Annotated in this window: 52 protein-coding genes (2 of these 52 cut by a window edge); 20 read left to right on the forward strand and 32 right to left on the reverse strand. The window is 44.3% G+C overall.

All coding sequences use genetic code 11. The annotated features are described in order from the left end of the window. Positions 1–150: the 3' portion of a PA4642 family protein gene (locus FTV12_RS04505; protein ID WP_004783267.1), read on the forward strand. Its footprint begins 138 nt before the window's first position; 150 of the gene's 288 nt are visible here — the last part of the coding sequence; its start codon lies beyond the left edge, outside the window; its stop codon occupies positions 148–150. 61 nt (positions 151–211) lie between these two features. Here the strand turns inward: FTV12_RS04505 and FTV12_RS04510 are convergent, their stop codons facing one another. After that, a complete protein-coding gene (locus FTV12_RS04510) occupies positions 212–3,262 on the reverse strand; it encodes a DNA translocase FtsK (protein ID WP_180031893.1) in 3,051 nt (1,016 codons plus the stop codon). Between the two features lie 238 nt (positions 3,263–3,500). Between FTV12_RS04510 and trxB the strand changes: the two genes are divergently transcribed. From trxB to FTV12_RS04525, 3 genes are all read left to right on the forward strand, one after another. Further along, positions 3,501–4,460, forward strand: coding sequence for a thioredoxin-disulfide reductase (gene trxB, locus FTV12_RS04515; protein WP_034704432.1), 960 nt, complete (start codon positions 3,501–3,503; stop codon positions 4,458–4,460). Positions 4,461–4,543: 83 nt separating this feature from the next. After that, positions 4,544–5,275: a leucyl/phenylalanyl-tRNA--protein transferase gene (gene aat / locus FTV12_RS04520; RefSeq protein WP_180031891.1), complete on the forward strand. Its 732-nt coding sequence runs from the start codon at positions 4,544–4,546 to the stop codon at positions 5,273–5,275. 21 nt (positions 5,276–5,296) lie between these two features. After that, on the forward strand, positions 5,297–6,112 hold the full coding sequence (locus FTV12_RS04525; protein WP_005234302.1) for an arginyltransferase: 816 nt from the start codon (positions 5,297–5,299) through the stop codon (positions 6,110–6,112). Positions 6,113–6,139: 27 nt separating this feature from the next. Here FTV12_RS04525 and rimI read toward each other — a convergent pair whose 3' ends face one another. The 7 genes from rimI to FTV12_RS04560 all read right to left on the reverse strand — a co-directional run bounded on the left by rimI (position 6,140) and on the right by FTV12_RS04560 (position 14,064). Beyond that, positions 6,140–6,598 (reverse strand): ribosomal protein S18-alanine N-acetyltransferase, encoded by a 459-nt coding sequence (rimI, locus tag FTV12_RS04530; RefSeq protein WP_180031889.1) that lies wholly within the window; start codon positions 6,596–6,598, stop codon positions 6,140–6,142. A gap of 114 nt (positions 6,599–6,712) precedes the next feature. After that, entirely contained in the window at positions 6,713–7,594 is an 882-nt protein-coding gene (locus tag FTV12_RS04535) for a metal-dependent hydrolase (RefSeq protein WP_180031887.1), read from the reverse strand. Positions 7,595–7,828: 234 nt separating this feature from the next. Then, complete coding sequence (gene tuf / locus FTV12_RS04540) at positions 7,829–9,019, reverse strand: elongation factor Tu (protein ID WP_004781663.1); 1,191 nt, start codon at positions 9,017–9,019, stop codon at positions 7,829–7,831. Positions 9,020–9,113: 94 nt separating this feature from the next. Next, positions 9,114–11,249, reverse strand: coding sequence for an elongation factor G (gene fusA, locus FTV12_RS04545; RefSeq protein ID WP_159123545.1), 2,136 nt, complete (start codon positions 11,247–11,249; stop codon positions 9,114–9,116). Between the two features lie 131 nt (positions 11,250–11,380). Next, a complete protein-coding gene (rpsG, locus tag FTV12_RS04550) occupies positions 11,381–11,851 on the reverse strand; it encodes a 30S ribosomal protein S7 (RefSeq protein WP_004783282.1) in 471 nt (156 codons plus the stop codon). Between the two features lie 180 nt (positions 11,852–12,031). Continuing rightward, positions 12,032–12,406: a 30S ribosomal protein S12 gene (rpsL, locus tag FTV12_RS04555; protein ID WP_004783283.1), complete on the reverse strand. Its 375-nt coding sequence runs from the start codon at positions 12,404–12,406 to the stop codon at positions 12,032–12,034. Between the two features lie 155 nt (positions 12,407–12,561). Beyond that, positions 12,562–14,064 (reverse strand): EcsC family protein, encoded by a 1,503-nt coding sequence (locus FTV12_RS04560; RefSeq protein WP_125278763.1) that lies wholly within the window; start codon positions 14,062–14,064, stop codon positions 12,562–12,564. A gap of 275 nt (positions 14,065–14,339) precedes the next feature. Between FTV12_RS04560 and FTV12_RS04565 the strand changes: the two genes are divergently transcribed. Next, positions 14,340–15,569, forward strand: coding sequence for a beta-ketoacyl synthase N-terminal-like domain-containing protein (locus FTV12_RS04565; RefSeq protein ID WP_005234293.1), 1,230 nt, complete (start codon positions 14,340–14,342; stop codon positions 15,567–15,569). Positions 15,570–15,592: 23 nt separating this feature from the next. Beyond that, entirely contained in the window at positions 15,593–16,045 is a 453-nt protein-coding gene (locus FTV12_RS04570; protein WP_179992879.1) for a CopD family protein, read from the forward strand. A gap of 54 nt (positions 16,046–16,099) precedes the next feature. Here the strand turns inward: FTV12_RS04570 and FTV12_RS04575 are convergent, their stop codons facing one another. The 4 genes from FTV12_RS04575 to FTV12_RS04590 form a co-directional block, all read right to left on the reverse strand. Next, entirely contained in the window at positions 16,100–17,539 is a 1,440-nt protein-coding gene (locus FTV12_RS04575) for an amino acid permease (protein WP_180017043.1), read from the reverse strand. Positions 17,540–17,691: 152 nt separating this feature from the next. Beyond that, a complete protein-coding gene (locus FTV12_RS04580) occupies positions 17,692–18,054 on the reverse strand; it encodes a RidA family protein (RefSeq protein ID WP_034701622.1) in 363 nt (120 codons plus the stop codon). A gap of 38 nt (positions 18,055–18,092) precedes the next feature. Beyond that, on the reverse strand, positions 18,093–19,205 hold the full coding sequence (gene alr, locus FTV12_RS04585; RefSeq protein ID WP_180002410.1) for an alanine racemase: 1,113 nt from the start codon (positions 19,203–19,205) through the stop codon (positions 18,093–18,095). Between the two features lie 35 nt (positions 19,206–19,240). Next, positions 19,241–20,500: a D-amino acid dehydrogenase gene (locus tag FTV12_RS04590; RefSeq protein WP_034701616.1), complete on the reverse strand. Its 1,260-nt coding sequence runs from the start codon at positions 20,498–20,500 to the stop codon at positions 19,241–19,243. Between the two features lie 140 nt (positions 20,501–20,640). On the opposite strand from FTV12_RS04590, the gene FTV12_RS04595 reads away from it, so the two are divergent. Then, on the forward strand, positions 20,641–21,108 hold the full coding sequence (locus FTV12_RS04595) for an Lrp/AsnC ligand binding domain-containing protein (protein WP_004783295.1): 468 nt from the start codon (positions 20,641–20,643) through the stop codon (positions 21,106–21,108). A 126-nt stretch (positions 21,109–21,234) separates the two neighbouring features. On the opposite strand, the gene lysM is transcribed toward FTV12_RS04595, so the two are convergent. The 6 genes from lysM to FTV12_RS04625 all read right to left on the reverse strand — a co-directional run bounded on the left by lysM (position 21,235) and on the right by FTV12_RS04625 (position 25,030). Beyond that, positions 21,235–21,744: a peptidoglycan-binding protein LysM gene (lysM, locus tag FTV12_RS04600; protein ID WP_180017045.1), complete on the reverse strand. Its 510-nt coding sequence runs from the start codon at positions 21,742–21,744 to the stop codon at positions 21,235–21,237. Between the two features lie 182 nt (positions 21,745–21,926). After that, entirely contained in the window at positions 21,927–22,163 is a 237-nt protein-coding gene (acpP, locus tag FTV12_RS04605; RefSeq protein ID WP_004783299.1) for an acyl carrier protein, read from the reverse strand. An 86-nt stretch (positions 22,164–22,249) separates the two neighbouring features. Beyond that, entirely contained in the window at positions 22,250–22,984 is a 735-nt protein-coding gene (fabG, locus tag FTV12_RS04610) for a 3-oxoacyl-ACP reductase FabG (RefSeq protein ID WP_159123542.1), read from the reverse strand. After that, the gene (fabD, locus tag FTV12_RS04615) at positions 22,981–23,967 is read right to left on the reverse strand and encodes an ACP S-malonyltransferase (RefSeq protein WP_180017047.1); all 987 of its coding nucleotides are present in this window, start codon (positions 23,965–23,967) and stop codon (positions 22,981–22,983) included. The genes fabG and fabD overlap by 4 nt, the downstream gene beginning before the upstream one ends. A 245-nt stretch (positions 23,968–24,212) precedes the next feature. Next, positions 24,213–24,395 (reverse strand): 50S ribosomal protein L32, encoded by a 183-nt coding sequence (rpmF, locus tag FTV12_RS04620; protein ID WP_004783304.1) that lies wholly within the window; start codon positions 24,393–24,395, stop codon positions 24,213–24,215. Positions 24,396–24,472: 77 nt separating this feature from the next. Further along, positions 24,473–25,030: a DUF177 domain-containing protein gene (locus FTV12_RS04625; RefSeq protein WP_004783305.1), complete on the reverse strand. Its 558-nt coding sequence runs from the start codon at positions 25,028–25,030 to the stop codon at positions 24,473–24,475. 99 nt (positions 25,031–25,129) lie between these two features. Here FTV12_RS04625 and FTV12_RS04630 point away from each other — a divergent pair, with 99 nt between their 5' ends. From FTV12_RS04630 to FTV12_RS04640, 3 genes are all read left to right on the forward strand, one after another. Further along, the gene (locus tag FTV12_RS04630) at positions 25,130–25,792 is read left to right on the forward strand and encodes an elongation factor P hydroxylase (RefSeq protein WP_159123541.1); all 663 of its coding nucleotides are present in this window, start codon (positions 25,130–25,132) and stop codon (positions 25,790–25,792) included. An 84-nt stretch (positions 25,793–25,876) separates the two neighbouring features. Beyond that, on the forward strand, positions 25,877–26,494 hold the full coding sequence (locus FTV12_RS04635) for an L-threonylcarbamoyladenylate synthase (protein ID WP_004783309.1): 618 nt from the start codon (positions 25,877–25,879) through the stop codon (positions 26,492–26,494). Between the two features lie 38 nt (positions 26,495–26,532). Then, entirely contained in the window at positions 26,533–26,805 is a 273-nt protein-coding gene (locus FTV12_RS04640) for a hypothetical protein (protein WP_125278773.1), read from the forward strand. Between the two features lie 26 nt (positions 26,806–26,831). On the opposite strand, the gene FTV12_RS04645 is transcribed toward FTV12_RS04640, so the two are convergent. Further along, on the reverse strand, positions 26,832–27,395 hold the full coding sequence (locus FTV12_RS04645; protein WP_179992874.1) for a hypothetical protein: 564 nt from the start codon (positions 27,393–27,395) through the stop codon (positions 26,832–26,834). A 449-nt stretch (positions 27,396–27,844) separates the two neighbouring features. Here FTV12_RS04645 and FTV12_RS04650 point away from each other — a divergent pair, with 449 nt between their 5' ends. From FTV12_RS04650 to rluB, 3 genes are read left to right on the forward strand one after another with little or no spacing between them, the layout of a single operon-like run. Beyond that, on the forward strand, positions 27,845–28,639 hold the full coding sequence (locus FTV12_RS04650; RefSeq protein ID WP_180017049.1) for a ScpA family protein: 795 nt from the start codon (positions 27,845–27,847) through the stop codon (positions 28,637–28,639). Beyond that, the gene (gene scpB / locus FTV12_RS04655; protein ID WP_004783317.1) at positions 28,636–29,226 is read left to right on the forward strand and encodes an SMC-Scp complex subunit ScpB; all 591 of its coding nucleotides are present in this window, start codon (positions 28,636–28,638) and stop codon (positions 29,224–29,226) included. The genes FTV12_RS04650 and scpB overlap by 4 nt, the downstream gene beginning before the upstream one ends. A 42-nt stretch (positions 29,227–29,268) precedes the next feature. Beyond that, positions 29,269–30,312 carry a 23S rRNA pseudouridine(2605) synthase RluB gene (gene rluB / locus FTV12_RS04660; protein WP_004783318.1) on the forward strand — a complete coding sequence of 348 codons (1,044 nt, stop codon included), beginning with the start codon at positions 29,269–29,271 and terminating at the stop codon, positions 30,310–30,312. A gap of 200 nt (positions 30,313–30,512) precedes the next feature. Here rluB and FTV12_RS04665 read toward each other — a convergent pair whose 3' ends face one another. Genes FTV12_RS04665 through FTV12_RS04690 form a run of 6 tightly spaced genes read right to left on the reverse strand, consistent with a single transcriptional unit; the run spans position 30,513 to position 39,968 of the window. After that, positions 30,513–32,240 (reverse strand): ABC transporter ATP-binding protein, encoded by a 1,728-nt coding sequence (locus FTV12_RS04665; protein ID WP_034701592.1) that lies wholly within the window; start codon positions 32,238–32,240, stop codon positions 30,513–30,515. Positions 32,241–32,250: 10 nt separating this feature from the next. After that, on the reverse strand, positions 32,251–33,399 hold the full coding sequence (locus tag FTV12_RS04670) for an ABC transporter permease (protein WP_180017052.1): 1,149 nt from the start codon (positions 33,397–33,399) through the stop codon (positions 32,251–32,253). A gap of 7 nt (positions 33,400–33,406) precedes the next feature. After that, positions 33,407–34,345, reverse strand: a complete 939-nt coding sequence (locus tag FTV12_RS04675) for an ABC transporter permease (protein WP_004783323.1) — start codon at positions 34,343–34,345, stop codon at positions 33,407–33,409. 17 nt (positions 34,346–34,362) lie between these two features. Beyond that, positions 34,363–36,366 (reverse strand): M3 family metallopeptidase, encoded by a 2,004-nt coding sequence (locus tag FTV12_RS04680; RefSeq protein ID WP_180025450.1) that lies wholly within the window; start codon positions 36,364–36,366, stop codon positions 34,363–34,365. A 19-nt stretch (positions 36,367–36,385) separates the two neighbouring features. Continuing rightward, positions 36,386–38,188 (reverse strand): ABC transporter substrate-binding protein, encoded by a 1,803-nt coding sequence (locus tag FTV12_RS04685; RefSeq protein WP_180033581.1) that lies wholly within the window; start codon positions 38,186–38,188, stop codon positions 36,386–36,388. Between the two features lie 22 nt (positions 38,189–38,210). Beyond that, complete coding sequence (locus FTV12_RS04690; protein WP_180017055.1) at positions 38,211–39,968, reverse strand: ABC transporter substrate-binding protein; 1,758 nt, start codon at positions 39,966–39,968, stop codon at positions 38,211–38,213. Positions 39,969–40,709: 741 nt separating this feature from the next. Between FTV12_RS04690 and FTV12_RS04695 the strand changes: the two genes are divergently transcribed. The 5 genes from FTV12_RS04695 to FTV12_RS04715 all read left to right on the forward strand — a co-directional run bounded on the left by FTV12_RS04695 (position 40,710) and on the right by FTV12_RS04715 (position 46,034). After that, entirely contained in the window at positions 40,710–43,376 is a 2,667-nt protein-coding gene (locus FTV12_RS04695; RefSeq protein WP_180031806.1) for a TonB-dependent receptor, read from the forward strand. Positions 43,377–43,524: 148 nt separating this feature from the next. Next, positions 43,525–44,229, forward strand: a complete 705-nt coding sequence (locus tag FTV12_RS04700; protein WP_180033582.1) for an energy transducer TonB — start codon at positions 43,525–43,527, stop codon at positions 44,227–44,229. Between the two features lie 39 nt (positions 44,230–44,268). Next, positions 44,269–45,153, forward strand: a complete 885-nt coding sequence (locus FTV12_RS04705) for a MotA/TolQ/ExbB proton channel family protein (protein WP_180033583.1) — start codon at positions 44,269–44,271, stop codon at positions 45,151–45,153. A gap of 15 nt (positions 45,154–45,168) precedes the next feature. Next, positions 45,169–45,594 carry a biopolymer transporter ExbD gene (locus FTV12_RS04710; protein WP_005234255.1) on the forward strand — a complete coding sequence of 142 codons (426 nt, stop codon included), beginning with the start codon at positions 45,169–45,171 and terminating at the stop codon, positions 45,592–45,594. 20 nt (positions 45,595–45,614) lie between these two features. After that, complete coding sequence (locus FTV12_RS04715; RefSeq protein WP_180033584.1) at positions 45,615–46,034, forward strand: biopolymer transporter ExbD; 420 nt, start codon at positions 45,615–45,617, stop codon at positions 46,032–46,034. A 53-nt stretch (positions 46,035–46,087) separates the two neighbouring features. Here FTV12_RS04715 and bfr read toward each other — a convergent pair whose 3' ends face one another. Beyond that, on the reverse strand, positions 46,088–46,552 hold the full coding sequence (bfr, locus tag FTV12_RS04720; protein ID WP_004783337.1) for a bacterioferritin: 465 nt from the start codon (positions 46,550–46,552) through the stop codon (positions 46,088–46,090). A gap of 338 nt (positions 46,553–46,890) precedes the next feature. On the opposite strand from bfr, the gene FTV12_RS04725 reads away from it, so the two are divergent. After that, positions 46,891–47,958 carry an aldehyde reductase gene (locus FTV12_RS04725; protein WP_034170652.1) on the forward strand — a complete coding sequence of 356 codons (1,068 nt, stop codon included), beginning with the start codon at positions 46,891–46,893 and terminating at the stop codon, positions 47,956–47,958. Positions 47,959–48,078: 120 nt separating this feature from the next. Here FTV12_RS04725 and rlmF read toward each other — a convergent pair whose 3' ends face one another. From rlmF to FTV12_RS04755, 6 genes are all read right to left on the reverse strand, one after another. Next, a complete protein-coding gene (gene rlmF / locus FTV12_RS04730) occupies positions 48,079–49,053 on the reverse strand; it encodes a 23S rRNA (adenine(1618)-N(6))-methyltransferase RlmF (protein WP_180033585.1) in 975 nt (324 codons plus the stop codon). 224 nt (positions 49,054–49,277) lie between these two features. Next, positions 49,278–51,317 (reverse strand): NAD-dependent DNA ligase LigA, encoded by a 2,040-nt coding sequence (ligA, locus tag FTV12_RS04735; protein WP_180033586.1) that lies wholly within the window; start codon positions 51,315–51,317, stop codon positions 49,278–49,280. Between the two features lie 96 nt (positions 51,318–51,413). After that, a complete protein-coding gene (locus tag FTV12_RS04740; RefSeq protein ID WP_180033587.1) occupies positions 51,414–52,364 on the reverse strand; it encodes a cell division protein ZipA C-terminal FtsZ-binding domain-containing protein in 951 nt (316 codons plus the stop codon). Position 52,365: 1 nt separating this feature from the next. Then, on the reverse strand, positions 52,366–55,818 hold the full coding sequence (gene smc / locus FTV12_RS04745) for a chromosome segregation protein SMC (RefSeq protein WP_180033588.1): 3,453 nt from the start codon (positions 55,816–55,818) through the stop codon (positions 52,366–52,368). Between the two features lie 11 nt (positions 55,819–55,829). Next, a complete protein-coding gene (locus tag FTV12_RS04750) occupies positions 55,830–56,525 on the reverse strand; it encodes a GntR family transcriptional regulator (RefSeq protein ID WP_004783346.1) in 696 nt (231 codons plus the stop codon). Between the two features lie 194 nt (positions 56,526–56,719). Continuing rightward, on the reverse strand, positions 56,720–57,523 hold the full coding sequence (locus FTV12_RS04755; RefSeq protein WP_004783347.1) for a sulfite exporter TauE/SafE family protein: 804 nt from the start codon (positions 57,521–57,523) through the stop codon (positions 56,720–56,722). Between the two features lie 27 nt (positions 57,524–57,550). Between FTV12_RS04755 and FTV12_RS04760 the strand changes: the two genes are divergently transcribed. Then, positions 57,551–57,671 carry the beginning of a biotin--[acetyl-CoA-carboxylase] ligase gene (locus FTV12_RS04760; protein ID WP_004783349.1) on the forward strand. Its footprint extends 635 nt past the window's final position, so 121 of the gene's 756 nt are visible here — the first part of the coding sequence; its start codon is at positions 57,551–57,553; its stop codon lies off the right edge, out of view.

Genomic DNA, 57,671 nt, shown 5'->3' on the forward strand with positions numbered 1-57,671 from the left:
TTTGATTATGAACGCCTACTAACCAAATTTGTCGCAGATGGCCGCGATCTTAACGCCACCAATCCGGAAGGACAGCGCATTCATGACGTGATTGCCACTTATCCGCGTCAAAGTGCCGAGTTCCTCGCAGTATTAGAAAAATTTGCATAAGTTGTAATGCATAAAAAAGCCTGCTTAAAGCAGGCTTTTTTAATCGCTAGAGATTCTGGATTTAAACCAAGATCTCACGCTTCCCATTGGCACCCATTGAGCTGACAATGCCATTTTCTTCCATCTGGTCAATGATCCGTGCAGCACGGTTATAACCCAGACTGAACTTACGCTGCAAAGATGAAGTTGATGCTTTGCGGGTTTCCAAAACAAAAGCCACACACTGATCATACAGCGCATCTCGATCCGATCCACCATCTCCACCATCCTCAAAGCCGCGACTAGACGGTTCTTCATCAAATGGAGTCAGGATCTCATCCACATAGTTAGGCGCCCCACGTTCACGCCATGCATCACAGATCCGGTTCACTTCATCATCGGCAATAAAAGCCCCGTGTACACGCTCCGGCTCAATTTTACCCGGGCCAAGGAACAGCATATCACCATGACCGAGCAGATCTTCTGCACCACCTGCATCGAGAATGGTACGTGAGTCGATTTTCGAGTTCACACGAAGTGCGACACGTGTCGGAATATTCGCCTTGATCAGACCAGTGATCACATCTACTGAGGGACGCTGAGTTGCCAGTAACAGGTGAATACCGGCAGCACGGGATTTTTGTGCCAGACGGGTAATCATCTCTTCAGCTTTCTTACCGACCTGCATGATCATATCCGCGAACTCATCGGCAACAATCACAATCGATGGCAATGGCGTTAAGCGCGGTGCACGTTCCCCTGCGACTGATTCACTCGCTTTCCAGGTTGGATCAAATAGCTCTTCACCATTGGCAAGCGCCTCTTCTACCTTACGGTTATAGTCGCTGAGCTTACGAATTTTCAGGAAAGACATCAGTTTGTAACGACGTTCCATTTCATTCACACACCAGTTCAAGGCACTGACTGCATCTTTCATATCGGTCACAACTGGGGTTAACAGGTGTGGAATATCGTTATAGTTGGCCAATTCAAGCTGTTTCGGATCGATCAGGATCAGGCGTAACTGGTCTGGTGTGTACTTCAATAGCATCGATAGAATCATCGAGTTAACCGCCACCGACTTACCAGAACCCGTAGTCCCTGCTACCAGCATATGCGGTGCTTTACCCAGTTCAGTAATCACCGGATTGCCCGAAATATCCTTACCCATGGCCATCGACAAAATGCCATCTGGATCATTGAATTTTGGAATCTGTACCAGTTCAATCAAACGCACCATTTCACGGCTACTGTTCGGAACTTCAATGCCGATATAAGGCTTACCTGGAATAACTTCGACTACACGTACTGAAGCCATTGACATCGAACGAGCCAAGTCACGTGAAATATTAGTGACTTTGGAAGCTTTCACACCAGGCGCAAGGTCCAGTTCAAAACGGGTCACGACTGGGCCTGGCTGAGCCTCGACCACTTTGGCTTTAACGTTAAATTCCTGAAGCTTGATTTCCAGAAGTTCTGATAAACGGGATAATTGCTCTTCAGTGAAATTCACTTTTTTGTTCGGATCGACTTTATCCAGCAATTCCAGACCCGGCAATGGTGACAGGTCTTTACGGCGCTCAGCGACCTGCATGGCACGTGACATTGGACGACCAGCGGCATCGGTCAGTGGCGCATCGAAGTCAAACTCGTCTTCATCCTGAGGCTTACCGGCAGTTTCATGCCAGGCTTCAATAAATTCTTCTTTGGACAATGCTTCCCGAACTGCTGCATTGGTCGCTGCAGTTTGAGCTGCTGTCTCTACACGCTGAATCGGTGCCTGAACAAAAGCAGAAGATTGGGCATAACTTGATGCACGTACAGGTGCAGGTTTTGGTTCATCAGCTTCAACCAGTAAATCGTCCAGATCCTCAAAGTCCGCTTCCAGGCTGGTATTTTTAATCGCATGTGCAGCCATAAGTGGAGCAGCCGCAGTTGAGCTGATTGTTCCAGCATCTTCTACAATTCTGAGGGATTTTTCAGCTGCTGCTGAATTGAACGGGCTATGCACATCCGTTGCGGTTTTACCTTGCGGGACTGCGGCCAATAACTCATCAAAAATTTCATCATCATCCCAGTCCAGATTATTCTTGGCGGTAGATGATGATGTCACTTCATGAGCATTGTGATTCGTTGACGCAGCTGCAAATGCATCAGGAGAAAAATCAGCTTGCTCTTCTTCTGCAGCTTTAAGCAAAGCATCGATATCCTGCTTGTGACGCTGGTCTTCATTGGAATGTAACGCACGCCACACCTCCCCTGTTGCCACCACACGATCCGGCTCTGCTGTTCGCGGTGCTTGTTCCTGAACAGGTTCTGAAGCTGATGTCTGTACAGGTTCAGAAATATCTTCTTCATAGTGGTGAGGCTGGTGCGATTCTTTATCTGCAAAATCCTCAAACAGGCGTTCAGCGACATGATCGCGAACTACAGGGTCGACTTCTACCAGATCATGCTCAGGTGCGGCAGTGACTGGTACTGTCACTTTTTTGGCAGCTGCTTTTACCGCTTCTTTTTTAATTACAGGTGCGGTACGGTCAAAATCAGACATACCTTCTGGCACATTACGGTAGAACAGGTCTTGCAGATAAGCAGGTGTTGCCTTGAGACTGCTCCAGGTCTTGTTCCATTTCACACCAAATGCCAAGGTAAACAGAACCACCCAAAGCACCAGCAAGAAAAAAGCTGCGCCATAGACAGTTAGTAATTGTTCAAGACTTTGGCCCAGTTCATAGCCAATGATCCCGCCTGAAGAATTATCCAGCGTATCGGCTGGAACTTGCCAGAACAGGAACAGCAACGCCGATGTAGTCAATAACAGGAAGAATTGGGCAGCATAACGGAATGGACGGTTCAGGAAGCTGCGCGGCCACCAGACCTGGATTGCTTCCATAAACAGATACACAGGGATCAGCAGGCTTGCCCAACCGAGAAAACCAAATAACAGGTCTGAAATCCAGGCCCCTGCAACCCCACTGGCATTTGAAACTGTCTGCGTATCACTAGAGATATGCATCCACCCCGGATCAAATGGTGTATAGGTCACTGTTGCAAGAAACAGATAAATCCCAAATGAGACTAAAAATAATGTCATTACTAAGCGCTGTGCATAGGCACTCGACACCGCTGTCATATACTGTCCTGTAACCAATTCTTCATGAATATTCTTTTGCTGGTATGCTTCAAAAAAAGCGTCGCAATAAAATGCATATTATGCACCTGTTGCATCAAAAAAGATGCATTATTGTGTACTTCTTCTATATAGCCCAAATCGATTTCGATGATCAATAATATCGACTTTAATCTCACACCACTGTTATACAGTTTCACGTATAATTCAATAAATTTCTAAATAAAAAAGGATACAGCGAATGAGCGCACGTCACTCACGACTGATTATTTTAGGTTCTGGCCCTGCTGGCTATAGCGCAGCAGTCTATGCAGCGCGTGCAAACTTAAAACCGACCCTGATTGCAGGTCTGCAACTGGGTGGTCAATTAACCACAACGACTGAAGTAGATAACTGGCCTGGCGATCCTGAAGGTCTGACTGGTCCAGCTTTAATGGAACGTATGCAGGCTCATGCAGAACGTTTCGGTACCGAAATTGTCTATGATCATATCAATGAAGTTAATCTTAACGTTCGTCCATTCGTCCTGAAAGGCGATATGGAAGAGTTTACTTGTGATGCCCTGATCATTTGTACTGGTGCAACTGCGCAATACCTGGGTCTGGAATCAGAAGCTGCATTTATGGGTCAAGGCGTGAGCGCGTGTGCAACCTGTGACGGTTTCTTCTATAAAGAGCAAAAAGTGATGGTTGTAGGCGGTGGTAATACCGCTGTTGAAGAAGCATTATATCTTTCTAACATCGCTTCTCACGTGACTCTAGTTCACCGTCGTGATACGTTACGTTCTGAAAAAATCCTGCAAGACCATCTTTTTGAAAAAGAAAAAGAAGGAAAAATCAGCATTATCTGGAATCATCAAGTAGAAGAAGTGTTGGGTGATACCACTGGCGTCACTGCGGTACGTTTAAAATCAACTCAAGATGATTCAACTCAGGACGTTGAAGTATCAGGTCTATTTGTTGCTATTGGTCATAAACCAAATAGCACCATGTTCGAAGGCCAGCTAGAACTGCGTGATGGTTATATTCAGGTTCAAAGTGGTACCGCAGGGAATGCCACCCAAACCTCTATCCCGGGTGTATTCGCTGCAGGCGATATCGCAGACAGTATCTACCGTCAGGCGATTACTTCTGCAGGTTCAGGCTGTATGGCGGCACTGGATGCAGAAAAATATCTCGATGCAATGGGTAAATTAGACTAAGCAGCGAAAATAAAAAGACCGTCCATCATGGGCGGTTTTTTTATGTATGATAAAAACAGTCTATTTCAAGATCAGGGTTCTGCATGCATCTTCTTCCTCCTTCACAGTACATTTTCCCCAATCCTGAAGAAGCAGATCTTGAGGGTGAAGGCCTGATTTGTATCGGTGCAGACCTCTCCCCTTCTACTTTATATGAGGCCTATACCCATGGCCTGTTTCCCTGGTTTTCTGAAGGTGATCCGATCTGCTGGTGGAGTCCGGAACCACGCTGCATTATTCGGCCAGAGGATTATCATCCAAGTAAATCGCTACTTCGCAGTATGAAAAAGCAGGATTATAAAATTACAGTAAATCATGCTTTTGAGAGAGTCATCCGTTCCTGCTCATTGCCTCGTGCTTATGCAGATGAGACCTGGATTAGTGAAGAGATCATTCAAGGTTATTGCGACATGTTTGATGCAGGTTATGGTTATAGTATTGAGGTTTGGGATGAAGATCGCGTAGTAGGTGGACTCTATGGGGTGACTATCGGCAAGGGCTGCTTTGGTGAATCCATGTTTAGTACCCAAACCGATGTTTCTAAAATGGCTTTCTATACCTTGATGCTGATTGGTCGAGAAAATCAGTTGCCCTGGATAGACTGCCAATTAGTGAATGATCACTTGATGAGTCTAGGTGCCTGTACAATTTCTCGCCACACATACCTTAAATCGTTACAAGATGTGATAAAACAGCCTGCGATCAATTGGAAAAAGTATCAAGACGGTGTATTTTCAAGTAAAACAATAGCGCAGTCTGCGCGATTAAGTGAATGAAAATAACAGAGGGCACTTGTTATGAACTCTTATCAACCACAGTCCCTACTGAACGATTTACAGTATTATATTACGCCGCCGCATGACTGTAGCTATCTGCCCAACAAGTCCGCGCGCATGGTTTTTCTTGATCCAGCGCACCGTATTGATGTAGTGACGCTGTCCGAGCTTTCTCGTACCGGTTTCCGTCGTAGTGGTGATTTTGTCTATCGGCCTGAATGCCACCTGTGCCGTCAATGTTTATCTTCACGTATTCCTGTTCATGAATTCCAAATGAACAGCTCGCAAAAAAAAGCCTGGAAACGTAATCAGGATTTGACGGTTAAAATTACCCATCCTGAACAGGCCACAGATATACATTACGCCCTCTATGAACGTTATATTAATGAACGTCATGCAGATGGTGATATGTATCCACCTAGCCGTGACCAGTTCGAAAAGTTTTTACTGCAAAGCTGTACCGATAGTTTCTTTCTGGAATTATGGAAAGATGACCGTCTCATCAGTGTATCGACTTGTGACCTGCTCGATGATGGCGTTTCAGCGGTGTATACTTTCTTTGATCCTGATGAGAACCGCCGTTCCCTTGGTGCCTTTGCGATTCTGAAACAGATTGAGCACACTCAAAAACTTGGCTTACAGTTTGTTTATCTGGGCTACTGGGTGCCACATTCAGCCAAAATGAACTACAAGTCTCAATACCTGCCACTTGAATTATTGATTGACGGGCAATGGCGCCGATTAAACCGCACCCTTACCCCTGTGGAGATTGAACATCTGGGAAACTCCTTGATGACGACCTTGCCTAGCGGATGGAATAATCCCATCATCAAGTAATTTAGTCGTCAAATAAGAGCTGGAATATTATTTAAACAGGCTGGCAAAATCATCAGTACAGGACTTCACCATAATAATGGCATGTTCCCGAGTGCCATTCGAATTCGGATAATAGTTCTTGCGCAGGTCAATCTGATGAAAACCGGTTTTTTCATACAGTTTAATCGCAGCAGCATTGCTTTCCCGTACTTCCAGAAAGATCTGTACCGGACTATTTTTCAATAATGCAATTGAGGCATCTAGCAACTGATAACCTAAACCTTTGCCCTGTTGCGCAGGATCAATTGCCATCAGTAATAAATTGGCTTCATCCAGCACCGGCTGTAAAATGCAGAACCCTACGACTTGCCCTGCTTGTTCAATCACAGTACTTTGATAGGCAGTAACAGCATCTTCAAATTGTTTAAAGGTCCAGGGATGGGATTGTACTTTGGTTTCAATCTTGGCAACGGCTGGTACATCCGCAGCTTGCATCAAACGAATCATCTTCGTTCATCTTATCTAGAATTAACCTCCGCATTATAGAAACTTTATTTAAAAAATCGAGCAAAAAAAAAGAGCAACTTAGGTTGCTCTTCAGTCTTTTAATCTAGTTTTAAATTAAAGGCCCAGTTTTTGTTTCCAGCTTTGTAATAAGCTATGGGTGTCATGATCATTTGGATGAAAACCAGGTTTAAAGTACATCAGCATTTCTTTACCCATACCGGTAATAATTCCTTTAGATGGGCTATAACCATAAGTATAGATTTCTTTTAAAGCTCCAAGACTTAACTGACGGTCTTCTTTCAATAAACGCAATACGAAGTAGCTTTGTACAAAGAATAGCGTGACCATCGCTGCAACCAGTGAAGTGGTACGCAGTAGATAAGATTTTAAGCCTTTACCGAAAACACCTTCGAATACATCATAGGCCACGGCCTTATGTTCATTCTCTTCAATTGCATGCCAGAGCCACATAGTTTTCATGGTGTCATCTTTCATCAATTCCTGAATATGATGATTGGTTAGTAACTGAGATGCAATGGTCGCAGTAAAATGTTCTAGAGCAGTCGTCGCAGTGAGGTCGACCATTTCCTGGGTAATACCAACTGGCTTACCGACTGCCGCAAAGATTTTGCGTGCAGTTTGAATGACTCGGTCAGTATAATGATCTAGCGTATCAACGTCATGGCCATGGCGTTGCGCTGAGGCATTAAAGCCAACATGTTCCTGGGTATGCATGGCTTCCTGACCAATAAAGGCAGAAATTTCTTTTTGCAATGCTTCATTGTCTTTAATTGCTGGGTGCTGACGTACAGCGCGAACAGAATCAATAAAGAATTTTTCGCCTGCCGGGAATAATGCAGAGAGTGCAGTCATAAAGTGAGTCAGTCCTGCTGAACCATTCATCCAGTATTCTGGCACTTGATCAAAATCAAAACTCATACGACGTACCGGAAAACTTGCGCCTGCACGATTGGTAATTTTCACTTGAACATTCATACACTTACTCCCATCAGTTCTATATAGAGCTGAAATCTAATTATTAAAATTCTTATAGTTATATTACTGCGTTGAATTTTTCACATAAGGGTAGATAAGGTCAGTGAAATATCACTTAAGGACAGCTTGTAAATATATTGTTAGACAATTTAAATATGCTTGAAAATGAGTAGGTTGAATTTACAGATATAAAAAAAGCGTCCCAAAGGGACGCTTTTTTCACACAATCAGCGATTATGCAGTTACTTTAGCAACTACACCAGCACCAACTGTACGACCACCCTCACGGATCGCAAAACGTAGACCTGGGTCCATTGCGATTGGGTGAATTAGTTCTACTGACATTTCTACGTTGTCACCAGGCATAACCATTTCAACGCCTTCTTTCAAAGAAATCGCGCCAGTTACGTCAGTTGTACGGAAGTAGAACTGTGGACGGTAACCGTTAAGGAATGGAGTGTGACGACCACCTTCGTCTTTAGAAAGTACGTATACTTCTGCATCGAATTTAGTGTGCGGTTTGATAGAACCTGGTTTAGCAAGTACTTGACCACGTTGTACGTCTTCACGTTTAGTACCACGAAGCAAGATACCACAGTTCTCACCAGCACGGCCTTCGTCAAGAAGTTTACGGAACATTTCAACGCCAGTTACAGTAGTCTTAACTGTGTCTTTGATACCCACGATTTCAACTTCTTCACCAACTTTGATGATACCAGTTTCAACACGGCCAGTTACAACTGTACCACGGCCAGAAATTGAGAATACATCTTCGATTGGCATCAAGAATGCTTGGTCGATTGCACGTTCTGGTTCTGGGATGTAAGAGTCAAGCGCTTCAACAAGAGCTACAACTGCGTCTTCACCGTATTGACCAGCTTCACCGTTAAGTGCAGCAAGTGCTGAACCACGGATTACAGGAGTGTCATCACCTGGGAAGTCGTAAGTAGAAAGAAGTTCACGAACTTCCATTTCTACTAATTCAAGAAGTTCTTCGTCGTCTACAAGGTCACATTTGTTCAAGAATACAACGATGTAAGGTACACCTACCTGACGAGAAAGCAAGATGTGTTCACGAGTTTGTGGCATTGGACCGTCAGTCGCAGCACATACAAGGATTGCGCCGTCCATCTGAGCAGCACCAGTAATCATGTTTTTAACATAATCGGCGTGGCCCGGGCAGTCTACGTGAGCATAGTGACGAGTTGGAGAATCGTATTCTACGTGTGAAGTATTAATTGTAATACCACGTGCTTTTTCTTCTGGTGCAGAGTCGATTGCAGCGTAGTCTTTCGCTTCACCACCGAATTTTTTAGCACATACAGTTGCAATCGCAGCTGTTAAAGTTGTTTTACCATGGTCAACGTGACCGATTGTGCCCACGTTAACGTGTGGCTTATTACGTTCAAACTTAGCCTTAGCCATGTTCATCTTCCTTTGTAGATTACTCATGCAGTAAACCTGCATGAGTATTAGATTTTAACTATAAATTTAGTTAGGCAATATAGTAATCGAAAGATTACTCGTCGTCACCTTTTTTGCCGCCAGCTTGGAACTTAGCAATGATGCCTTCAGCCACGTTACGTGGAGTTTCAGCATATTTAGCAAATTCCATAGAGTAAGTCGCACGACCTTGAGACATAGAACGCATGTGAGTTGCGTAACCAAACATCTCAGAAAGTGGAACTTCAGCACGGATTGCTTTAGTACCGCCAGGAAGATCGTCCATACCTTGAACCATACCACGACGACGGTTTAAGTCACCCATGATATCGCCCATGTAGTCTTCTGGAGTTTCTACTTCAACTTTCATGATTGGTTCAAGAAGAACAGGATCTGCTTTCATGAAACCGTCACGGAAGGCATAAGAACCCGCCATTTTGAACGATAATTCGTCAGAGTCGACATCATGGTAAGAACCGTCGAACAATGTCGCTTTGATGCCAACTACTGGGTAACCAGCAAGGACACCATTCTTCATACGTTCTTGGATACCTTTGTCAACCGCACCGAAGAATTCTTTCGGTACTACACCGCCGACAACTTCTTCAGCGAACTCGTAGTCTTTACCAGATTCAGGGTCCATTGGCTCAAGACGTACGTATACGTGACCAAATTTACCTTTACCACCTGTTTGACGAACGAATTTACCTTCTTGTTCAACAGATTTTTTGATCGTTTCACGGTAAGCAACCATTGGTTTACCAATGTTTGCTTCAACGTTGAACTCACGTTTCATACGGTCAACGATGATGTCAAGGTGAAGCTCACCCATACCAGCAATGATGGTTTGACCAGATTCTTCGTCAGTACGTACGCGGAACGATGGATCTTCTTTCGCCAAACGACCTAAAGCAACTGACATTTTTTCTTGGTCAGCTTTAGTTTTAGGCTCAACTGCAAGTGCAATTACTGGCTCTGGGAATTCCATACGCTCTAGTGTAATTACGTGGTTTTCATCACATAATGTATCACCAGTCGTTGTATCTTTAAGACCTACACATGCCGCGATGTCGCCCGCACGAATTTCTTCGATGTCGTGACGGTCATTTGCGTGCATCTGTACGATACGGCCGATACGCTCACGTTTCATTTTCACTGGGTTATAAACCGGGCTACCCGCTTTAAGAACACCAGAGTAAACACGTACGAACGTTAAGTTACCAACGAATTTGTCGTTCATGATTTTGAACGCTAACGCAGCAAACGGTGCATCATCAGACGCTTCACGAGAACCTTCAGTTTCGTCTTTGTCGTCTAAGATACCTTTGATTGCTTCAACGTCAGTCGGCGCTGGAAGGAATTCAATTACTGCGTCCAACATACGTTGAACACCTTTGTTTTTGAACGCCGAACCACACATCATCGGTTGAATTTCGTTTGCAAGCGTACGCGTACGTAAACCAGCTACGATTTCTTCTTTCGTCAAATCACCTTCTTCAAGGTATTTGTCCATAAGCTCTTCAGATGCTTCCGCAGCTGCTTCAACCATGTTTGTACGCCATTCATTAGCAGTATCAACTAGGTCAGCTGGGATGTCGCCATATTCGAACTTCATACCTTGAGATGCTTCATCCCAGATAATCGCTTTCATTTCGATAAGGTCAACAACACCTTGGAAGTTTTCTTCAGCACCGATTGGAACAACGATTGGCACTGGGTTAGCACCCAAGCGAGTTTTCATTTGTTCAACCGCACGGAAGAAGTTCGCACCAGTACGGTCCATTTTGTTAACGAACGCAATACGTGGAACTTTATATTTGTTCGCTTGACGCCATACAGTTTCAGACTGAGGTTGTACACCACCTACAGCACAGTAAACCATACACGCACCGTCAAGAACACGCATAGAACGCTCAACTTCGATTGTGAAGTCAACGTGTCCTGGGGTGTCAATAACGTTAATACGGTGTTGTTCGAACTGGTTGCCCATACCTTTCCAGAAGCATGTTACAGCTGCTGAAGTAATGGTAATACCACGTTCTTGCTCTTGTTCCATCCAGTCCGTAGTTGCCGAACCTTCGTGAGTTTCACCTAGTTTGTGGCTCTCACCTGTGTAGAACAAAATACGTTCAGAAGTCGTTGTTTTACCAGCGTCAATGTGCGCTGAGATACCAATGTTACGGTAACGAGAAATTGGGGTTTGACGAGCCATGATTTCTTGCATTCCTAAATTTTGTTGTTTAAAACAGGACGCTTTAAGCTGCTGGGCAACTTAAAGCGATTCGATGACAAAACAGCGAAAACTGGCTCATCATCCTCCTGAATAGGGGCTGTTTTAACCGCTTAGAAGCGATAGTGAGAGAAGGCTTTGTTGGCTTCAGCCATACGGTGCACATCTTCACGTTTTTTAACCGCTGCGCCTTTACCTTCAGCTGCATCAAGCAACTCACCAGCAAGACGTAAAGCCATAGTTTTTTCAGAACGCTTAGCAGCAGCATCTACTAACCAACGCATAGCCAAGGCAGTACGACGGGATGGGCGCACTTCCATAGGTACCTGGTATGTAGCACCACCAACACGGCGTGCTTTTACTTCGACCATAGGACGAACTTTTTCAAGAGTAGTCTCGAAAAATTCAACTGGATCTACTTTAGATTTTTCTTGAACGCGGTCTAAAGCACCGTAAACGATACTTTCAGCAATAGATTTTTTACCATCTTGCATTACGTGGTTCATGAATTTAGCGATTGTTTGGCTGCTGAACTTAGGATCCGGAAGGATTTCACGAGCAGCGACTACGCGACGTCTTGGCATTTTAAAACTACCTATAAATATGACACTTCAGGTTAATCCAGCAGTAGCACAAAGTGTCGTGTGCATTCGCTGGCCTTACTACACGTCGCTTGAATTTTCACAAAATTAAATGCAGAAATCAGACAAGCGAGACGATAAAGGATTGCAGTTCTAGCGAACTAAGAGCTTAATCTCGAAAGATTATTTCTTAGGACGTTTAGTACCGTATTTAGAGCGAGCTTGGTTACGATCTTTAACACCAGCACAGTCTAAAGAACCACGAACGGTATGGTAACGTACACCTGGTAAGTCTTTAACACGACCACCACGGATAAGAACAACACTGTGCTCTTGCAGGTTATGGCCTTCACCACCGATGTAGCTAGAAACTTCGAAACCTGAAGTTAAGCGAACACGGCAAACTTTACGCATTGCTGAGTTAGGTTTTTTAGGTGTAGTTGTGTAAACACGTGTACAAACACCACGGCGCTGTGGACAAGCCTTCAACGCAGGAACTTTAGATTTTTCAACTAAAGTCGTACGACCCTTACGGATCAACTGATTTGTTGTTGCCATGTGGCAATTCTCCCGTTAATAAAAAGCCCCAAAAAAATACTACTTTTTGAGGGCATGCAATTGTATGTCAAGATGCAAAATCGGTCAATATGCCGAAGTCAGGCAAAACACGATCGCATCTCGACTTTAAGCGTTTATTTTATGGCGAAAATCACTTATTTTTTCGATTTCGTGGCAGCATTTTTTGTAACATCTTCCGTAGTTTCCTCAGCTTGCGTTTGTTTGTCTGCAGTCTCGGAGTTTTCTGGATTATTTGTATCCGTCTCTTCTTCAGCGGCTGCCTGTAACATTTCTGTGTCATTTTCCTGCAAGCCGAGCTCTTCTTCTAGGGCTGCATCTGCATCAAAAGAATCTTTTGGAATAGCCGGTTTTTGTTCCTGTCTAGCGTCGGCATGTTCAACCAGTTTATCGGTCAATTCATCCAGACCTTCACTGACCTTTTCATCTTTTTTCACTTCAGCTTCTTCCGGGCTCAAGCTTTCCTGCTCTTTCTTAACCAGTTTGACTTGCTTGATGGTCTGATTACCTTCAATTGGGATTTCTTTATCCAGAATTGGCTTATCTTTATCAGCGGCTGAATGATCAAGATTTTCCATCAGCTTCGGGGTCGCCTGCTGGAGCAGGTCAACGGCTTTTTCATAGGCAGCATATGGCGACAAACCTAGATCCTGATGCTGCTGCAAATACTGACGAGCATGCGAGAATACTTCTTGAGCTTTCTGGTTCACATCATTCACAAAGCGATGGCTATAGACTGCACCAATCCCTGCACTTGCCAATGGAGTCAGTTTGGTTAGCTGCTCTAATAAAGACAGTTTCGGAAAATGGTTCATCCATTCCCACTTCATGCTGCCATCCTGATTACTGAGCCATTTTTTCAGTGTTTCTATATCATTGCTTGACCCGAGCATGGTCTGTAGCTGGGACAGGTCATGTGTCTTTAAGGTACTGCTCAGCGCTTTAAGCCCCATTAAGAGTGCTTGTTTTTCTGCAATCAGACTGAGATCAATTTGTCTAAAGATATGCTGTACGATTTCCTGATCATCTTCCTTGCTCAGATCAAAACCATAAGAACGTCCTACTTGATAGATGGTACGCAGTGCCATCAATAAAGAAGCCGGAATATCAATCGCAGTTCCCAATACCCCAGTGACGCCACTTACAGCACCTTGTACTGTCGCCATCCATTTATTTTGTTCGGCAAACGCCTGAGAAATGCGTTGTGAACGCGTAGTATCCTGAGTCAGTTCTTCCAGATCCTTCGCCCCTGCTTCATTCAGAATGGCATCAACCGAACTCATCTGGTTACTGAATTGATTCAGGTGATTATAAAAGTAGTCAGATACTTTGTCGGCCAGCTGGGGAGAAACAAAATGCGCGACATTATTCACAGTATTAAAACGACGGCCCAGCAGCTGACGGGAAACATTTGGAAGATGTTCGCGTAGCATGTCTTTAGGATTTTCATATTTTTTTGAAGCAAAAGGGCTTTTGACTTTTGCCGAGCCATCAACAGCATGATCGGTATTGAAGGTTTTAGTCACAGAATCTGGTGCAACATGATTTAACAGTTCCAAACCTGTTGAACTGAACTTTTTCGCCACTCCAAAGGCATTCGAAATCAGACCATTAGATTGTTTATTATTAGCATTTACCATTTTTTACCTCAGCATGCACGTGCTTGTATTTGGTATAAATACTAGGTGTAGTCAGCATTTATCTCAACCTTATTCTGTTTCATTTAGTAAAAGCTCTACACAGTACTTTATAAACTCAACCTACTGTCACACGGCATAACATTTGCCATAAGATTTCAAAAATCTTTCTGCTATGATGTTCTGCATTGTGAAATAGGGGTCAGCGCTATATTTTGCAGTCTTATCAACGCCAAATATCTCCCGCTGCCCCAGAGATAAACTATAAGGATCTGTAGATGAAACGTGTTGTCATCACTGGTATGGGTATTAACTCGTGCATTGGTAATACATTAGAGGATGTGAATCACTCTTTACAAAACGGGATTTCAGGAACACGTTTTAATCCGACTTATGCTGAACTGAATTTCAAAAGCCATGTGAGCGCTGCTGCTGAACAGGATTTTGATGGTATTGACCGTAAGCTGAAACGCTTTATGGGCGTGTGCGCGATGTATGCCTATAATGCTGCTGTGGCTGCTGTTGAGCATGCGGGTTTAAAGCAGGAAGATCTGGCGAATAATCCACGTTATGGTATTGCGGGTGGTTCAGGTGGCAACTCGACAGCTTCTGTAGTAGAAATGACAAAATTGCTGGAAGAAAAAGGCGCACGCAAAGTTGGTCCATTCTTCGTACCACGTAACATGTCGAATACCATTACAGCAAACGTCGGTGTGGCATTCAAATTACAAGGGATTGCGCACTCGATTACCAGCGCCTGCGCAACTTCTGCCGATGCCATTGGTTATGCTTATAACCTGATTCAATTAGGCAAACAGGATCTAATGCTTGCCGGTGGTGGCGAAGAAGATCACTGGTCTCAAAGCCTGCTGTTTGATGCGATGGGTGCACTGTGCTCTAAATACAACGACACACCTGAAACAGCTTCTCGTCCATATTCAGCAGACCGTGACGGTTTCGTGATTGCTGGTGGTGGCGGTTTTGTGGTGCTTGAGTCACTGGAACATGCTCAGGCACGTGGCGCGAATATTCTGGCTGAGGTTGTGGCTTATGCAGCTAACTCTGATGGTGCTGACATGGTTGCTCCATCTGGCGAAGGTGCAACACGTTGTATCCTGATGGCTCTAGAAGAAGCCAAACAGCATGGTGTAGATAAAATTGACTATGTGAATACACATGGTACTTCTACCCCAGCAGGTGATGTTACTGAACTTAAAGCTATGGCACGTGCCTTCGGTGAAGGTCAGGTTCCTCCACTCAGCTCGACTAAATCTATGACAGGTCACAGCCTGGGTGCTGCAGGTGTACAGGAAGCGATCTACTCTATCCTGATGATGCAAAATGACTTTATTGCACCAAACATCAATGTGACTGAACTGGATGAAGGCGCAAAACCATTTGATATCGTACTTGAAAAACGTGACGCAAAATTGAATACTGTGATGAGTAACAGTTTCGGTTTCGGCGGCGTAAATGCTTGTCTCGTTTTCAAAAAATGGGAAGGCTAAGCCGCCCATTTTAGGGTGACTTGATGGATGCTCCTTCTGATGCTTTCTTGTGGGTAAAAGCATTACATATTATTGCTGTGGTTTGCTGGTTTGCTGCATTGTTCTATCTGCCACGGCTTTATGTCTACCATGCCATGAGCGAAGATGTCGTAAGTCATCAACGCTTTGAAATTATGGAACGCAAGCTGTATCGCGGGATTATGTGGCCAGCTATGGTCGCCACGCTGATCACAGCACACTTTCTGGTCGATTGGGGTGATGCAACGCGTCATTACCATGAAGCCTTATGGTTCTATCTGAAAGTCGGCTTGGTTGGCTTGCTGGTCATTTACCATTTGGTATGTGGTTATTATCGTAAGAAACTGATGGGAAATGCCCATTACAAGTCACACAAGTTCTGGCGCTTCTTTAATGAAATGCCAACGCTGATTTTATTTGCTGTGGTGATTTTAGTGGTGGTAAAACCTACTTTCTAAAATTCCCTAAAATAAAAAATCCCCGATTGATCGGGGATTTTTTATGTCTGCACTTTATTCTCCGGAGAGAATTTGCTGACGTTTACGAAGACGTGGTTTATACAAAGTATGATAGGTAGTAAACAGAATCACCAACCACAGCGGACTAATCATCAGTGCCTTCATGGTATCTGCTTCCAGACTTAAAATAACTAAGGCAAAGAACAAGAAGATCAACACCAGATAGGACATCCAGATTCCGCCCGGCATCTTGAAGGTCGAAGTGGCATGTTTTTCAGGTTGCTGTTTACGGTAACGGATATAACACACCATAATCAGACCCCAGATACTGATAAACAGAATCACACAGAGTGAGCTGGCCAGCGTAAAGGCTTCCATCGTGTTCGGTACAAAGTACTGGAAAGCCGCACCTGCCATAATAAAGGCACAGGAAAATAACAGACCTTTAGCCGGAACTGCACGACTTGAAAGCTCAGCCAAAGCCTGAGGTGCCTGGCCATCACGTGCCAAACCAAACAGCATCCGGCTGGTAGAGAATACGCCACTGTTCATGGAAGACATCACAGAAGACAGCACCACCAGATTCATGATAATGGCTGACACCGGAATACCCGCATGCAGGAAAAGAGTCACAAAAGGACTTTGATCAGCAGGAATTTCTACCCATGGCGTTACAGACATAATCACCAGCAGAGACAATACATAGAACAGGATGATCCGTGTAGGAATCGCATTCACTGCTTTAGGCAAGTTCTTTTCCGGATCCTTGGTTTCAGCCGCCATCGTACCCAGCAGCTCTACACCTACGAAAGCAAACATCGCAATCTGGAAGCCAGCCAGAAAGCCCATTGTGCCCTTAGGGAACATACCATCATAGGCCCAGACATTGGTCAGGCTGGCAGCCGATCCACTTGGTGCCTGGAAGTCGCTGAAGATCATATATCCGCCAATCACAATCAGGCCCAGAATCGCCAGAATTTTAATCAGGGCGAACCAAAACTCGATTTCACCAAACAGCTTCACGGTCAGCAGGTTAATTCCCAGTACCAGCAATACACAGCCCGCACTGATCATGGCCTGCCCCATGGGTGTAAAGGTCATGTCGGGCGGCAGCCAGAAATTCAGATAATTGATAATTGCCGCTAAGTCAGCAATGCCGACCAGAATCCAGCCCAGCCAGTAAGACCAGCCAATATAATAGCCAGCCCCCGGACCAATCAGGTCATGCGCCATATCAATGAAGGATTTATAGTGCAGATTAGATAACAGGATTTCCCCTAATGCACGCATCAGGAAAAAGAACATGGCTCCAATAATCATGTAGATAAACAAGATTGAAGGCCCTGCCAGTGCAATCGTTTTACCAGAACCCATAAACAGGCCTGTACCAATGGCACCACCAATGGCAATTAACTGCAAATGTCGGTTAGAGAGCTTACGCTGTAATTCATGGGGAGATGATGATGCGTCATTTTTAGAAGAGGCTGTATTCATATTCAGTTCCTTTTTCACATCAGACCCTCGCTTATCTGATCGGATTTCTTCCTGAAATCCTGATTGCAGATGCAGTTTCATTTAATGGATTAAATGATCAGGCCTGATATGCTTACAAAATCAAGTTGGGAGATATAAAAATCTGAAGCAACTTAAGGGAGTGCTGCAATCACTGCAATTTCAATTAACCAGGCGGGATTTACCAGATCCGCCTGAATGGTTGCGCGTGCTGGTGTACCACATCCCTCGAGCCATTCAATCCAGAGCGCATTGACGGTTTGAAAGTCTTCCAGGTTTTTAACAAAGAGCTGTGCAGATAACAGACGGCTTTTGTCTGTACCTGCCAGTTTAAGGAGTTGATCAATCTTCATGAGCACTTCACGCGTTTGACCACGAATATCCAGACTGCTGCTGTCTGGCACCTGCCCTGATAAATACACCGTTTTATTGTGAATGGTGACAGCACTCATGACCTGATTGCTGTTCAAACGCTGAATATCTGCATGTTCCGTCATAATTTTATCCTCTCTTATTTCTAATATTTGTTTAATCTTTAGCTTTCAATCTGCACGGGCACACGTTGAGTAATGGCACACATCAGCTCATAGCCAACCGTACCCGAACCCGCGGCCACTTCATCAATCGGCAATACTGTGCCGTGTATGGATTGTCCCCACAGCACAACTTCGCTACCAATCTGCGCATCAGGTACAGAACCTAGATCAACCGCCAGCATATCCATACTGACGCGACCGACCGTTTGGGTTCGAATCCCATCTACCAAAACTGGTGTTCCAGTTTGTGTGATTCGCTGATAACCATCCGCATAACCACAGGCCACAATTCCAATCTGCATATCTTGCTCAACTATAAAAGTAGAGCCATAACCAATGCTGTCTCCTGCCCGAACCTGCTGAATCGCGATCAGTTCGCTACGCAGACTCATGGTCGGCTTTAAGTTCCAGTGATCAATCGTATGGGCGGGATAGTCAGGTGAGCTGCCGTAAAGCATGATGCCGCTACGTACAATGTCTGACTGTATATGCTGATGATGACGCAGAATGGCAGCACTATTACTGAGTGAAGTTTTGCCCGGCAGATTTTGAATGGTTTCGGTAAAGACCAGCTGTTGATGTTCAATACCTTCCTGTCCAAGGCGCATGCCATCCGCATCGGAAAAATGTGTCATATGACTGATGGAGCATACTTGCTTAATATTTTTTAATTCCTGAAAAGCGACACGATACTGCTCAGGTAAAAAACCCAGTCGGTTCATTCCGCTATTCATTTTTAAAAAGACATCAAACTGTACGTCTGGTTGTAAGTCGACAAAGGTTTTTAACCATTCCAGTTGATGCTGGGCATGAATTGCAAAACTTATCCCGTACTTGGCGCAGTCGAATAAATCTTCAAGGCCAAAAATGCCTTCCAGTAACAATAAGGGTTTGTCACAGCCTAAGGCACGCAAACGCTTTCCTTCAGTAAGATCCAGAAAGGCAAAACCATCAGCACTTTTTAATGCGGGATAAACCCGCTCAATACCGTGCCCATAGGCATCAGCTTTAACCACTGCAAAGACCTGGCTTTGAGGTGCGCAGGAACGTGCAACTTGCAGGTTATGTTGCAATGCCTGTTGATGAATCACCGCGTGTATTGGACGTGGCATAAATTTCTTCCCTGAAACTGATAATCCTTAAAAGCTTAAGCAACCTGCTGATAACGATTCAGCGACAAGCCTTCAGTACTAATCTCAGGTGCTTGACCCAGTACCAGATCACTGATCAGCTTTCCTGAACCACAGGCCATGGTCCAGCCTAGGGTACCGTGTCCAGTATTCAGGAACAGGTTATTAAAGCGTGTTGGTCCAATGATTGGCGTACTATCCGGGGTCATTGGACGTAAGCCGGTCCAGAAACTGGCCTGCGCCATATCGCCGCCCGGGAACAGGTCACGAGTGACCATTTCCAAGGTTGCGCGACGATCTTCATTCAGACCCAAATTAAAGCCTGTCAGCTCTGCCATACCACCGACACGGATGCGCTGATCAAAACGAGTCAATGCAATCTTGTAAGTTTCATCCAGCACAGTCGATTGCGGTGCATGAGTCTGATCCACAATTGGAATGGTCAATGAATAACCTTTAACCGGATACACCGGCAGATCCAGGTGTAACGGCTTCAGGAAATCACGGGAATAGCTACCGAAAGCCAGCACATATTTATCTGCGGTCAATACCTGACCGTTGACCAGCACACCTTTAATCTGGTCACCTTCAAACAGCAGTTTTTCAACATGCTGGTTAAACTTGAACTGTACGCCCATGCCTTTGGCATAATTGGCCAGCGCATTGGTGAACAGGTAGCAATCACCAGTTTCATCATTTGGCAGATGCAAACCACCTACCAGTTTATCTTTAGCTTCTGCCAGTGCCGGTTCAACTTTGGCTAGCTGTTCACGATCCAGCAATTCAAAATCCACGCCGGTTTCTTTCAGCACTTCGATATCACGTTGCACTGCATCGAGCTGTGCTTCCTTACGGAAAATTTGCAAGGTTCCTTTAGAACGGTTTTCATAAGAGATGCCGATATCACGACGTAGATTACGTAAACAGTCACGGCTATATTCAGCGACCCGCACCATACGTTCTTTATTCACTGCATAATGCTGAGCATTACAGTTTTTCAGCATCTGGGCCATCCACTGTAACTGCCACAGACTACCATCAACATTAATCGCCAATGGTGCATGATGCTGGAACATCCATTTCACTGCTTTAAATGGAATGCCAGGTGCTGCCCACGGTGTCGAATAACCAGGAGAAATCTGGCCTGCATTACCAAAACTGGTTTCTTCAGCTGGACCTGCCTGACGGTCAAGGACAGTCACTTCTGCTCCCTGCTGCGCAAGATAGTAGGCACTTGTTACACCAATGACACCACCACCTAATACAATTACGCGCATGACATTACCCTCAATGACGTTTATAGTTTATTTCACCAGTATATTTTTGGATCAATAGTGAATTTCACTGTTTTAAACTGATATATTCAGCAAATTCACTAGATTTTTCGCGTCATTTTTAAAAATTAAGGGAATAATAGATGCGTAAATTAGACCGCATAGACCGCATGATTTTAGATATCCTGCAGCGCGATGGACGCATTGCCATTAGTGAACTTGCCTCCCGAGTCAACCTCTCCACCACACCCTGTTCCGAGCGAGTGAAGCGGCTAGAACGCGATGGAATCATCATGGGTTACCATGCCCGGCTCAATCCGGAAAAGCTGGAAAAGAACCTGTTAGTGTTTCTGGAAATCAAACTTTCTGCCAAATCGGGCGATGTATTTGAACAGGTCGCGCGTGACTTAAGTGAAATTCCTGAAGTGCTGGAATGTCATCTGATCTCGGGAGATTTTGATTATCTGGTGAAAGCACGCCTAAAGGAAATGAGTGCTTACCGGCGTCTGCTTGGGGATTTATTAAAAAAGCTCCCATCTTCTGCTTCCTCACATAGTTATGTGGTTATGGAAGAAGTAAAGGAAAGTTCATATCTGGATGTAGGAATCTAATTCTGACAAGGGTTCAAGTGGTAGATACAACAAAAACCCCATAAGGGGCTTTGTTGTGAACCGTTTATCTGAATTAGATAAGTTTAAAATAAAATTTTATTAATTTATATTGATGATTATCTAAAACTAGGCAGGAATACGTAGTACCTGACCCGGGAAAATATCATCCGCATTTTTCAGTAAAGGGCGATTTGCCTCGAAAATCTTGTTGTAATGGTTGGCATCACCATAAAATTCTTTCGAAATTTTAGATAAGGTATCACCCGATTTAACCGTATAGAACTTACTTTCAGGTTCCGGATTCGCTACAGTCAGCTGGTCATCCACTTTAGCGACATGATCAACATTTCCTACCGCTAAAATAATCTTTTCACGATCCGCCTGACTTTGTACCTGTCCGCGTACGGTTGCCAGATCTGAGGTTGAGTTATAGCTGATCGACAATCCTGTAATTGGCAGTCCTAGGCTTTTAACATGGCCTAATAATTTGTTCGCTATTTCCTGTGCAGAAGGTTCAGCCGGTGCTGCCTTAGGTGCAGCTGCAGGCGCTTGCTGAGTTGCTGCCGGTGTCTGTTGTGGTTCCGCAGCTGCAGTGTTCTTTTTACCAATGCCTTTTACAAAATCAAAAAGACCCATAGTGGACTCCATTCTTGTTATTCATCAGATCATTCTTATTTGTACAAGGAAAGCAGCAGATACAAAGTTAGTCATTGGTAAGCAAAAGGTTATCGATTGTAAAATCACCCTATTTCTATTCTACAGGCACAAAAAAACCACCTTGCGGTGGTCTTTAGGTTCAGCAAAGCTGAAAATCAGCATTAACCAAGTTTTTTAGTAACATAGTCAATAGCAGATTGAACAGTTGTGATTTCGTTAGAATCTTCATCAGGAATAGTGATGTCGAAGTCATTTTCGAAAGACATAACAAGTTCAACCAGGTCTAGAGAGTCAGCACCTAAGTCATCCATGAAAGATGCTTCGTTTTTAATCTCTTCGACTTTAATACCAAGTTGTTCTGCAACCGCTTGTTTAACGCGTTGTTCGATATCGCTCACAGGAATTCTCCTCATTGCTTGTGGCGTTTTTAATGCCGTTAGTTTAATTGAATCTATAAAATTTGGAAAGTTAATACATGTGCCGTTTAGCTCATGTATAAACCACCATTAACGTGAATGACTGTACCTGTAATGTAACTGGCTTTGTCCGATGCCAGGAAACTTACGGCATTCGCGATATCTTGTGGATCACCTAAACGGTTTAAAGCCACTTGATCACTCATTTTCTTGCGAATTTCTTCACTTAACTGTTCAGTCATTTCAGTCGCGATAAAGCCTGGTGCAACAGCATTGACAGTAATCTGACGACTACCCATTTCTTTAGCCAGACTGCGACCAAATGCCTCAATACCTGCTTTTGCTGCAGAGTAGTTTGCCTGACCTGGGTTAGCAAAATGCGCCACCACAGAACTGATATTAATGATACGGCCGAAACGTGCCTTAGTCATACCTTTCAGCACACGTTTAGATAAACGATAAACGGCTTTCAGATGAATGTTTAAAATATCATCCCAGTCGTCTTCCGACATACGCAATAACAGATTGTCTTTGGTAATACCGGCATTATTCACCAGTACCAGCACAGGACCATAGTTTTGCTCAATATCGCTGACCAGTGCATCAATCGCAGCACCATCACGTACATCTAAAACTTTACCGGCACCATGTTCAGCAAATTGTACGTTAAGTTTCTCTGCACCCGCTTCAGAAGTTGCAGTACCTACGACAAAATAACCGTCTTGAATTAATTGTTGTGCAATTGCAGCACCAATGCCGCGGCTTGCACCTGTCACCAAGGCAACTTTACGTTCCTGTGTCATGCAATTTTCCCTTCTGCCACCAATACGGTGTTAAGCGCATCTTCCAGACGAGATTGAGTATCTAATGGAAGTGCTTTTTCGATATTCGGTAAACGTTTTGCCATATTGGCCAGTACATTACCTGGGCCACATTCTACAATGTACTCAACGCCTTCATCTTGAAGGAATTGTAGTGTTTTGGTCCATTGTACTGACTCATACAGCTGCTCAGTCAAAGCCTGACGAAGTTCAGTCACGTCCGCAGCTACTTTTGCGCCTACATTTTGTAATACAGGTATGCGTGGCATCTCAATGGCAGTTTGTTCCAAAGCTGTTGCAAACTGCTCAGCGGCAGGTTTCATCAGTGAACAATGTGAAGGAACTGAAACTGACAGTGCAATCGCTTTACCGCCATTTTCTTTGGCCAGTGCCATCACGGCTTCTACACGTTCTTTATTACCAGCAACTACGACTTGCCCCTGAGCATTATAGTTGGCTGCTTCAACTGAACCTTCGCCTGCTGCTGTTGCTTGTGCACAAAGCTCGATCACTTTGGCATCATCTAGACCCAGAATCGCCGCCATTGCACCTACGCCTTGAGGTACAGCAGTTTGCATCAACTTACCACGCAGGTTCACCAGCTTGACTGCATCACCCAGACTTAAAGCACCCGCTGCAACTAACGCGCTGTATTCACCGAGTGAATGGCCCGCCATATATTTTGGTGCTACTCCACCCAGCTCTAACCATACACGCCATAAAGCGATAGATGCTGTTAATAGTACCGGTTGAGTAAATTCGGTTTGATCCAGACCTTCACCCGTCTGTGCAATCTGCCACAGATCAAAACCCACCGCTTCAGATGCTTCAGCAAATGTATCGCGGATACCACTAAACTGTTCTGCAAGTTCAGCGAGCATGCCGACTTTTTGTGAACCCTGACCTGGGAACACAAATGCAGTTTTAGTTGCTTGAGCTGCTTGTTCGAGTTGTTTAGCAGACATAAATAAATCCTTTCATTCAAGAGGTGCGAATCTTTTCTTAGACCTAAAAATTGGCCGATCAGATCACCTTACCCATTGTGGAGCGCAATTTAACACGTAATTTTGGCTTGGGTAATTGCCAAATACAACAAAAACCGCGACTTCACATGATGACCACAAAACCAAGAGATAAAATCAGGCATAAAAAAAGGGAGCTTAACGCTCCCATTTTTTCTACTAAGCTTTAACGCTTAATACATCATCAATTATTCAGCAGATGCTTTAGCGAATAATTGACGACCACGGTAGATACCATCTTTAGATACGTGGTGACGACGATGAGTTTCACCAGTAGTTTGGTCTACAGTTAATGCATTCTCAGTTAAAGCGTCATGTGAACGGCGCATGTCACGGCGAGAGCGACTTTTACGGTTTTGCTGAACGGCCATGATGGCTCCTTACAAATATCGAAAAAATGGATCAGAACAAATTCGATTGTCTTATACGTATGAGTATAACACAAAAATTAGTTAAGTTTACCCTTCAAAGCTGCCAAAACTTCAAACGGATTATCCCGTTTTTCTTCAACAACTTCTTCTGCGGCAGGTTGATGCTTATGCTCACAAACGTCATGCTTAGGAGACAGCGGCATCAACAATAACAATTCATCTTCTATCAGTGCGAGTAAGTCAGCGGTGGCAGGTGCATCATATGAACCCTTCGTCGTTGCTTCACTTTCACCTAAGACGATGAAATCAGCATCCTCATCCAAGCGCTCTATCAGTGACTCATCATCCACAAGAGCTAGATGAAAATCTGAAACGAGTTCGATTTCAACGGTCTCCAGACAACGCTGGCATTCCATTGGAACTTTCGTTTCAACATGACCATCCAACCATGCAATGCGATGATAGGCATCCATTGATAGCTTACAGTCTATGTTAATCAATTGATCATCAATTGATCCAACAGCTTCACGAGCAATACGAACAAAGCGGGATAAAGGCAGTTGACCTGACCATTTAAAGCCCTGTTCAGCCCATTTAAACGGCTCAATCTGTGCCGGAAAGGTATTTGCTGACATAATTAAGGCGGCAATTCTACAAATTCATCAGAACTCTGTCAAAGATTAAGATACAATTTTGTACTTATTTTTAGACAGACCAATTGGGTAATTTCAGTCATGCATCTGTTGCAGCCGCAAACAGAAGTGAATGTTTCATCACTCGTTAGCACACTTTCAACCTCCGATTCTGACAGCTCACTACAGCAAGTGCAACGCTTACCGTGGGCGAATTTATCCTCAGAAGCGGAACAGGTTGATTGGCTCATCTTACACTTTAATCACTGGTTTTCCCACCTAAATGTCACTTTAGTCCGTGGTGAGTTTGAACCAGAGTATTTCCCGGCTACAGATGATGCCCCTGCCCGGATCCAGTTTGCGCATGGCTTCTTTAATAGTGCCCTGCATGAAATCAGTCACTGGACCATTGCCGGTGATAAGCGCCGTCTGCTGCCAGATCTGGGCTACTGGTATGCACCAGATGGCCGCACCAAGGAACAGCAGGCATTATTTGAGCAGGTCGAAATCAAACCACAAGCGATTGAATGGATGTTTTCCAAAGCATTTGGTCGTAAGTTCCGTGTGTCCCTGGACAATTTAACCGGCGATGGTGGTGATGGCTCCAGCTTTAAAGATAATGTCTATGCCCAGGTGCAACGTTATTTTAGTGGCGAAGCCAAACTGCCGCGTGATGCCAAACGCTTCATTGATTGTATCTGTGTCTGCACCCGTGCGGGCAAAAGTTTACAATCTGATGAATTTCAACGTGAAATGCTTGATTAAATTACACAAATCTACCTGTTTGTCATTGTTACTTTATACAAAGGCATTTCATAATAAGTTTAGGGCAGGTTGGGAGGAATATTTATGCTGCATTTACGTGTACACCCGGATAATCCGCAAGCTCGTCTGATCAGTCAGGCAGTAGAACGTATTCGTGCCGGTGATGTTGTGGTTTATCCGACCGATGCAGCCTATGCTATTGGCTGCCAGATCGGGAATAAACATGCGATGGAGCGAATCGCACAGATTCGTGGTCTAGGACCTAAGCACCAATATGCCATTATCTGCTGTGACTTATCCGATCTTGCGACTTATGCCAAAGTCGACAATGCCGTCTATCGTTTGCTGAAAAATAATACACCTGCTGTGACCACGTTTATTCTTCCGGCAACCAGCGAAGTGCCTAAACGTTTAATGCATCCAAAGAAAAAAACCATTGGTTTGCGTATCCCTACCAATCCTGTGTGTCAGATGCTGCTTCAAGAGCTGGGCGAACCGCTGCTCACTTCAACGCTCATCCTGCCAGACCAGACGGATCCTTTAGATGATCCTTATGACATTGAAATGCAGCTTGGTAAGCGTATTGATGTGTTTATCGACAGTGGACTAGGCACATTAAGTACGACTTCTATTGTGGATTTATCAGGAGATCAGCCTGAAGTGATTCGTCGTGGTGTTGGTGATGTCAGTGCTTTTGAATAAATAAAGCTGCTTCTAATGAAGTCTCAGAAGAAAATAAAATGGATTTGTTTTATATCCTCCTGAACCTGAATGAATTTCCTGCCGATCATCTGATCTATGCTGAATTGCCTTGGACACTGGAATCCAAGGCAATATCTATCGATAAAAATTCCAAGCCAGAATTAAATCTGAATATCAACAATATTGAATACTCATACTTTCTTGAGATCGCGATGGCAAGAAAACTTCTACAAGTTTATTCAACAAGCAATGTTTGTCTGGCAGCTACCTGCCAACGTATCATCGAATATGTATTACGAGAGCAGAATTAAAATAACCTTATCACGCATGCCAGGATTTAATAGCTCGCTGCACGCTCCTGAGTAGATGTACTGACCGCTGGTGCAATCGAAGGAACCTGATTATTCAAACTTGGCATTGGGGGTAACGGATCACCTTCTTTATAATGTTTTAACTGCAAGAAGTTTGGACATTCCGACAGTTTTTGCTGATGAGTTGCAAGTTCAGCACCAAACCTGTTTTTGACTGAAACATGAAAAGTGATTTGATCCTCTTCAAGCACATTCAATAACGCAGTCCGGGCTGTGGATTCCATAGTCCTAAAAGAATCAATAGAATTACAGCTCATGGTTTTGACCATTGCAGTAACACCGTCGGGTAAATCTTTGCCCGTATAAAGCGTATTACGCATATAGAAACGAATATGAGGATACTGGTCCAGTACGCTAAAATCCAGTTTCATGGCCTGCATCACTGGTTTGGCCTGCTCGACAAAGCTGGAAAAGCCGCCAGACTTCAGATTGGTACGCATTTCATTTTCAAGCTGCATGAGCTGATATTGAGGATAGCCCCAGAATACCCCTAAGCCGATGACGCCGATTAACACAAGTATGATTGGCATTTTTATAATTAACCTGATCTATGATTGTTATTTATCAATATTTTTTTGGCTATATTAGTTTATTTTTTAGGCGATAGATAACTGTTTTTTCTTATTTTTATCACATATTTCCTGATGAGCTTTAACTCAGTCACTATTTAATAGGTGTTGAGAATCTTTTAAAAATTTTCTATATGAAGTTACAGTTTCTTAAGCCACCCAGACTATATTGTATTTAATTTTAGCTAATATGCTGTTTAATATCAGACTTGTGCATTTTACCCAATTAAAAAAATAAAATTTCTCCTAAAATAAATATGGTTTTTTTGCTTTTGAATGCATATCTATTTTATTTAACGACAATTTTCCAGTACAATGCCAACTACTAAATTATGTGCTTTTTCTCCTGACAAGAGCTCGGGGAATAAGCCATTTCATGCCTTTGAAAATTCGCGTGGCTTATAATTGTAATGACTCAAATGCCCCATAACGCTATGGAATCTGCTCCAAACATCCGGGTTCTGGATGAATGGCAAAATACGATTCCAGAGGATCTGTATATTCCTCCAGCAGCGTTTGAAATTCTGTTAGAACATTTTGAAGGCCCCCTCGACTTTTTAATCTACCTGATCCAGAAAAATGGTTTTGACCTGTTACAGGTTGATATCGCGCCCATTGCCTCCCAATATCTGTCCTATATGGATGCGATGAAATCCCTGAATATTGAACTAACCGCGGATTATATGGTGATGGCTGCTTTACTGGCCGATCTCAAATCTCGTTTATTGTTACCTAAACCGAAAAGCGTGGCTGCGGTTGAACAGGATCCAAAACAAGACCTGATTGAGCGCTTGGAAAATTATTTACGGATCAAGCAGGCTGCAGAACGTCTGGGTCAGATGACGATTCTGGAACGTGATACCTTTGAGACCAATGTTCACTTAGGCAAGTTTATCCAACCCAATGAAGGCCATAGTGCTGATCTGCTGCGTGATGCCTTGCTTTGCGTCTTTAACCGTCCTGAACCGGTCATTCATCAGGTGCAACAGGAGCCTGTTTTACTGGAAGAACGGATTGCCTATATTGAAAGCCGTCTGGAATCTGGTGAAGTCTTATCTTTTGATAAATTACTCAAGCCAAGTCAGGGACGCATGGGTGTAGTCGTGACCTTTATGGCCGTGTTGGAACTCACCCGCCAGCAAAAAATTCAAATTATTGCCTCAGGCATTGAGGCACCGCTCGCAATTCAAGGAGCACACGCATGAACACAGACCATAATATCTCCTTGTCTGCGGAAGATAATCTGCATGAAATTCTGATGCAGCTGGAAGCCATTATTTTTGCCAGTGACTCCCCAGTTTCCTTAGCTCGACTGAAAGAAGCATTTCAGGATCGCTATAGCAAGCAGGAGCTGCGCCAGTATTTACAGCAGCTTTCCATGCTGATGCATGGCCGTTCTATTGAACTGGTTGAAACTGTGCAAGGTTACCGTTTTCAAGTGCGTGTAAAATATCGTAATATTATTGCACAGACCTGGCCCGAGCGACCGACACGCCTGTCACCTTCATTACTGGAGATGCTTGCGGTGATTGCTTATCATCAGCCAGTGACCCGAGCTGATATTGAACAAATTCGTGGTGTCACGAATAACAGTCAGATTTTGCGTACGCTGTTTGACTGGAACTGGATTAAAGAATCCGGCTTTCGTGAACTCCCTGGAAGACCTGCGTTGTTAGTGACAACGCCACAATTTTTAAATGCGTTTGGCTTAAATTCTTTAGGCCAATTGCCTCCCCTGCAGGATGCCAAGGAAGCTTTTATGGCGCTCGATGCGAATGCACCGAAGTCATAAATAGGTGAACTGTTGAATAATTATTTCTAAGGTTATGCTGTCATGAGTGAAAAGTTGCAAAAGGTGCTTGCACGTGTTGGTTTGGGTTCTCGCCGTTATATGGAAGAAGTCATTGCCGCAGGTCGTGTGAGTGTGAATGGGCAGATTGCCCAAGTGGGTGAACGAATCGAACCGGGTGATGAGCTTCGCATCGATGGTCGTAAAGTGCAGTTCCAGATCGAAGACGAAATCCGTCGTCGTGTCCTGATTTACTATAAGCCAGAAGGCGAAATCTGTTCACGTAATGATCCTGAACAGCGTCCAACAGTATTTGACAACCTGCCATCAATTCAAGGCGATCGCTGGGTAATGGTCGGCCGTCTGGATATTAACTCGACCGGTCTGTTACTGTTCACAAATGACGGTGAACTGGCGAATCGTTTAATGCACCCATCCAATGAAATCGAACGTGAATATGCGGTTCGTGTCATGGGTGAAGTGACTCCTCAACTAAAAAACAACATGCTGAAAGGCGTGGTGCTAGATGATGGTCCTGCGAAGTTTGAATCATTCTCTGAACTGGGTGGTGACGGGATCAACCGTTGGTATCAAGTTGTCGTGAAAGAAGGTCGTAACCGTGAGGTTCGTCGTATCTTTGAATCACAAGGCCTGAAAGTCAGCCGTTTATTACGTACCCGTTATGGTACCGTGATTCTGCCACGTGAACTTCGTACAGGTCGCTGGATTGAACTGGATAAACAGGATATCGATAACCTGACCAAATCAGTTGAGCTGAAACCGCGTCAAGGTACCGGCTTATTCGGCATGGCGAAACGTCGTAATGAGCGTATGCAGGAAAAACCAATGGCAGCGCGCCGTGGTGGTTACCTGCGTCAGCAACGCCGTGATACCGATGAGCAGCAGCCGCAATACAACAACCGTGAACGTCGCGATGATCAAGGCTTTGGTCGTCGTGAAAACCAGAATGGCACCCAGTTTGCACGTCGTGACAACCGTGAAGACAACCAGTTTGGCCGCCGCGAAAACCGTGAAGGTAATGCACCACGCGGTTTATATGGTGCGAATAAAGGCTTTAAAAAGTTCTAGGCTTTGAATAAGATAGAGTCACTTCGGTGGCTCTTTTTTTTGCAGGAACAATAATAATGACCTAATTTTATCTATCCCTAGTCTTCTCAATAGAACCCGATATAAAAGGCGGGTATCTCCCTTCTATTTCCTAAAAGTGAATTCTTGTCATAAAAAAATGCCCAGCAATGTGGACATTTTTTATTTCGTACTTTAGCAAGTTACTGCGGAATACCCTGAGGAATCGCACTTAACAGACGCTTGGTATAGTCGTGTTGCGGAGACTGATACAGATCATCTGAGTTGGCAATTTCCACCAGATCACCATGATTTAGCACCATGATCTGATCAGAAATATATTTCACCACTGACAAATCATGCGAAATAAAGATGTAACTCAGACCAAATTCATCCTGTAAATCCTGCAATAAGTTCAGTACCTGCGCCTGTACGGATACATCCAGTGCGGACACTGATTCATCACAGATCAAAATCTCAGGCTTTAAGGTCAGACAGCGTGCAATTGCAATCCGCTGACGCTGGCCACCTGAAAACTCATGTGGATAGCGATAGAAGGCCTGAGCCGGTAAGCTGACCCTTTCTAATAAATCAAGTGCCATCTGTTTACGTTCTGCATCATCCTTGCCAATATGATGAATCTGCATCGGCTCCATCAGGATTTGTCCCACGGTAAAACGCGGATTCAAAGAAGCATAAGGGTTCTGGAAAATGATCTGGATTTTACGCTGATAGGCCGTAAACTCTTTTTCAGTCATCGACAAGATATCTTTACCCTGAAATAACGCCTTGCCGCCTGTAGCTTGTTGCAGTCGCATCAGGAGCAAACCAATCGTGGTTTTACCAGAACCTGACTCCCCAACCAGCCCTAAGGTTTTGCCTTTAGCCAGCTGAAAAGACACGCCTTTCACAGCCTGAAATTCATCTTTTCCAAATAGGCCTTTACGGCTATAGAAGGATTTTTTCAGATCACGTACATCGAGAATGATCTCTTCATTACCTTTTAAACCACGGGAACGTTCCTGTTGTAGCGGAGCGTTCGCATGCAGGTCATGCGCCAGACTATCCTGTTTCATAAAGTCGCTAATCACCGGCAAACGCAAAGGACGGTGCGACAGCTGTGGACGGCAATGCAACAAGGCTTGGGTATAAATATCCTGAGGATTGTTCAGGACTTCTGTCACCGAACCTTGCTCACGAATCTCGCCATAACGCATTACAATGACCTGATCCGCAATTTCACCAACTACCGCCAGGTCATGACTGATGAATAACATCGACATTTGACGGCGCTGACGCAAGGATTCAAGCAGGTCCAGAATCTGTTTCTGGATAGTCACATCTAATGCCGTCGTTGGTTCATCAGCAATCAAGAGTTTCGGTTCACAGGCAATAGCCATGGCAATCATCACCCGTTGCTGCTGTCCACCAGACAACTGGCTTGGATAAGCATCAATCTTGGTTTCCGGTGAAGGAATACCGACTTCCTGCAAAAGTTCCAATGTTCTTTGACGGGCCTGCTTTTTATTCATGCCCAAATGCAGGCGTAGAATTTCAGAAATCTGCATGCCTACGGTAAACACCGGATTTAATGAGGACATCGGTTCCTGGAAGATCATGGCAATTTCTTTGCCACAGATCTGACGCATTTCACTCGACTTAAGTTTCAATAAGTCCCGACCTTCAAACAGGATCTGACTGTCTTCAGCGACCTTAGAATTTTCTGGCGCCAAAAGTCCCATCACTGCTAATGAAGTTACAGATTTACCACTTCCGGATTCACCGACTAACGCCACTGTGGTATTGGCCGGAATTTCAAATGAAATTCCTTTGACCGTTTCCACATATTGTTTATTTTCACCTTTAAAACTGACACGTAAGTTATCTACGCGAAGTAACGCGGGTGCTGTGCTTGGATTCATTTCAGACATCGCTGCGCTCCTATTTCAGTTTTGGATCTAATGCATCACGTAATGCATCAGTAAACATTGAGAAAGCTGTCACCAGTACCGCCATCGCCACCGATGCCGCAGTCAACTGCCACCATTTGCCTAAAATCAGCTCGCTTTGCGCTTCATTCAGCATACTACCCCATGACACCACACCAATCGGTACGCCAAAGCCTAAGAAGCTGAGAATGACTTCGGACTTGATAAAGGCCACTGCAAGAATGGACATTTGAACCAAAGCGATATGACTGACATTCGGAAAAATATGCACGAAGATACGGCGCATATTGCTTACCCCAATGGCTTTCGCTGCCAGTACATATTCACGTGCAGTATGCTTCATATATTCCGCACGAACCAGGCGGAATACCCCGGTCCAGCCGGTCAGACCCAAAATCAGGATAATCGATAAAATCCCTTTTTGTTGCAGTACTGCTGCAATCGCTAACACCAGCAACAGATAAGGAATAGAAGTAAAGATATTGTAGAACCAGTTCAGCACATCATCGACCCAACCACCGAAATAGCCAGCAATCGCACCAAGTACTGTACCAATCACCACCGCAACCAGCGCAGCAATCAGGCCAACTAAAATCGAAGTTTCTGCACCTTTAATGGTTTTCAGTAGTACATCCTGACCCCATTTATCTGCGCCAAAGAACAGGCTCTGTTTAAGCTCACTACTCTGATCCAGTAACTGACCCCCTAATTCCTGATCAATGGCTTTCATATCTTCAGCCAGTGGATCGACTACACCATAATAATCAATCACACCTGCGCCCTGTTCAGCAGCAATTTCTGCTTCCAGTTCTGCAATCACATCTTTTAAAGGATCAACTGGATTAACTGGCACTACGGCAGATTCAGTACTTTGATCTTCACCTGCAGCTCCAGGTACAGACGGTGTATAGATAAAACTTGGGGGTGCATAACTCACCGCCACTTCCTTATTCCAGTCCTTGGCAATCATACCTGTCATGGAAAGCAGCAACATCAGCAGATAAAACAGCACCACAAATAGGGAGAACATCGCAATGCGGTCACGTTTCAGACGACGCAACGCCAGCTGCCATAATCCGGTTGAAGCAGACTCAGGCACTGCTGAAGCATGTTGCTCTTTTTTAAATATCGCACTCAGCATAATTCACCTACTTCAACTGTACACGTGGATCGACCCATTTATAGATCAGATCGGCAATCAGGTTAAATAACATGGTCGCAGCCGCAACATAGACCGTAATCGCTTTAATTACCGGAAAGTCAGAACGTTCAACTGCGATAATCACTTCACGGCCAATGCCAGGAATACCGAAGAAACGTTCAATCAGGAAAGCACCGATCAGTAAAGCCGGAAGTCCCGCCATGACATCAGTAATGATTGGAATCGAAGCATTGCGCAGTACGTGCACGCCCAGAATGCGGCTTTCGCCCAGACCTTTGGCACGTGCGGTACGGACATAATCCTGATTGACTTCATCCAGAACAAAACTGCGGTAGAGACGTAAAGTCGGTGCAATACTCACCACCAGCATGATTAATACTGGCAATAGTGCATATTTGAATAAATTTTCAGTAAAGTTATCGCTCCAGCCCTGTACCGGGAACCAGCTCAGTTCATAAGCCAAGACGTACTGGAATACGATGATATAGACCAGAATACTGATCGACATACCGATGGTACACAGCATCATGATCATGCGGTCAGTCAGCGAACCACGCACTGAAGCCACCCCGAGCGCCAGAATGATTGAAACAATCGTTTGCAGGATAGTCAGTGGAATCAAAATGGTCAGTGATGGCCCCAAACGCGTGGTAATAATCTGGGATACCGACTCACCGGTACTCCAGCTCACGCCATAATCAAAGGTCAAAATCTGCTGGATGAAAATCCACAGTTGTACGTAATAAGGTTGATCGACCCCGAGCTGCTGGCGGATATTTTCAATCTGCTCAGCATTGGCCATTTTACCGGCCAGGATATAGGCCGGATCTCCCCCGACCCAGTTAAATAACAGGAATATCAGCAGAATCACCCCCAGCATGGTGGGGATCATTTGCCAAATCCTTCGAATAATATATGCCAGCATCGCTTTCCTTCCTTGACTTAATGTCCTGAAATTTCATTAAAGAAAGCTTTGCTGTCCGGATCACGGCCCAGAAAATCCTTAACCATCTGATCGCCCGGCTTTTGTCCGCCTTGTGCCAGTACAGTCTCGCGATAGTGCATGCCGACTTTTGGATCCATCAGATGGTCACCATAAGCAGACAACATATCGAGTGCCAGCACTTCAGACCACATATAGCTGTAATAACCCGCCTGATAGCCACCCATCAAGTGTCCGAACTGACCCGGGAATTGCTGACCTGGAACAGAACCCAATGCAGTTTTACTTTCCATATCTTGCCAGAGTTTTAATGGATCAATACTTTTCGCATCTTTACCGTGCAGGGCCATGTCGTACTGAGCATATAAAGTCTGACGGGCATAATGCAGGCCGCGACCATAATTTTTCACATTCTTTAAGCGCTCGGTCATGGCTTCATCGACACGAGGACAAGCAGGTTCACAGTAATCTGCTACTTTAGATAAAGTCTCGAAACGGCGCGCCCACTCTTCATACATTTGCGAAGGTGCTTCAACAAAGTCACGCTCTACCGATGTACCTGACTGCTCGGTATAACGGGTCTTCGATAATATTCCGTGTAGCGCATGACCCATTTCATGTACAAAAGTCTCCAGCTCATTACTGTTCAGACCTTTACGGTTGAAGTTGGTCACCAAAACAGAGACCGGACGGCGATGATTTAAACGGCTGCCACCATAAACGCCCCAGACTGCAGCATGGCCATATTTGCCTTCACGTGGATATTTATCGACATAAAGTCCGCCCATAAACTCACCGGTGGCTTTGTCATGCACGGCATAGTATTCAACTTCATCGTGCCAGGCTTTGACTTTTACCGGCTTGAATTCAATCCCATATAAATCGGAGGATACGGCAAATAACCATTTTTGAGCCGCTTCAGTCGGGAAATAATCACGCAGTTTTTCCTGATCCACCTTATATTTGGCCTGACGCAGTTTTTCACTCCAGTAGCCTTGGCTCCAGCGCTCAATCTCTGCTTTTTCCAGCGGAATTTTTAAGGTTTCTGCCTTGAACTGACGTAATTCTTCAACATCCTGCTTTTCTAATGGCGCAACTTTGGCATAGACCTCATCCAGAAAACTATTGACTGCTTCTGGGGTTTTGGCCATACGATCTTTTAAGGCAACATAAGCATAGCTGTCTTTATCGAATAGCTGGGCCAGTTCATAACGCAGATCAATAGCCTTTTTCATGTATTCGAGGTTTTTCTCAGTCCCTCGGCGGGTATAGGCAGTCTGATAACGTTTACGAGCTTCATCACTCTCTGCCAGCTCCATAAATGGCTGATATTCCGGATAGTCGAAGCCGAGCAGATAATTGCCCTTTTCATTTTTCTTTAAACCGGCGATATAGCTCTCAGGTAAACCTTTCAGCTCTGCAACAGTGAATTCAACTTTTTCAGGGTTATCACGTACATTCTTGGAATAGTCCTGCCCCAGTTTGGTACTTTCTTCAATAATTTCCTTCAGACGCTTCTGTTTCTCTGCGCTGAGTTGTACCCCCGTTTTTTCAAACTGATTCAGAATATCTTTCAGGAATTTTTCATCGACCGGATCTGTGGCTTTCAGTTTGTTGAACTGGGCATACAGTTTTGGACTCTGATACATGGAAGTCAGGTATTTACTGATTTTCAGCTCACAGTCATCTGCTGCCTGACGCAAGGCCGGATCAGGATCAACATTGCTATATAAACCGATAGGTGAAACAAAATCACCAATCGATGCCTGCAATGTATCCCAAGCTGCCAGATAAGGACGGGCTTCAGCCTTATTTTTGATTTTCTGGCTTTCAAATTTCTGGATATCTTTTTGCATTTTATCCAGATTGGCATCGCACAATGCCGGAATTTCTGCAGCCTTGAATAAAGGCAAAAGCTGGGTTTGGGTCTCTGCCATGACGGTTTGAGATCCCCCGATCATCGCCAGACAGAGTGTGGTAAATTTCAAGTGTTTTAATGTCATCTTCATCTCCAGCTTTTTCTTACTTTTTAGTATCAATATCGATATACATCCATTCTGTGGACAGAATCGGATGGGACTTGTGTCCAATAACATGAGGTTGCGCTAGTGCATTACGGTAAGTGCTATACAGCATCATGGTTGGCATATTGACCTCTAGAATACGGGTCATTTTGCGATAAACCAGATCCCGTTCAGGACCCGGTGGCATGCTTTGACTTTGTTCATATAAACGGTCATATTCCGCATGCTTGAAGCAGGCATTATTGGTGACATTGACGTTTTTGCCATAGAACAGCTGCATGAAGTTATCTGCATCAGGATAGTCGGCAATCCATGCAGAGCTTTTAAACATGGTTTTACATTGCTTTTCCAGCTTAATGCCTTCAGCAAATGGCATGGCCTTACTGGTCAGTTTGATATGAATATTATCTAAGGTCTTTTTCCAGAATTCGCCCTGTTGCTGACCACGACTGGTATTGGCCGTAATCAGTTCAATCACCAGAGGTTTGCCTTCAGGAGTTCTCCGCCAGCCATCCGCACCGATCTTATAGTTATAGCGATCCAGCAACATGTTGGCTGCCTTGACCGAATATGGCGTACTGGTTTTATAAGCGGGTGAATAGCCTGCAACTCCTGGCGGAATAGGCATGTGTAGTTTTGCACCATCTCCTTTTAGTAATACGCTAATCATATTTTCAACAGAAAAAGCCATTGCCATGGCACGACGTAAGGCTATTTTTTCTGGTGCAAAACCACCTACTACCGGGTCTTGCATATTCCAGTAATGGTAGTTTATCGATGGCTCCAACATGCGTGACAGCTTGATGCCTTGCTTGACCAACTCAGGTTTTAACTTGTCGCCATCCAATGCTTGCACGACCAGATCGCCGTCGATTTCAACCAGATCTAGTTCATTTTTCTTAAATGACAACATCCGTGATTGAGCTTCTTCAATGACACGCACATCAATGGTGCCAATTTGAGGCATTTTTTTGCCCTGCATCGCACTGACAATCGTCTGGTCTGCTGCACTATTGGCTTTATAGTTCCAGACAAAACCACGGTAAGCCGGATTCGGCTTTAAGATAATGCGTGATCCCGGTGTCCAGCGGCTAAGCACATAAGGCCCTGTACCAATCGGCTTACTCATCACCCAGCCAGCTTTGTCTTTGTACTTTTCAATGACTTCGCGTGCGACTGCGGCAGCCGGACCGTGGGCCAGCAACATCGGAAAGTTCTGATCCGGATTATTCAGCTTGAGTACCAAGGTATAGCGATCTGGAGTCTGAATACCTTCAAATGGATTTTCATAGACTTTGCCATTTTTTTTCGCCATGGCTGTCCATGCTTCCAGCCCTTTGATCCGACCATCCAGCAACCAGCTATTTGGTGAATTAAGTTTTGGATCTAAGAGACGCTTTAGAGAATAGGCATAGTCGTAGGCGGTCAGTTCACGTTTTTTACCGCCAAAGACCGGATCATCCGCAAAGTAAATGCCCTTTTTAACTTTAATGGTATAAGTCAAACCGTCTGCACTGACTTGAGGCATATCTACCGCAGTCAATGGCACCAGTTTCGCTGGGGAGGCCAGATAATCATAGGTATATAAGGTTTCGAAAATCGCCGAGTTAATCTTGGCCGAATAACGGTCATGGATATAACCGGGATCGAAACCGGTTTCAGCCGCGGGAAAGACCGTTTTTAAGACTTTATTCGGATTGGCGGGATTGGCAGCCCATGTGGGTGCAGCACCTGCCATCATTAAACTGGCCACTAAAACCCCACTGGCCAGCTTTTTTAAAGCGTTTGTATTCACATTCATACTGGTTCTTAATCTTCTCAAGTTATTTTTTAACAGGTTCAATATCCAGATATTGCCAAACTGCCCTGGTCACCGGATGTGCCTTAAAGCCCTGTACCTGTGGGTGAATCAGCCAGTTGCGTACCCGGGTATTGTGCAAAATCCATGGATTATCGGCCTCCATCTGGCGGTTCATCTGCTCATAATAGGGAGTACGTTGCTGAGGTGGCAGCTTCATTGCGGTTTGATACAGCGCGTCATAGGCTTTAGAGGTATAGCAGCTCAGGTTACCTTGCTGGGCATTTGGGCCATACAGCAACTGAGCAAAGTTTTCCCCTTCCGGATAATCTGCAATCCAGGCGCCACCCCACATCATATGTTTGCACTGGGTGGCTTCTTTTAAATTGTCGGCAAAGTTACTGACTTTAAATTCAACTTTTACCCCGATTGCATCCAGGTTCTTTTTCCATAGCTCCGCAGAAATAACGGAAGAGCTTGAGCTAGTCGAGTTCATTTTCAGAACCAATGGTTTGCCATCAGGCAAGGTACGATAACCATCGGCGCCTTTCTTGTAGCCAAAACGATCGAGCAGTTTATTGGCGAGTAATGGGTTATAGGCAATACTGCTTCTATAATTCGGGTTATATCCGCCCACGCCTTCAGGAAGAATCATTTCAGCTTTAACAGCATGCCCCTTATATAGCTGCTGGATGGCTTCTTTCTGGTTATAGGACAAGGCAATGGCACGGCGTAGTGCAATTTTTTCCAGTGAGTTCCCACCAATCACCGGATCACGCATATTCATGATGGTATAGGTGATTTCCGGTTCTTTATTCGGATAATGCAGGATGCCTTTTTTCTTGTATTCACTTTTCAGCTGCTTATTTTCCAATGCCTGTTCAGCGCCACTTGCAGTCAGTTTGTCATAGTCTAATTGTCCAGATTTTAAAGCCAGCCAACGTGATTGTTCTTCTTCAATGATACTGATCTTGACCTTGCCGATTTGCGGCATCTGCTTGCCTTGCATGGCCTTGACAATCCGTTGATCCCACTCTGAACCATCCCCCTTAAAGTTCCAGACAAAACCGCGATAATTTGGATTAGCAGTTAATTCAATACGGCTACGCGGCACATATTTGTGTAACTGGTATGCCCCTGTTCCGACTGGATGCTGACCTACCCGATCGCCATAATATTCGATGACTTCGCGTGCAGTACCAGCAAAAGCGACATAGGCCAGAATGTAAGGAAAGTTCAGGTCGGAACGGGTCAGGGTAATTTGTAAGGTATATTTATCTAGGGCTTTTAAACCGGGAATAGGTGCATCGTAGTTGAACTTGCCAGTTTTTTTGGCCTGCTGGATAACTTGATCTGCGCCAAGAATTTTGCCTTCGATAAAGGAAAAAGAAGGCGAATGGCTTTTCGGATCCATCACCCTTTGCATGGAATAAATATAATCCCGGGCAACCAGTTCACGCTTCTTGCCCTGAAAGGCTGGATCCGGACTGAAATAAATTCCTGGCTTGATTTTAAAGGTATAAACTTTGCCATCCTGTTCAACCACGGGTAAAGACTCGGCGGTATTCGGAGCCAAAATTGCAGGCCGGGCCAGATAGTCATAACGCAACAAAGGCTCGAAAATGGCCTCAGCCACGCTACCACTATAAAAATTATAGGTTTTGACCATATCAAAACCGTCATCAGGTGCTTCGAAAGCCAGGTTTAAAATTTTATCCGGATGTGCAGATGATTTTGCTAAAGCCATCCCCCCTGATGTTACTGCCAGTGCTAAAACTGTCATCCTTAAAATTACTGATTTCAAATTCACACCTATTTTTGTTTATTTAAATCATTAAAATGATTAAGGTTTTTTAAAAGCATTTAATCTCTTCTGATTTGCTTCATGTTTTTTTATTTTTCAACATTCCGCCTATCTTATGAATCTAGCGTTTGAAAGCTAATTTCATGCCACTCTATACTTTAAGTAACAATTAAGTTCTTTTTACAACAAAAAATATATTTTTATTAATCATTTAAAATAATAATAATTTAAGCAATTACTTAGATACTATCTGCAGTATTTACTGCACTAATCCTACAATGACTTTCACTTTATTGCACAAAAATAATTCGCTAGTGGGTCATTTTATAGCACATTCCAATTCAGCCATTCGTAATCCAAAAAAATAAATCTATATTTTTTAATAACTAAGAATATGTCTAAAAATTAAACAACCACCCCTCATAACTCATATTTCACCTACATTAAAGAATCTAAAAATATCGATTAGTTCACATATTTTTCAATTAATGTTTAGAGTTAATCAATAAATACTGATTTGCAATATCATTTTTTCTTATTACTTCCAATACAGCTCATCTGTTTTCCCTGACGCACAAGTTCTCTCTTTCTAAGACCCTATAAATTAAGCATTTCTTAATATATTGAATATTTTTAGAAGAATTCTGACTAAGTTGGCACTTGCTTTGCTTAAAAAAAATACAGCATTATCTTCACACAACAAGAAAGGTGAACTTTACGATGAAAATAAACAAACTAGTCGGATCTATGGGGGCTCCAACCGTCAGCAAAAGACTACTCAAGTTAAGCGCACTCAGCTTAAGTATGATGTGCTTGTCTTTGGCACATGCAGCCGATGAACCAGAAAACTCTGCCGCTCAACCTACCAAGGTTCAAAAAGTGACAGTGACAGGTTCATCTATTAAAGGAGTAGCTGCACAAAGTGCATCTCCTATTACTGTGCTTAAAGTCGAAGATCTGGTGAATCAGGGGGTCACCACGGTTGAAGAAGCAATTAATAAAGTAAGTGCTAACCAAGCTGGTTTTGCTGTTTCTCAAAATATTGGTAAAAGTAATACTTCAGGCTCTTCTGCCAACCTGCGTGGGATTGGTACTGATAAGACCTTAGTTTTATTAAATGGGCGTCGTTTGGCTAACAGCCCATTTAGTACTTCTGAAGTTAACCTGAATATTATTCCGCTCGCGATGGTTGAGCGAATCGAGATTCTGCGTGATGGTGCTTCTGCAGTATATGGTGCAGATGCAATTGCCGGCGTAATTAACTTTATTATCAAAAAGGAATACCAAGGTTTCGGTATTTCTGGTGGACTGCAAGCACCTGAAGAAAAGAATGGCGACAAATATGATGTCTCTATTTTCGGTGGTTATGGTGATCTGGATGAACAAGGTTTCAACGTTTACGGTGTAGTCGATTATCGTACTTCTGACATGATCATGGCCAAAGATCGTAAAGTCAGCCGTCGTGGTGGTTTAATTCCAGAGTTAAACATGGCGATCGGTTCAAGTGCCGGCTTCCCTGCCAACCTTTTAGATTCAGGTGTAGGTGTAGTTAACCCTTATATCAATCAAAACTGTAATAATGCACCAAATATGTTTGTATCTGGTACACGTTGCTTGTTAAACACTCAAGCACTCATTGGTATTACTCCAGAAGAAGAAACTTTTTCAGCTCTAGGTAAAGGTACCTTCAAATTAACCGATTCATTAAATGCGGTTGCTGAATATATTTATACTGAAAGTAAAGTAAAAACCTCGATAGCACCTGATGTATGGGGAGGTAGTCTTTCTATTCCAAATACCAGCAAATATTATCCAGGCAACGGCATTACACCAGACATCGCTGGTCTGGTAGATCCAAGAGCAGCACTTTATTTACGTTCACAATCAGGTAACCGTGTTTCTCAATCAGAAAATGAATCAAACCGCTTTTTTGCAGGGATTGAAGGTGAAGTCTACGGTTGGGATGTAAATGGTGGCGTTACTTATGCCAAAAGTGAAGCAACTGATAATTTTGTCAGTGGTTACCTGAATCAAAGTTTGGTTCAAGCCGCACTTAATGATGGCACCTTAAACCCATTTGGTCCTCAGGCCGCTGCAGATGCTGGGAAATGGTCTACTTTTGATGTGGCAGGTCCAACAAATATGGCAAGTCTGGATTCTACCACTATAGATTTCACTGTCAGCCGTCCAATCTATGAACTACCTGCAGGTGAAGTTGGATTTGCCTTGGGTGGTAGCTACACCACTCAGGACTGGGAAGCCAAGGTGAATGCCGATCTTGTTCGCCAGGTTCCAGGTTCTGGTATTGATCCAAATAAACCGTCAAGTTCAGGTGACCGTGATATTACTGCGGTGTTTACTGAATTACATGTACCGATCTTGCCGACTCTAGAAGCTCAACTTGCGGCACGTTATGATGACTATAGTGACTTTGGTGATACTTTCAATCCAAAAGTATCCCTACGTTGGGAACCGGTTAAAGAGTTAATGTTCCGTAGTTCTTATAGTACTGGATTCCGCGCCCCAAGTATGTGGGAAATCAACTCTTTACAAAGTGAAACCAATACTAGCACTAACTTCAATAACCCACGTTTTTGTGATGCTAACGGTCAACCGACCAGCACCCAATTTGCAGACCAATGTGGTATGCAGTTCAAGCGTAAACAAGGTGGTAACCCAGACTTACAGCCAGAAGAATCAACCTCTTTTACAGCCGGATTCGTATATGAACCAATCAAGAATCTGGTATTCACCGCTGATTACTACAATATTGATATTGAAGGTTTAGTCAGCTCAGTTACTCCTAATGACATTTTTAATGACCTTGATCGCTATGGCAATCTGATCGTTTACGCTCCAGATGGTCGTATCCAGTATTTAAATACAACTCTACAAAATATGGGTGGATTAAAAACTGAAGGGATTGACCTCAGCCTGAACTACTTAAGCCCAATGACAGCAACAGGCCGTTTTGGTTTTGGGATTGATGGTACCTATGTCATCAAAATGGATGAGCAAGAAGAACCAAACGGTGAATGGGAAGGGCTCGTCGGCATCTATGATGATCCTGCAGTCGTCCGCTGGAGACATATTGCCAATATCAACTGGTCTTATGAAGACTGGAAAATGAGACTAGAACAACAATATATCCGTGGTTATGAAGACTTTTCTCAAGAACGTGATGTAAGTGCCTATACGCTTTATAACTTTGCAGGAACCTATAGCGGATTCAAGAATTTAGAGCTAACTGCAGGTATTCGCAACATGTTTGATGCAGAACCACCTGCTTCTGATGCAACCAACAATGCTCAATATGGCTATGACCCTCGTCACGGTGATCCAATGGGCCGTACCTACTTCCTACGTGGTACTTATAAATTCTTTTAATTAATTACTTCGCAAACACTGCTGCCAAGCGGTGTTTGCGGTTTTCCCCGTTTAATTTTAGCCAAACAAAAAATAATGCTGCCTGTAACTAAAAAAATTTTCTCATCAGTGCACTATTTCCTGTTTGTCTTAAATTCCAGGAGTCATGATGAGCACAACGTTTGAAGACATAGAAAAAAGCTCCGCCAAAAAGTTGACTGGAATTGGTGTCGTGATTTTCTTGCATATCCTGGTGGGCCTGGTGCTAATGGCAGGTATGGCAAAAGACATTATTAAACCAACGGAACAGCCAGTTGAGCTAATGATTATTCAAGATATTAAGCCGCCTGAACCTGAGCCACCAAAAGAAACACCACCAGAACCACCGAAAATTGTAGAAAAAGTGGCACAAGTGCCTGAGGTTAAACCGGTAGAAAAAGTGGTTCCGGTACAGAAAACACAGCCTACACCAACAGTCACTCAACCGGTTGCAGAACCAACGCCTGTAGCTGCAGCAACACCATCCCCAAGTCCGGTGGCTGCACCAGCTCCAGTTGTTGCAGCGGCACCTGCTGCTCCACCGCAACCAACTGGCGTTACACGCGGCGTATCTCAAGGTGAAGCTGGCTGTAAGCGTCCAGATTATCCACGTGATGCATTAATGAATGAAGAGCAAGGTAATGTGCTGATCTCTGTCTTTGTGAATACCGACGGCAAAGTGAAAGATGCCAAAGTAAAAAAATCCAGTGGCAGCCGTTCACTTGACCGTGCAGCGTCCAAGGCTTTCAGCTTATGTACCTTTAAACCTGCAATGAAAAATGGTGAACCACAAGAATCTTGGTACGACATTCCCTACGAATTTATCTTGGACTGATCCAGACAACAGATTAAAAACAAAATGAGGAGATTCATTATGAAAAACGCACGACACACTTTAAAAAATATCACTGCTGCAAGTGTCATTGCGGCAAGTACTTTACTACCTTTGCAAACTGTATTTGCTGAAGAATCCCCTACACCTGCAACGACAGTCACTGAAACGGCAACCCCAACTCCTGCGACTGTCGCTGAGCCTACACCGCCAGCACCTGCTGCAGCTGAAAAACCTGCCAGCAACCCTTATGGTCTGGAAGCCATGTGGAAAGAAGGCGACATGGTGTCTAAAGTGACCCTGTTCATTCTGGTGATCATGTCAATCGGTACCTGGTACATCATGATCACCAAGTGCTTGCAACAAGGCAAGATTCGCAAACAAGCCAAAGAAGCAGAGCATCAGTTCTGGGAATCTTCTTCTCTGGATAATGCCACCGAGAACCTGGATGAAGCCAGCGTATATCGTTTTATCGCTGAAAAAGGCATCAAGTCAACCAAAAACCATGGCGGTACTTTACTTGAGCGTATCGACTTTAATACTTGGGTTACGATTTCTATTTCACGCGCAGTCGACAAGATTCAAAGCCATCTGAGTGGTGGTCTGGCCTTCCTTGCAACCGTAGGTTCTACTGCACCTTTCGTAGGTCTGTTTGGTACCGTTTGGGGCATTTACCATGCCTTGACTGCAATTGGTATTTCTGGTCAGGCATCAATCGATAAAGTTGCTGGTCCGGTCGGTGAAGCACTGATCATGACTGCAATCGGTCTGGCAGTGGCAGTTCCTGCAGTACTTGGCTACAACTGGTTAACTCGCCGTAATAAAGCGGTGATGGAAGAAGTTCGTACCTTTGGTTCTGACCTGCATGCTGTACTACTGAGCGGCGAAATCAGCTCAAACAATCCTGTTCACCGCGACACAAAATAAAAATGGGGGTCAACCATGGGAATGATGGTCAATTCAAACGACAGCGATGATGAGGTCATTGGTACCATTAATACCACGCCTCTGGTTGATGTGATGCTGGTACTGCTGATTATTTTTCTGATTACAGTACCAGTTGCAATTCATACCGTACCGGTCGATCTGCCTGAAGAACGTAATGTCCCGTATGAAACTAAGCCGGAAAATATCCAGCTGGCAGTCAACAAAAATGGCGATATTTTCTGGAATGAATCCTATATTCCGGACAAGGCAATTTTATTGACCCGTTTACAGGCAGAAGCCCAGAAACGTCCTCAGCCTGAGGTGCATATTCGCGGTGATCAAAGAACAGCTTTTGAAGCGATTGATCAGGTCATCAGTACTACCCAGCAAGCAGGTATTGGCAAGATTGCATTTGTCACGACCCCGCCCGCTTCACCTTAAGATTGAGGGAGAATCCAGTTATGGGAATGAATGTTGGCTCAAGTCAGGATGATGATGTAATGCTGGACGTCAACATGACACCATTGATTGATGTCATGCTGGTCTTGCTGATTATGTTTATTATCACAATTCCGTTGCCGAATAATTCGATTAATATCAACCTGCCAAATGGCACACCACCACCGACTGAGGAAAAACCGCCAGAGATTGTGAATTTGCGTCTGGATGCTCAGGGCCAGATCTTCTGGAATGATCAGCCGGTGGCGAATGCTCAAGCGCTAGAAGCCTTATTCAAGACCGTGGCGCAAAAAGCCGATCAGGATCAGATTAAAATCAAGGCTGATCGCGCAACTGAATATAAGCATATCGCCATGGTGATGGCTGCGGCTCAGCGTCTGGAAGTGAAAAAAATCGGAATTGTCAGTAACAACAATTCTTAAGTCTACAGAATCAAAAAACCCAGCATCTGCTGGGTTTTTTATTATTCAATATCTTACATTTGTGACTGGATATAGTTTTGCAGACCAATCAGCTCGATCAAACGTAACTGTTTTTCTAACCAGTAAGTATGATCTTCTTCCGTATCCGACATTTGCTGGCGCAGCATGTCACGGGTCACATAATCGCCCTTCTCTTCACAAAGTTTGACCCCTTGAGCCAGCTTTTCACGGACATGATACTCAAGCTTCAGGTCAGCTTTCAGGCAGGTCACCACATCTTCACCAACTTCGATGTCATCACGCTGCATATTTGGCGTACCTTCAAGAAAAAGGACACGACGGATCAGGGCATCTGCATGCTGTGCTTCTTCCTGCATTTCATGGTCGATGCGTTCAAAGATTTTAGTCAGACCCCAATCTTCATACATACGAGAGTGAATCAGGTATTGATCACGAGCAGCCAGTTCGCCACCGATCAGCATATTTAAATAATCTACGACTTCTGGATTACCGCGCATTTGAATTACTCCCTGCTTTTATCATCCTATTATGGAGAAAAGATGTTTGATTTGCAAAAGCAAAATTATGGTAAATATCTGATTTTTATATAATTAAAATGAGAAGCACTTGCATTTACGCTCTCTGTTCGGCCAAATCCCATTTATAAAACAACATCTTGCATTTTTCGTTCCGTTTTTATTCAATCCAGCAAGCTGGAATATTCAAACGTTAATTTTTGTAAATATTAATAAGCACTTATCTTGTTGCTTATTTTTATCTTGGACTCACCTGTTTGGCCTGGTTCATGCATAATTGTGCCTACGATGAAAGAAGTCAAAACAACAACGGTTTAAATATGACATTACAACATAGCACAGCACCTGTTCTGGTCACCGGCGCATCTGGCTATATCGCCAGTTGGGTGATCCAGAAACTTTTAAAACAAGGTTATACCGTACACGCCACTGTACGTGACCTGAATAAAACCCAGAGTTATACACACCTTGAACAAATTGCAGACAGCAGCCCGGGGACCTTAAAGCTGTTTGAAGCTAACCTGCTCAAGCCCGGTTCTTTTGATGCGGCCATGGAAGGGTGTGAAATTGTCTTTCATATGGCCTCGCCTTTTGTGGTCACCAATTATAAAGATGCGCTCAAAGACATTATTGAACCGGCAATTCTGGGTACGCAAAATGTGCTGAATAGCGTCAATAAAACTGAATCTGTCAAACGTGTGATTGTCACCTCAAGTATTGCCTCAACGTATGGCGATGCGATTGATATTTTGCAAACCGAGCACACCAGTTTTGATGAATCTCACTGGAATACCACCAGTTCAGAAACCCATCAGCCTTATCCATATTCCAAAGTCATGGCAGAACGCAAAGCTTGGGAAATGGCGGAAGCGCAGGATCGCTGGGACCTGATCTGTATCAATCCGGCACTGGTCTTTGGGGAGTCCTTAACGCCTAATACTCAATCAGGCAGTGTGGAAGTTCTGCAACAGTTTGCCAATGGCATGACCTTGCTGGGTGTTCCACCAATGTGGAATGGTGTGGTGGATGTTCAAGATGTTGCGGAAGCCCATATCCGTGCTGCATTTAATCCGGAAGCGCATGGCCGTTATATTATCTGTAGTGAGACTTTGAGCCTGCTAGAAATGGGTAAAATCCTGCGTGAAGCATTTGGTCCAAAATTCCCGTTTCCGCGCAACCAGTTGCCAAAAACGGCTTTCAAGATTTTTGGTCCTCTGGCCGGCTTTAGCCGTAAATTTGTTGAACTCAATATGGGTTATCCAATTTTCTTTAATGCACAAAAAAGTAAGGATGAACTCGGTCTGGAATATCGTCCAGTAAAAGAAAGCTTGGTCGAACATTTCCAGCAATTGCTGGATGATGGTGTGGTGAAGAAATATATTCCTTAATTGTACGAGCTCAAACCTGATCTGACAGTGACCGATTTTTTATGGTGTCTGTCAGATTAAATTTGAGCTACTACACCGACTTATGCGCCCACAAGCTCACTATTCCTGCATAAAAACAAGCTAAGCAGAAGTCCAACGCGCATTTTTCCACGCTTGCTGTTGCTTTGTATCTAGAAAAGTCCAAGCCACAAAACGACTCTCTTTTTGCCCCTGCGTCATTTTAATAGTTTTTACATCCACTGCACCGCACTTACGCAAGGTATTTAATAGCATAGGCAATGTGGTTTTCTTAGAAACCAGCGTACTAAACCAAAGACATTGCTCAGCAAACTGTGTGCTCTCTTGTACCATCTGGCAAACAAAGCGTTCTTCTCCACCGTCGCACCACAACTCGTTCTTTTGTCCGCCAAAGTTTAACACCACTTTAGACCGATCAACCGGTTTGCCAAGTTTGCGTAATTTTTGCGTTGCTGTGGCATTTGCCTCATCTTGCGAAGCATGAAATGGTGGGTTACACAGGGTCAAATCAAAACGATCTGAAGGTTTAATCACACCTTTGAAAATATTGCTCGGTGTCTTTTGCAATCGAATCTGAATCCCCTTCCTGAGATTCGGATTTGCCTCCACAATAAATTGAGCACCTTTAACCGATGCCGAATGAATGTCTGAGCCAACAAATTTCCAACCATAACTACGATGCCCAATGATCGGATAAATACAGTTCGCACCTACCCCAATATCTAACACCTGAACTGCACGCCCTGTTGGAATCTGGCCGTTATTATTGAGACTTAACAGATCAGCCAAATAATGAATATAGTCCGCTCTACCCGGAATCGGTGGGCAAAGATAATCTTGCGGAATATCCCAATATTGAATGCCATAAAAATGCTTCAGCAATGCTTTATTGAGCATTTTCACAGCCAGTGGATCAGAAAAATTGACTGAAAGATCGTTATATTGATTCGGGCTGACAAAAGGCGCAAGTTCCGGACAACTCTTGATTAACTGAGGAAAATCGTAACGACTGCGATGCAGATTTCGTGCATGTAATTGCGATTTTTGTTGCGGAAAAGATTTCTTTGCTTGCGCCATGTGTATGCCAATCATCAACGGGAGAACAGAATTAATAAGGCAGGATCTATCCTGCAAATGAATCGATATTGTACGTGAATTCAACTCACATTTCCGAACCCGTCCTTGTATTTGTCCATCCTCCCTCTCTCATTCATCTATAGTTTTGAACTAGCAATAAAAAAGACACCTCAAAATTCATCATCCTGGGTGTCTTTTTTATTTGAGTCATTGTTTAGAACTGATTAGCCTTCGATTTGCCCATACTCTTTCATCAAGGCAATAAACTGTTCTTCATTGATCACAGGCACACCAAGTTTTTCTGCTTTATCGAGCTTAGAACCCGCTTTTTCACCCGCCACCACACATTTGGTTTTGCTAGAGACACTGCCACTGACCCGTGCACCTAAGGCTTGCAGTAATTGCGTCGCTTCATCACGACCCATAGAACTTAAAGTTCCAGTCACTACCCAGCTTTCACCATTCAGTGGTTGGCGCGTTGGTGCAATTGGCGCATCCCAATGAATACCGGCAGCCAACAAGCGATCCAATACTTCCAGGTTATGCGGTGCCTGGAAGAAATCAACAATCCATTCTGCGGTAATATCACCAACATCCGGTGTTTTCTTTAAAGCGTCTACATCAGCACTACGCAAAGCGTCGAGAGTCTGGAAAGTATTGGCCAGCATACGTGCTGTCGTTTCACCTACACCGCGAATACCGAGTGCATAAATAAACGCTGCCAATGTAGTTTTCTTACTGTTTTCAATCGAATCAATGAGATTCTGCACGGATTTTTCACCCATTTTTTCGATTTGCAGCAATTGCTCACGATGCTCATGCAAGTGATAAATATCCGAAACATCTTTTAAAAGATTGAGATGTAGCAATGACTCTACCCAGCGATCGCCCAGACCTTCGATATCCATAGCCTTACGCGAAACAAAGTGACGAATAGTTTCGATGCGCTGCGCCGCACAATACAGTTCACCTGAACAACGTGCCAGTGCTTCACCTTCCGGCATCACCACGGGTGAATCACACACTGGACAGTTCTCAGGTAAATGCACTTCGACTGCGTCAACAGGACGGAATTCTGGCCAGACTTTTTCAACCTTAGGAATCACATCACCACTACGATAGACACTGACGGTATCCCCGATTCTTACATCCAGACGGTGAATTTCACCAATATTATGCAGGGTCACATTGGAAACCGTCACACCGCCCACGGCAACCGGATTTAAACGTGCCACAGGGGTCAACGTTCCAGTACGGCCTACTTGCCAGTCAATATTTTCAACGGTGGTCAACGCCGCAACCGCAGGGAATTTATAAGCGGTTGCCCAACGTGGTTCACGGCTCAAGAAACCTAGTTTTTGTTGCTGTTTAAGGTCATTGACCTTAATGACCATACCATCGATTTCGACACTAAGCTTTGAACGTTCTTCAATGATCTGCTCGTAAACTTTTTGCACTTCTTGGATGCTACTGCAGATAAAATGACGCTCACCCACAGCAAAGCCAAACTGCTGTAGCCATTCCAGGCTGGCTGACATCGTGGTTTGACCATGATGCGGTACACACTGGGCAATTCCATAAGCATAGAAAGCCAAAGGTCGAGAAGCTGCAATATTCGGATCAAGCTGGCGTAAACTGCCAGCCGCGGCGTTACGTGGATTGGCAAAGGTTTTTTCACCTTTCGCAGCATTGGCTGCATTCAGGCGTTCAAAGCCAGATTTCGGCATCAGCACTTCGCCTCGCACTTCCAGTAATTCTGGAATCACGCCATTCACTGGAGACAGAAATTTCGGCAGGTTACGGATGGTTTTGACATTCTGGGTAATATCTTCGCCAGTTTCCCCATCACCACGGGTAACACCACGAACCAGTACGCCATGTTCATACCAGAGGGAAATTGCCAGACCGTCAAATTTCAGCTCAACATCGTATTCAATCTTTTGATTGGGTAAACGCTCTTCAATACGGCGTGCGAAAGCAAACAGATCATCCTGATTAAACACGTTGCCTAAAGACAGCATTGGCACCGCATGCGTTACGGTCAGAAATTTGGAAAGTGCCTGACCGCCTACTTTAACTGTCGGTGTGTCTGGCTGTTGTAAATGTGGATATTGTTCTTCTAAAGCTTTGAGCTGATGAAAGAGCTGATCATATTCACTGTCTTCAATCGTAGGTTGATCCATCACATAATAAGCATGATTATGCTTGGCAAGCAGTTGAATCAATTGACGCATTTGCGCAATGACAGTGGCATCTTGGGTCATAATTTCACCATAAAAAAGGGCGGAAAATCCGCCCTATACAATATTCAGCTTTTCGCTATTATAAAAATCGGATTCTGCAGATTCAATATTGGAATATTAAACTTCTGCAGTCTGTCCAGCACGATAATCAATCGCCTGATGACGCCAGAATTCACGTAATTGCGGGGTCATTTCCTGCTGGTTCTGATCATAAACCAGACCATCCACTTCACGCGCAATCAGACGTGAAATGCTGTCCATGGTATCGAAAGCATTCTGTACATCGCTATGCGGTAAAGCCAGGAAGAATGCCAGACCTTTCACTTCTTCAGTCGACAGGGTTTCTAGGTCAAAACCTTCCATACCGGTATCTGCCATACGTAATACCGAAAATAGCAATTTTGAGCCATCTTCACTATAGCGATGGAAACATGCCAGTTCACCATAACGCAGGCCATATTTCAGTAAAACTTTTAAGGTTTTTTCACCTGACAGTGCACGGCCTTGTGGATAAACATGCAAAGAAATAATCGTTTCAGCATTAGCCAGCGAACATTCTTCATCCACAATTTTTTGCTCATGTAGATGTGCATCGAGAATACTGCTTTCATCATTGAAATCAGAAATTTCAGCTTTTTCAATATTGCTATTCAGGCTAAATTCAGCGGCTTTAGGCTCTTTTGCTGTTTCTTCTACTTTGGCTACTTCTGGTTCTGCCTCCTCTGCAACCACCGGTGTGTCGAGTGGACTTGCTGCTTTGGTTTCTGGCTGGGCGGTTTCAGCCAAAGTTGGCTCTACTTTGGCTTCTTGTTGTTCTGCCACAGGTGCAATGTTGTCTACTGCTTCTTCATTCAGGCTCGGTTCAACACGTGTAGCTGCCGGACTTTCTGTTTTAGACAGTTGAGATCGTACATGCCTTGGAATAACCGGAGTCTGGCTGTCAGGATCAATATGCAGGTCTGCATCCAGTGACGGTACAGCCTCCGCAGGTTTTTTCAAGATCAGTCTTATGCCGAATAGCATAATCACAATTGCAATAACAATCCCGATAATTGTGGTGATTTCCATGTTATACCTCCGCAGCTAAGCCGTATTCTTTTGCCTGTTCCAAATTTACTGTCACTAATTTTGAGGTTCCCGGTTCAGGCATGGTTACACCTAAAAGATCAGTCGCCATCATCATTGCAAGTTTGTTATGGGTAATATAAATAAATTGCACTTGTTCAGAAAGCTCTTTGACTAAATTACAAAAACGTCCCACATTGGCATCGTCCAGCGGTGCATCGACTTCATCCAGTACACAGAACGGTGCCGGATTTAGTCGGAAAATTGCAAAGACCAGTGCTAATGCGGTTAAAGCCTTTTCACCACCAGAAAGCAATGCCAGTGAACTGTTGCGCTTGCCTGGTGGGCGTGCCATCAGTTTTACACCCGATTGCCATCCATCTTCAAGACTTAAACTCGCTTCACCGCCCTCAAATACTTTCGGGAACAGGTTTTGTAGCTCGGCATTGACCTGATCGAAGGTATTCATAAACAGCTTACGGGTTTCCTGATCAATACTTTTCATTGCTGCCTGCAGCTGTTCAACGGTATTTTCCAGATCCTGAATCTGATGGCTGAGTTCGTCATAACGTTTCGAAACTTCTTCATACTCTTCAGAAGCTGCCAGATTCACCGCACCCAATTTATCAAATTGAGCCTGGGCTTTTTCTAGTTTGGCCTGATGTACTTTTACATCAATATTCAGCCCTGAAATTACTTCACTATTCAACTCTTTCAGTTGTTCTGAATAATGCTGTAAATCAGATCTGGCAGCTTGCCAAGCCAGACGTTTGGCTTCAAGTTCAGTACGCAATTGTTCATCCTGCTGCTGGAAAGTATGGCGCTGCTCAGTCAGGTGCTGCTGCTTGCTCTGGATCTGATTCAGCTCGATCTGCCAGTCTGCCCAGGTTTTTTGCAGTTTTTCCGTGATCAGTGCCTGTTCATTGAACTGGCTCTGTAAAGCAGGTAATTCCAGCTGTACCGGATCGACAAACTTTTTGGCCTGTTCTATTTGCGCAATAATCTGTTGATATTGCTCTTTTAAAAACAGCTGGTCTTTTTCCAGCAGTTCAGCCTGCTGCTGACTTTGTACCGTTTGACGGCGCAGTAATTCTAATTCCTGCTGCGCCTGCTGAGTGACTTGCTGTGAGTCTTCCAGCTGGGCATTGAGTTCTTCCAGCTGGAATTGCAAGGTTTTGTAATTTGGCAGTGCCTGTTCCAGTTTCAGATTCAGTGCATGCAGATCAATTTCCAGATCGTCTTTCTGCATCGCATCTTCTTCCAGTTGCTCGTCCAGTTGCTGTAACTGGTTCTGCAATTGCTGTTTCTGTACTGCAAAGGCCTGTGTCGCACTCTGGACTTTAGCAATATTCAGATCAAGCTGTTGTAACTGCTTTTGTGCCTGCTTCTGCTGCTCATTGATGCTCTGAATCTGGCTCTGTAAAGCTTTCACTTGAGCATTTAACTCAGGAAGCTGTTGCTCTAGATCTGCGAATTTTGGTTCAAGCTGAATCAGTTGCTGCTCGATTTCATCCAGACGAATACGATGACTCAGTGCTCCTTGTCCCGCCTGACTGGCTTCATCATAGTCCAGTGCAATCATCCAGTCGGGTCCGACATGATAGCCATCCAGACTTAAGATCGACTGGCCTGTATGCAACTGAGTTTGTAAACCAAGTGCCTGTTTAAAGTTCTCAGCTACGGCCACCTGTTGCCAGAGCGAATATTGAGGCGCTTCAATCCAGTCTGCTAAACAAGGGAGCCCATCAAGCTGAATATTATCCTGTGTCGTCTGAGCTTTGAGCTGGCGTGCACTATTTTCCAAAAAATGCTCAGTTTCTTCTAGTACTTGTGCAGAAAGCCATTTCGCCAGGAACTTTTCAATCAGGCTGGCATGAGCTTTGGCCTGTGGATTCAGCTTCAGCACCTGCATTAACTGCACCGCATCCGCTTTGGCGTTTGGATTGGCTTTGGTCAGTAACTGGCTCAGGTTTTTGCGTTCTGATTGCAGCACCTGAATTTCTGATTTCAGCTGCATGAGCAATTGCTGCTGGCTTGCCTGTTCTGCCTGTAGCTGCTCAAGCTCAGTTTTCAGTGTTTTGAACTGAGTCTCAAAGCCAGTGATTTGCTGTTCAGTTTCAGCTCTATCAGTCTGATACTGTTCCAGCTCATCTTGCTGCGCCTGCTGCTGAATTTGTGCTGCCTGCTGTTGCAAGGTTTCTTTTTGCTGTTCAATCCGGACAATATTTTTAGCCAGCTGTTCACTTTGCGCCAGCATTTGCTGTTTACGTTGTTGCTGTTGCTCAACCTGGGTTTTAATTTGAGCAAACTGGGCAGCAATTGTGCCTTGCTGGGATTTCAGATCAGTCAGACCCTGGTTTTGTTCCTGACTTTGACCTTCCTGCTTCTGCAATTGTGCAGTCTGATCTTCGAGTTGTTGATGCAGGGTGTCCAGTTGCAATTCAATCAGCTGTAAACGTTCTTTGGTTTGTGCTTTTTGTTCTTCCAGCTTCACCAGACTGCTTGAGTTCTGCTGCAATAAGGACTGCTTTTGCTGCAGGGTCATTTCCAGTTCGCTGAGCTTTTTCTCAGCCTGTTGCCATTCAGTTTGTAGCGGTGTGGACTGTTGAATCAAGCGCTGGAACAGTTCACTGGTCGCTCCCAGATCATGCTCAACAGTAGTCAATTCAGAACGTACCAGCTTAAAATTCTCGCCCAGCGTATTCATCTGCACAGTATATTCTTCTTGCAGACGCTGGCTCTGCTCACACTGGAACGACAGGATTTCAATCTTGATGGTACGGATCTGGCCTTCCAGTTCCTTATATTGAATGGCAGTTTCTGACTGGCGTTTCAAGGTTTTAAGCTGAGACTTGAGTTCAGAGGCAATATCTTCCAGACGCGACAGGTTCTGCGTCGTGTGATCCAGATGCAGCATGGTCTCGCGGCGACGTGCCTGATAACGGGAAACCCCTGCAGCTTCTTCAATAAAAACCCGCATTTCTTCAGGCTTGGCATCCACCAGACGGTTAATCATGCCCTGTTCAATAATTGCATAAGAACGCGGCCCCAGACCGGTTCCCAAGAAAATATCGGTAATATCACGACGTCGGCATTTAGTGCCATTCAGGAAATATTCAGACTTGCCATCACGGTTGACCTGACGACGCACTGCCAGCTCATTATAGGCATTATACGCACCGCCCAGCTTGCCATAAGTATTATCAAAACGCAGTTCTACACTGGCGATGCCCACCGGTTTGCGCTTGGCTGTTCCGGTAAAAATCACATCCTGCATGCTGCCACCACGTAGTTGGCGCGCACTGGACTCACCCATCACCCAGCGTATGGCATCAATCACATTTGATTTACCACAACCATTGGGTCCCACCACTGCAGTCCGGTTATCCTTGAAGTGTAAGGTAGTACTGTCAGCAAAAGATTTGAAGCCTGAAAGTTTTAAACTGCTTAAACGCATAGTGTCCTGATTTAACGTCGTGAGCGTCTGGCCCACGCGAGTTCAATTTGTTTCATCCGTATCAGAGATTCCAACACAAGGTTGCGCAAGTGTCGACAAAAATCTTCCATAAATAACGTCGCCTGATGGGATTTACGAATTAAAATCGCTTCCGTCACCAGTTTAAATAATTCAAAAGATTCCTGTAGCTCACGTCTTGAAATATTCAGGGTCAGAAAATAGCTACGGCGTAAAGATGGCAGCAGTTCCTGATAGTAGCGCATCAGGTAAAGATTACCGACCATCTCCTGTTGCTGGGCCATTCCCTGAAAGATCAAATCATAAAACTTTTCGATATGGCCTTGGCGGGTTTCGGCTTCCAATTGTTCTAATAGTAGCTGAATGCGCTCTGCCTCATGACTGCGCCAGGTCTCTGCCATGCGATGTACCATCTGCCCCAGCAATAAAGAGGTCAGGTCAAACAGGGCACGAACCTGCATGGCCGACATTTCCGAAACAATGGCGCCACGACGCGGGAAGATTTCAATCAGCTGGGTACGTTCAAGCAAGAGCAAGGCTTCACGGACTGATCCCCGACTGACGTCAAGTTCCGATGCAATTCTGAGTTCCTGGATGCGTTCGCCTTCAACCAGTTCACCCCGGATAATCTGTTCACTGATATGCTTGGCAATCTGTTCAGACAAACTGTGTGCTTCTTGTTGTTGCATACTGTTCCTGTCTTATTTTTATTGATGCAAGTGCAGTCATTCTGGATGACTTTTCAGTTATTAAACGGCTTTTTTGCAGAAAATACTTTGACATTGTCAGACAATCTTGTGTCTATACAGCCAACCCAGTCAAAGAAAAAGGAGAATAGTGACCTATTCTCCTCAAAAAATTGAGCTGATAAAAAATGAGTAGTTCAGGCAGTAAAGCCTTGATAGATAAAATACAGACCAACTGTAGTCAATAAGGCCGCAAAACATTTTTTTAATAGAACTGGTGATAATAAATGCGCCACTTTTGCACCAAATTTTGCAGTGATAAAACTCATCACACTAATACCAATAAACGCATAAATATGAATATAACCAATCGTATTTGGTACTTCGACTTCAGCTTTCTGACCAAACCAGATGAAACCTAAGGCACCAGCCACTGCGATCGGCAAACCGCAGGCAGCAGAAGTGGCTACTGCTTTCTGGATGACGACACCACAACGATTCAGGAAAGGCACAGTCAAACTGCCGCCACCAATCCCGAATATGGCCGATGCCACGCCAATGCCACCACCCGCTGCCAACTGTAATGCGGCTGAAGGCAATTTCTGATTCGGATCAACCTGATAATGCGCGCCTCTAAACATTCTGAATGCAATCCAGACTGCAAAGAAGCCAATCAGCAATTGCAGGCCTTGGCCCGATAAATAATCTGCAATTCCAGCTCCCAAGAATGAGCCAATGACCAGGCCGGGTGCCAGATTACGCACTACATCCCATAACACTGCCCCTCTCTGATGATGTGCCATCACCGAACTGATTGAGGTTACAATAATTGTGGCCAGAGAAGTTCCGACTGCCATATGCATAATCACGCTTGGATCGTACTGGAGCTGGGTAAAAACAATGTACAGAATTGGCACGATAATCAGACCACCACCCACGCCAAACAGGCCTGCGGCAAATCCTGCAATTGCACCAATCAATAAATATATGATTAACTCCATAACGACATTTACCACGTTTAGATTCAAATGGATGTAGAAACTCGCGAACTGCAGCAACGTTTAAGTCAAGCAGGCCAACTCCCTGAAGTGTTGCTGATCAAGCCGATCACCACATCGACCAATGACGATGTCCGGGAACTGGCAACCA

This window comes from Acinetobacter sp. YH12233 (genome assembly GCF_013417725.1).
In the GTDB taxonomy this organism is placed as follows: domain Bacteria; phylum Pseudomonadota; class Gammaproteobacteria; order Pseudomonadales; family Moraxellaceae; genus Acinetobacter.

Excerpts from the sequence above, each read along its gene's own strand:
- FTV12_RS04645 (WP_179992874.1), bottom strand. The coding sequence starts at position 27,395 with ATGCCAATCATACTTGTGTTAATCGGCGTCATCGGCTTAGGGGTATTC.
- aat (WP_180031891.1), top strand. The coding sequence starts at position 4,544 with ATGCATCTTCTTCCTCCTTCACAGTACATTTTCCCCAATCCTGAAGAA.
- tuf (WP_004781663.1), bottom strand. The coding sequence starts at position 9,019 with ATGGCTAAGGCTAAGTTTGAACGTAATAAGCCACACGTTAACGTGGGC.
- FTV12_RS04535 (WP_180031887.1), bottom strand. The coding sequence starts at position 7,594 with ATGAATGTTCAAGTGAAAATTACCAATCGTGCAGGCGCAAGTTTTCCG.
- scpB (WP_004783317.1), top strand. The coding sequence starts at position 28,636 with ATGAACACAGACCATAATATCTCCTTGTCTGCGGAAGATAATCTGCAT.
- fusA (WP_159123545.1), bottom strand. The coding sequence starts at position 11,249 with ATGGCTCGTCAAACCCCAATTTCTCGTTACCGTAACATTGGTATCTCA.
- smc (WP_180033588.1), bottom strand. The coding sequence starts at position 55,818 with ATGCGTTTAAGCAGTTTAAAACTTTCAGGCTTCAAATCTTTTGCTGAC.
- rimI (WP_180031889.1), bottom strand. The coding sequence starts at position 6,598 with ATGATTCGTTTGATGCAAGCTGCGGATGTACCAGCCGTTGCCAAGATT.
- alr (WP_180002410.1), bottom strand. The coding sequence starts at position 19,205 with ATGCCACGTCCAATACACGCGGTGATTCATCAACAGGCATTGCAACAT.
- FTV12_RS04690 (WP_180017055.1), bottom strand. The coding sequence starts at position 39,968 with ATGACAGTTTTAGCACTGGCAGTAACATCAGGGGGGATGGCTTTAGCA.
- rpsG (WP_004783282.1), bottom strand. The coding sequence starts at position 11,851 with ATGCCAAGACGTCGCGTAGTCGCTGCTCGTGAAATCCTTCCGGATCCT.
- FTV12_RS04675 (WP_004783323.1), bottom strand. The coding sequence starts at position 34,345 with ATGCTGGCATATATTATTCGAAGGATTTGGCAAATGATCCCCACCATG.
- FTV12_RS04740 (WP_180033587.1), bottom strand. The coding sequence starts at position 52,364 with ATGGAAATCACCACAATTATCGGGATTGTTATTGCAATTGTGATTATG.
- fabG (WP_159123542.1), bottom strand. The coding sequence starts at position 22,984 with ATGACACAGGAACGTAAAGTTGCCTTGGTGACAGGTGCAAGCCGCGGC.
- FTV12_RS04580 (WP_034701622.1), bottom strand. The coding sequence starts at position 18,054 with ATGACGGAACATGCAGATATTCAGCGTTTGAACAGCAATCAGGTCATG.
- FTV12_RS04640 (WP_125278773.1), top strand. The coding sequence starts at position 26,533 with ATGGATTTGTTTTATATCCTCCTGAACCTGAATGAATTTCCTGCCGAT.
- FTV12_RS04630 (WP_159123541.1), top strand. The coding sequence starts at position 25,130 with ATGCATCTGTTGCAGCCGCAAACAGAAGTGAATGTTTCATCACTCGTT.
- FTV12_RS04510 (WP_180031893.1), bottom strand. The coding sequence starts at position 3,262 with ATGACAGCGGTGTCGAGTGCCTATGCACAGCGCTTAGTAATGACATTA.
- FTV12_RS04725 (WP_034170652.1), top strand. The coding sequence starts at position 46,891 with ATGACATTACAACATAGCACAGCACCTGTTCTGGTCACCGGCGCATCT.
- lysM (WP_180017045.1), bottom strand. The coding sequence starts at position 21,744 with ATGGGTCTTTTTGATTTTGTAAAAGGCATTGGTAAAAAGAACACTGCA.
- rpsL (WP_004783283.1), bottom strand. The coding sequence starts at position 12,406 with ATGGCAACAACAAATCAGTTGATCCGTAAGGGTCGTACGACTTTAGTT.
- FTV12_RS04705 (WP_180033583.1), top strand. The coding sequence starts at position 44,269 with ATGAAAAACGCACGACACACTTTAAAAAATATCACTGCTGCAAGTGTC.
- FTV12_RS04755 (WP_004783347.1), bottom strand. The coding sequence starts at position 57,523 with ATGGAGTTAATCATATATTTATTGATTGGTGCAATTGCAGGATTTGCC.
- FTV12_RS04650 (WP_180017049.1), top strand. The coding sequence starts at position 27,845 with ATGACTCAAATGCCCCATAACGCTATGGAATCTGCTCCAAACATCCGG.
- FTV12_RS04670 (WP_180017052.1), bottom strand. The coding sequence starts at position 33,399 with ATGCTGAGTGCGATATTTAAAAAAGAGCAACATGCTTCAGCAGTGCCT.
- rpmF (WP_004783304.1), bottom strand. The coding sequence starts at position 24,395 with ATGGCCGTTCAGCAAAACCGTAAAAGTCGCTCTCGCCGTGACATGCGC.
- FTV12_RS04590 (WP_034701616.1), bottom strand. The coding sequence starts at position 20,500 with ATGCGCGTAATTGTATTAGGTGGTGGTGTCATTGGTGTAACAAGTGCC.
- fabD (WP_180017047.1), bottom strand. The coding sequence starts at position 23,967 with ATGTCTGCTAAACAACTCGAACAAGCAGCTCAAGCAACTAAAACTGCA.
- FTV12_RS04710 (WP_005234255.1), top strand. The coding sequence starts at position 45,169 with ATGGGAATGATGGTCAATTCAAACGACAGCGATGATGAGGTCATTGGT.
- FTV12_RS04560 (WP_125278763.1), bottom strand. The coding sequence starts at position 14,064 with ATGGTAAATGCTAATAATAAACAATCTAATGGTCTGATTTCGAATGCC.
- FTV12_RS04665 (WP_034701592.1), bottom strand. The coding sequence starts at position 32,240 with ATGTCTGAAATGAATCCAAGCACAGCACCCGCGTTACTTCGCGTAGAT.
- FTV12_RS04700 (WP_180033582.1), top strand. The coding sequence starts at position 43,525 with ATGAGCACAACGTTTGAAGACATAGAAAAAAGCTCCGCCAAAAAGTTG.
- FTV12_RS04575 (WP_180017043.1), bottom strand. The coding sequence starts at position 17,539 with ATGAATACAGCCTCTTCTAAAAATGACGCATCATCATCTCCCCATGAA.
- rluB (WP_004783318.1), top strand. The coding sequence starts at position 29,269 with ATGAGTGAAAAGTTGCAAAAGGTGCTTGCACGTGTTGGTTTGGGTTCT.
- FTV12_RS04525 (WP_005234302.1), top strand. The coding sequence starts at position 5,297 with ATGAACTCTTATCAACCACAGTCCCTACTGAACGATTTACAGTATTAT.
- trxB (WP_034704432.1), top strand. The coding sequence starts at position 3,501 with ATGAGCGCACGTCACTCACGACTGATTATTTTAGGTTCTGGCCCTGCT.
- FTV12_RS04635 (WP_004783309.1), top strand. The coding sequence starts at position 25,877 with ATGCTGCATTTACGTGTACACCCGGATAATCCGCAAGCTCGTCTGATC.
- ligA (WP_180033586.1), bottom strand. The coding sequence starts at position 51,317 with ATGACCCAAGATGCCACTGTCATTGCGCAAATGCGTCAATTGATTCAA.
- FTV12_RS04715 (WP_180033584.1), top strand. The coding sequence starts at position 45,615 with ATGGGAATGAATGTTGGCTCAAGTCAGGATGATGATGTAATGCTGGAC.
- rlmF (WP_180033585.1), bottom strand. The coding sequence starts at position 49,053 with ATGGCGCAAGCAAAGAAATCTTTTCCGCAACAAAAATCGCAATTACAT.
- FTV12_RS04680 (WP_180025450.1), bottom strand. The coding sequence starts at position 36,366 with ATGACATTAAAACACTTGAAATTTACCACACTCTGTCTGGCGATGATC.
- FTV12_RS04595 (WP_004783295.1), top strand. The coding sequence starts at position 20,641 with ATGCGTAAATTAGACCGCATAGACCGCATGATTTTAGATATCCTGCAG.
- bfr (WP_004783337.1), bottom strand. The coding sequence starts at position 46,552 with ATGCGCGGTAATCCAGAAGTCGTAGATTATTTAAATATGCTGATCGGT.
- FTV12_RS04625 (WP_004783305.1), bottom strand. The coding sequence starts at position 25,030 with ATGTCAGCAAATACCTTTCCGGCACAGATTGAGCCGTTTAAATGGGCT.
- FTV12_RS04685 (WP_180033581.1), bottom strand. The coding sequence starts at position 38,188 with ATGAATGTGAATACAAACGCTTTAAAAAAGCTGGCCAGTGGGGTTTTA.
- FTV12_RS04695 (WP_180031806.1), top strand. The coding sequence starts at position 40,710 with ATGAAAATAAACAAACTAGTCGGATCTATGGGGGCTCCAACCGTCAGC.
- FTV12_RS04570 (WP_179992879.1), top strand. The coding sequence starts at position 15,593 with ATGGATGCTCCTTCTGATGCTTTCTTGTGGGTAAAAGCATTACATATT.
- FTV12_RS04750 (WP_004783346.1), bottom strand. The coding sequence starts at position 56,525 with ATGCAACAACAAGAAGCACACAGTTTGTCTGAACAGATTGCCAAGCAT.
- FTV12_RS04565 (WP_005234293.1), top strand. The coding sequence starts at position 14,340 with ATGAAACGTGTTGTCATCACTGGTATGGGTATTAACTCGTGCATTGGT.